The organism is Vibrio sp. LQ2 (assembly GCF_023920125.1).
Taxonomy (GTDB): domain Bacteria; phylum Pseudomonadota; class Gammaproteobacteria; order Enterobacterales; family Vibrionaceae; genus Vibrio; species Vibrio fluvialis.
This window is the reverse complement of record NZ_CP085308.1, coordinates 1,612,930-1,669,184: the sequence shown is the minus strand read 5'-3', so window position 1 is coordinate 1,669,184 and position 56,255 is coordinate 1,612,930. Positions and strand designations below refer to the sequence as shown.

Below are 56,255 nucleotides of genomic sequence, written 5' to 3'. Positions count from 1 at the left end.
CGGAACATAGTACGCATTCGGTTTGTCACTCATTGGGTTGCTCCTTGCGAAACAGAGACTCCCGCGTTGGCCAATGCAGGTTGCGGTTCCGCTTTATCCGTAATGTTGTACAGCGTGTATGAGAGTGTGAGAGTGTGGATGGTGTCCGGAATGTCCGGCTCAATATAGAAAATCAACGGCATTTCAGCGTGAGCTTTGGCCATCAGCGGCTGCTGACTGAAACAGAAACACTCTATTTTGTTGAAGTAAGTCGCGCCTTGCCCCGGAGAGACAGACGGCACCGCCTGCCCCACCAAGTCCGAACCCGACAGATTGTCGGCCAGATACGCGGTCTGAATCACCTGCCCGGGATGAACGTCGATGTGTGTCACCTTCGGGGCAAACGTCCACGGCATGTTGTGGCTGATGTGCGCCATAAATTCGACCCGTATGGTGCGCGATTCGTCGATCTGCATGCCTTTGGGCTGAATGGCGGCTACCTCATTAGTTTTGCCATTGATGCCCAGCTGTTTGCACATCACGTCATAAAGCGGCACCAGCGCGAAACCAAAGCCGAACATCAGCACCACCGCCAGCAGCAGCTTAAAGGTCAGTTTACGGTTGGCTTGGCCGGAAGTTGGCTGCGTCATCGCTCACCTCCTACTCTTCCACTTTTGGCGGAGTTGAGAAGGTGTGATGCGGCGCGGGACTGGGCACGGTCCATTCCAAGCCTTCAGCACGTTCCCATGGTTTTGCGGCAGCTGGCTCACCGCCGCGCACACACTTAATCACCAACCACAAGAAAATCAGTTGAGACAAACCAAACGCAAACCCGCCGATGGACACTATCTGGTTCACATCCGCAAACTGAATCGCATAATCCGGAATTCGGCGCGGCATCCCCGCCAAACCAAGGAAATGCATCGGAAAGAACAACACATTGACCGAAATGACCGAACACCAGAAATGCCAACGACTGAGTCGTTCGTCATACATGTGTCCGGTCCATTTCGGCAGCCAGTAATACGCCGCGGCCATAATCGAGAACACCGCGCCGGAAACCAGTACATAGTGGAAATGCGCCACCACAAAATAGGTGTCGTGATACTGGAAATCCGCCGGCACAATCGCCAGCATCAGGCCGGAAAAACCGCCGATGGTGAACAGCACAATGAAGGCGATCGCAAACAGCATCGGCGTTTCAAAGGTTAACGAGCCTCGCCACATGGTCGCGACCCAGTTAAACACTTTCACCCCGGTTGGCACCGCAATCAGCATGGTGCAATACATAAAGAAGATTTCGGCAAACACCGGCATCCCGGTCGTGAACATATGGTGTGCCCACACCAGAAACGACAGAATCGCGATACTGCTGGTCGCGTAGACCATCGAGTGATAACCAAAAAGCTTCTTGCCGCTAAATGCGGGAACGATCGCCGAAATGATACCGAATGACGGCAAAATCATGATGTACACTTCCGGGTGACCAAAGAACCAGAAAATGTGCTGGAACATCACCGGATCGCCGCCCCCCGCCGCGTCGAAAAAGCTGGTGCCGAAGTACTTATCGGTCAGCACCATGGTGACCGCGCCGGCCAACACCGGCATCACCGCGATCAGCAGAAAAGCGGTGATCAGCCACGTCCAGACAAACATCGGCAGCTTAAACCAGGTCATGCCTGGCGCGCGCATATTGACGATCGTCACGATGACGTTGATCGCCCCCATGATGGAACTGATCCCCATAATATGAACAGAGAACACAAACAGTGCAGTGCTATCCGGGCCATAAGTGGTGGAGAGCGGCGCGTAGAAGGTCCAGCCGAAATTGGGCCCGCCCCCTTCGGTAAACAGCGATGACAACAGAATCAAAAAGGCAAACGGCAAAATCCAGAAACTGAGGTTGTTCATGCGCGGCAACGCCATGTCCGGCGCGCCAATCATCAGCGGAATCATCCAGTTCGCCAAGCCGGTAAAGGCTGGCATCACCGCACCAAAGACCATGATCAATCCGTGCACCGTCGTCATCTGGTTAAAGAACTCCGGTTTCACCAGTTGCAGACCGGGCTGGAACAGTTCGGCACGAATGACCATCGCCATCGCGCCGCCAATCAAAAACATGGTGAAACTGAACCACAGATAAAGGGTACCGATGTCTTTGTGATTGGTGGAATAGAGCCAGCGGGTCAGCCCTTTCGGCGGACCGTGATGTTCGTGTTCATCCAGCGCCAGCGTGCTGTTTGCACGGCTGAGATCCGCATCCGTTACCGGAGCCGATTTGGATTGTTCGGTGGACGGTTTCATTGCCCCTCCTTGCCACTGGCTTGTCCCTGAGTTTTAAACGCATTGATGTCTGACGCTTGCACCGCATCGCCAGTATTGTTGCCCCACGCATTGCGTTCGTAAGTAATGACCGCCGCCAGCTCTTTCTCACTCAGCTGGTTACCAAATGCCTGCATGGCCGTGCCCGAACGGCCATCGACCACTGTTGCGATATGCTGATGCACATCGCCGGTAGTGACCGGGCTGCCTTTCATCGCCGGGAACGCACCCGGAATTCCGAGCCCCGTTGGCTGGTGACACACGGCGCAGCGGTCGAGATACACTTTCTCGCCCAGCGTCATCAGCTCATCCAGCGACATCGAACTTTGCAATGCTTTTTCGGCTTCCTGTTTGGCCAGCGCAACTTCCGCTTTCTTATCGTTCAGCCATTGGTCGTAATCGTCTTCGGCCATCGCCTGTACCACAATCGGCATAAAGCCATGCGCCCGGCCACACAGTTCAGCACACTGGCCGCGGTAGACGCCCGGCTCTTCAATCCGGGTCCATGCTTCATTGATAAAGCCGGGAATGCTGTCTTTTTTGACGGCAAAGGCAGGCACCCACCAAGAGTGAATCACATCATCAGAAGTGAGCAGAAAGCGGATTTTACGGTGCACCGGCACCACCAGCGGTTGATCCACTTCCAACAGGTAGTGCGCGCCTTTAGCTTCAATCCCGTCAATTTGCTTTTGAGACGTGGCTAGCAGGCTGTAGAACTCCACGCCCTCATCGAAATAGCTGTAGTGCCATTTCCACTGTGAGCCGGTGATTTTGATGGTTAAGTCCGATTGAGACGTGTCTTCCATCGCCACCAGTGTTTTGGTGGCCGGAATGGCCATCGCGACCAGAATGACGATCGGAATGATGGTCCAGATTATTTCAACTTTGGTGCTTTCATGAAAATGTGCCGCCACCGCACCTTTGGATTTACGATGCTTGAAAATGGCGTAGAACATGGCACCAAACACCACCAGCGCAATCGCGACACAGATGTAGAAAATCAGCATGTGCAGGTGATACACCTTGCCACTGATTTCGGTGACACCGGGTGTCATGTTCAGTGATCGTTCAGCAGAAATCGCTGGGGCCGCAAAGCCGATCAGGATCAGATCAGTCCACAGCCACAGATTGGTCACAAATCTTCTCAAGAGAGATCTCCTCTGCTCAGCCGCACGGCATGTGCGTTTCTGGATGGGCTCCGTGTGAACAGCGAATTCGACACAATTTGTTATATTTATGTTAACTAAAGGCTAGTTAGTGTTTTGCGTTTGTTCAAGAAACGAACAATAAAGTCTTGAGGGAGATAAGTGACTGAAAATTTGTCCTAAGATTGGAGTAGGCGAAGACTTGGGCAACCATGCTGCGAAAGCATCAGGCCATAAAAGTTTAGCGATTGCGCCCTCATAATCGAGAATAAATATCACTTACACTAACAACTCAATGAACAAAATAAGGTGACAACCATGATGCAACAAGTCACGCAATGGTTAGCGAAAGATCCCGATCCAAGAACCCGCGAGGAGCTTCAGGCGCTGATTGATGCGCAGAATCTTGACGAGCTGCAGGAGCGATTCAAATCCCGACTGGAATTCGGTACCGCTGGCCTGCGTGGAAAAGTCGGCTGTGGCCCGAATCGAATGAACCGCTTGGTGATTCAGGAAACCGCAGCCGGACTCGGAGAATACCTCATCAAACAAGTCGACAATGCCAAAATGCGTGGTGTGGTGATTGGCTATGATGGTCGCCCGGATTCACAACAATTTGCCCACGACACAGCAGCCGTGCTGGCATCACTTGGCATTAAAGTTTATCTGACCTACAAAGTCGCCCCGACCCCAGTCGTGGCATTTGGCGTAAAACACTTCAATGCGGCCGCCGCCGTGGTAGTGACTGCCAGTCACAACCCACCGGAATATAACGGCTTTAAAGTCTACTGGGAAAACGGCGCGCAAATCATTCCACCGCACGATTCCGGTATCGCTGGCGAAATCGATCTGGCCGCTCAGCGCGCGGTGCCGTTGATGTCTTTGGATGACGCCCATCAGGTCGGTCTGCTGGAATGGCTGGACGACGCCTACTACCAGACTTACCGCAAAACCATTGACAGCAGCCCACTGCTGAACAATCACACCAACCCACAAGCCGTTACCATCGCTTACACCGCAATGCATGGCGTCGGTGCTGAAATGGCCGAGACGCTGCTACACGATGCAGGCTTTAAAAATCTGCTGAGCGTGAAAGAACAACGCGAGCCGGATGGCACCTTTCCGACCGTGAACTTCCCCAACCCGGAAGAAGCCGGCGCGATGGACATGGTGATTGCGCTTGCCGACTCTATCGACGCTGAACTGGCGTGCGCCAACGACCCGGATGCCGACCGCTTTGCCGTGGCCGTACGCAAACCTGATGGCCGCTATCAGATGCTGACCGGCGATCAGGTCGGAACGCTGTTTGGTCATTACTTGCTGAGCAAAACCAACGCCAGCAAACAATTGGTGGGCAACACCATCGTGTCATCGAGCCTGCTGGGCAAAATCGCAGCGGCACATGGGGCGAAATATTATCAGACTCTCACGGGCTTTAAGTGGCTGACCAACATCGCCATGCAACAGCAAAGCGAGCAACATCAATTCCTGTTCGCCTACGAAGAAGCGCTGGGTTACACCGTAGGTAATGCGGTGTGGGATAAAGACGGCCTGTCGGCGATGGTGGCGTTTGCTCAGCTTGCGGCCGAGTTGTACGATCAAGGCAAAACCCTCTGGGATCAGCTGGAAGCCATCTACCGTCAACACGGTTTGTACGTCACGGCGCAGCGCAGCATCGCACTCGATCCTGCGGCACCACCTGTCGGTGATCGCCTGCGCAATGAACCGCCGCACGAAATTGCCGGCAAAGCCATCATCAGCACCGATGATCTGAAGCATTCCGTACGCCGCTTTAAAGACGGCACGACAGAAAGCATCGACTTACCAAGCAGTGACGTGCTGATTTATCACCTTGATGGCGGCGCACGTGTGATTGTTCGCCCATCCGGTACGGAGCCAAAACTGAAGTGTTACTACGAGGTGGTGGGCAGCTTTGCTCACAACGAAAGCTTCGAAAGTGCCCAGGAGCGTGCCGATGAACAGATGGCGCTGCTGATCAGCGAGCACCAGACCAGCCTGCAAGGTCATTAATCATGCGAAAAGCCCCGCCGAAGCGGGGCTTTTTATTGCCATGAATTCGCGCTTAACCAGTGAACTTACACCAGTTCAGCCAGCATGCTTTCATCGTATGCTTTGACTGCCTGACCATCACGCACCAGCGACACGTAATCCGGGTTGGCAATGAACGCACGACCGATCGCCAGCAGTTCAAACAGACCTTGTTCAATTGCCTGAGCGCCAGTTTGTGCAGTGAAACCACCCACCGCCATCAGCGTTTTCGAGTAATGCTGACGCATGTATTCCGACACTTTACCGCCGAGATAATCAAACTCCATGCTGTCGTCAAACATACCTTCGTGCAGGTAAGCCAATTCGCGTTGTTCCAGCTCGGCCAGCAGATAGTCAAATACCGCGCGGTCACGTGGATCCGGACTGATGTGCGCATACGCACCCGGTGACAAACGTAAACCGGTGCGGTAACCGCCGATGCGTTCAATGATGGCATCAATCACCGCCAGCGGGAAACGCGCCATATTTTCCGGCGTTTGACCAAATTCATCATCACGCAGGTTGGTGTCGTAGTGCAGGAACTGATCCAGCAGGTAACCGTTCGCGCCGTGGATTTCGACGCCGTCAAACCCGGCCACAATCGCGTTTTCAGCCGCGACTGCGTAGTCTTCAATCAGTTGGTCAATCTCTTCTTTCGTTGCCGCTTTTGGCACGGTGTAAGTCAGATCGCGACGACGCGGCACCGTTCCTTCAAACGCGACCGCTGAAGGTGCCAATACGTATTCACCATCAAAAAATGCCGGATGCGCAACACGGCCAGTGTGCCACAGCTGAGCGAAAATCTTACCGCCACGTTCGTGCACTGCCGCAGTCACTTTCTTCCAGCCTTCCACTTGTTCAGCAGAAAACAGACCTGGTGTGCTTGGGTAACCCTGACCGTCCGGGCGAATAATCGTCGCCTCAGAGATAATCAGGCCAGCATCGGCACGGCGCGCATAGTACGCCGCCATTTCATCAGTCGGAACCAGACCTTCGCCCGCCATACAACGGGTCAGAGGTGCCATCACAATACGGTTATCCAGAGTGATCTGGTCATTCAGTCGGTAAGGTTGAAACAGTAAATCGGTCATCGCAATGTCCTTGCTTTTAGTCAATGCGCTTATGCTAGATCAAACTTGAACGATCATTCAAGATATATTTTGAATGATCGTTCAAGAATTTTTGTCAGCGCAGAGAAATCGGAGTAGAATCGCACCAACATAATTGAGTTAGAGAAGCGATGTGCGCGTAGCCGAATTTGACAGAGAGCAGGTATTGCGCTCTGCGATGTACGAATTTATGTCGAAGGGATTCAACAAAACCAGCATGCAGGACCTGAAAAAAGCCACCGGTCTGCACCCTGGTTCGATTTACTGTGCCTTTGAGAATAAACGCGGCTTACTGCTGGCAGCGCTGGAACATTACGCCTGCGAGCGCACCGAGGAATTCAACGCCATCTTTGCCGCACAACCGACCGTGATGGAAGGGTTGAAAAGCTACTTTTGCATGGTGGTGGACGAGTGTGCACGCGAAGAGATCAAGGATTGTTTGCTGCAAAAGGCCCTGAGTGAGTTGTCCCAGCAGGATGACGAAGTAGAGCAAGTGATTCGCGACACACTGAATATCTGGAAGCTTGGTTTGCTGGCGCAGCTCAATCAGGCGCAGCAGCGCGGCGAAATCGCCCCGGATGCGGATTGTGATTTTCTGGCCGAGTATCTGGTGATGGGTATTTACGGCCTGCGCTCATTTGCCCACACCAAGCCGAAGAAAGAGCTGCTGTGCAAAATGTCCGATCAGTTGCTCTCGACCATTCAGGCCTAACCCCAGACACGAAAAAGGCACCCTTCGGTGCCTTTTTGTTTTTGATTTCGATGGTGTGAAATTAGTGCAGCAAGTCGCTCAGCATCCACAACGCCAGCACGAAGAAAATCAGCCCCATCAGCTTGTGCTGATAAGTACGAAACTTCTCATTGTCGAGCAGAGACTGACCAAATACTCCCACCGCCCCAACCAGCAGCAGGTTAAACAGCAAGCCACACACATTGAGCAGCAGTCCCAGTGCCAGCATTTGCTCTCCCGACGTCGCGGCAATATTGCCTGAAACAAACTGCGGCAAAAACATCACAAAGAACACCAGAGCTTTCGGATTGAGCAGATTGCTCACCAGCGCACGCTGATAAAAGGTGCTCGCCATCGTCTGGCTGCCCTCGAGTTCCGGTGCCTGCGCCGCATTGGCACGCATGCAATCAAAACCCATTTTGAGCAGGTAAGCTCCGCCGAGCAGATGCAGGATCTGCAGCGCCACCGGGCTCATGGCAATCAATGCCGATACGCCCAGCGCGGCCAACATGGTGAGGATAATACCGGAGGTCGCATTGCCCAGGCTGGCAAACACCCCTACTTTTCGTCCGTAGCTGAGACTCGAACTGGCGATCAGCAACATATCCGGCCCCGGCAGCAACAACAACGCCACCACCGCAGTGAGATAGACCGGCAAAACAGCAAAGTCGATCATAGTAAATATTTTATAGGAATCAGGAAGCGGCGGATTTTATATCAACAACATCGATCAATCCAATACCATCATCCAACTAATTAAAGATAATTGGTTAATGATTTTATATTCAATCATATGAGCAATTTTGTACAAAAAACGCGATACGGTTTGAAGTAGACTGAACAGCCGTCGTGCAAAGAGTGGATTATGGATAAACAACGCGCCTCAAAATCAAAGGAAAGTGCCAAGTTTCAGGTGGCCGACGAACTCGGCGGCATTGAGCTGCTTGATGCCCAATACGAAACACAGAACTTTTCTCGTCACAGCCACGAAGGGTATACCGTGGGTGTGATTGAGCGCGGCGCACAACGTTTCTACCGCACAGGCGGCAACCATGTTGCCCCGCAAGACAGCATCATTCTGGTCAACGCCGACGAAGTGCACACCGGCCATTCAGCGGTCGAAGGCGGCTGGGCTTACAAAGCGATGTACCCGTTACCCGAGCAGTTTCAGGCTATCTCGCGCGAGCTGGGTAATGGTGGTTACGGCACTCCCTACTTTCCCGAAGCCGTGGTTTACGATCCGGAACTCGCCAATCAATTTCGCTTGGTGTTTGATACGCTTGAGAAATCCGACAATCGCCTGTTGCGTGAAACGCTGGTGTACGCCAGCCTGGTCAAGCTGATGGCGCGTCACGGCAAAACGCCGCCGAAGCCGGTCGAGATGTCTAAAGCGCAGCAGCAACTGACTCTGGTTAAAGAGTTTCTGGATGATTTTCCGCAGGCGGATGTCTCGTTAGAGGAACTGGCAAAACTGGCGGGGATCAGCCCGTTTCATCTGGTGCGGGCGTTTCAAAAACAGTTTGGCTTTCCACCACACGCTTACCAGATTCAGGCTCGCCTGCGTTACGCACGCAAGCTGCTTAAAGCAGGCCACTCGATTTCCGATACCGCGCAGGAATGCGGCTTTCACGATCAAAGCCATCTGCACCGTCACTTCAAAAAGGCAATGGGCATTACCCCTAAACAATACGTTCAGCATTGAACCGCCTGCTCGGTTGAAGTGAGCAACTTTGTACAAGTAATTGCCCCGCGGCTGTGATGTGATGAATCTTGCCCGCTCGCATCCCAGTAGCGGCGACGCACTGTATCTTTACGCCAGTTGCGTATAAAGTCAGCATTCACTATCAGGACGATTTCATGAGTAGTACCGTTTTGTCTCAACATTCTCACACCGAATCCAAATCCCGCCTGTTCTGGCAGGGAACCGTCGCCATGCTGCCGCTGAGCGTGGCTGTTTTGCCCTGGGGGCTGCTGGCTGGGTCATTCGCGATTGATGCCGGACTCAACCCGTTTGAAAGTCAGGCACTGTCAGCCATTTTGTTTGCCGGATCGGCGCAACTGGTTGCGACCGGTATGATCAAAGCGGGCGCAGGTTTGATGACGATGCTGATCACGACCCTGTTTATTACCTCGCGCCATTTTCTCTACAGTGTGTCGATGCGCAGCAAAATCAGTCCACTGCCGACACGCTGGCGTTTAGCGTTGGGCTTTCTGTTAACCGATGAGCTGTTTGCGCTGTGCGGTCAGCAAAGTGAACAGCAATTCAATCGCTGGTATGCGCTGGGAGCAGGGCTGAGCTTCTATCTGATCTGGAACCTCGCGACTCTGGTCGGCATTATCGCTGGCAGCTACATTCCGGCACTGAACGAACTCGGCTTGGAATTTGCGGTTGCCGCCACTTTTATCGCCATCGTGGTGCCGAACATTAAGAGTTTGCCAGTGGTGGTGTCGGTGGTGGTGGCGCTGCTACTGTCCGTTGGCCTGACGGTGCTCCGTGTGGATGGCAGCCTGATGATTGCCAGTGTCGGCGCCATGCTGGCAGGCTACGCGACTGAGCAACTGCAAGGAGGTCAGGCATGATCATGTTATCGATTCTGGCCATGACGGCACTGGTGTTCATGAGCCGTTATCTGTTTCTAGAACCTAAACTGCCACTGCGCCTGAGCCCGGGTTTACAACGGTTACTCAGTTATTCCGGCCCGGCAGTACTGACCGCTATCTGGGCTCCCATTGTGTTTACGCATGAAAAATCGCTGTGGCTGGAAAGCACCAACCCTTACATCTGGGCCGCGTTGTTGGCAGGTTTGTTGGCGTGGCGAACCAAGAACGTACTGCTGACGACCGTGGTCAGTATGGCGGTGTTTTTGCTGCTGAACTTGGTGGTCTTCAGCGCCTAACATTGGCTGGATTGCAAAAGAAAAAAGGCTAGCCTATTCGGCTAGCCATTCAATTTCGAGTAAGGTTTGTTCGCCGCATTTCAGGCGGCCGAGGAACACATCCCCCGCGTGCACAACCCCAACACCCTGCGGCGTGCCCGTCATGACGATATCACCGTCAAACAGCGTGGTATACGATTGCAGCTCTTGCAGAATCATTGCTGGTTTGAACATCATCTGTGAAACACCGCCACACTGCACACGCACGCAGTTGATGAACAGCTCAAGCGACAACTGTTCAATATCGAGACCAGCGAGCGACACAAAGCGGCTGAAGACCGCAGAACCATCAAACGCCTTGGCGCGCTCCCACGGCAGCTGCTTTTGTTTGAGTTGCGATTGCAGTTCGCGCTTGGTCAGATCCAATCCGAGTCCGACACCCACATACTGGCCGTTTTCAACCACGAAGCAGATTTCTGTTTCGTAATGCAGTGGCTCTTCATGAAAGGCTCGCAGCGTACTGGAAATACTGCTGTTGGGTTTGTTGAATACCACCATCTGATCCGGGATGGCATTATTCAGCTCTTTGACGTGTTCCACATAGTTGCGTCCGACGCATAAAATTTTGGACGGGCTCACTGCTTGCTCTTCGAAACGAACCGCCTTCATATCTCTTCCTTGAATGATGATTGAGCGCAAAGTGTACCGTATCCCACTCAATCGCCAACAAAATTAGCGCGCGCGATGTCAAAATTCTGATCCTTGGCAAACTCTTATCCGTTGAGTTTACCAATCACCTTTTCACACAACTGTTTGAGCGTCACCAGTTCTTCGATATCGAGGTCGAACTTGCACACCATCGACTTCGGTACTGCCAAAGCCTGTTCGCGCAAAGCCGTTCCCTGCTCTGTCAGGCACAACTCGCGTGCACGCTCATCGGTCAGACTGCGACGACGCTCCACCAGCCCTTTACCTTCCAGACGTTTGAGCAGCGGCGTCAATGTGCCGGAATCCAAATGCAGTTTTTCACCCAACGTTTTCACGCTGATGGCGTTTTGCTGCCACAGCACCATCATCACCAGATATTGCGGATAAGTCAGATCCAGCGTTTCCAGCAACGGGCGATAAGCGCGCACCACCGCGTTCGCCGCACTGTAAAGCGGAAAACACAGCTGGTTGTCGAGCAGTAACAGCTCGTCATCACTGACAGGAAAAGGGTTCTGGGAAGGAACACAACGACTCATCTTCATCACTCACAATTAAATTGTGCACAATATACTTGCATTCCATCTCAAGATCGATTTAATATTGCTAACAATTAGATTGCACACAACTTAATTTTACACAATATATATTCCCAAAGGAGCAACATCATGAGTACGCTATACACAACAAAAGCAACCGCACTGGCTGGCCGTAACGGTAAAGTTTCAACGGATGACGGACTACTGTCACTGGAACTAAGCTATCCAAAAGAGATGGGCGGTACTGGCGCTGCCACTAACCCGGAACAACTGTTCGCTGCGGGTTACTCGGCTTGCTTTTCAAACGCAATTCTGCACGTAGCACGTGAAGCGAAAGTAGCACTGAAATCAGCCCCGGTTACCGCTGAAGTCGGTATTGGTCCGAACGCGAGCGGCGGCTTTGCCCTGACGGTGAATCTGGAAGCGACGCTGGATCTGCCAGAAGCGCAAGCGGTTGAGCTGGTGAAAACGGCGCATCAGGTGTGTCCTTATTCAAACGCAACGCGCGGCAACATCGCCGTGGGTGTAATTGCCAATGGTGTAAAAATCGCCTAATTCGCTCTGTATTTGTACAAAAGCCCGCCAATCGGCGGGCTTTTCATTTTTCTTCAATAAAAACAAAACCTAAACGTAACAATCCAGAAATCAAACCGTCATTTAAAAAACCTACCTTACTCTCAACCAAACGATAGAGCATCGAAGCTCGTAAACTATGAATAAGGTAATAACAATGAAACAAGCAGCAGTAGCAACCGCGATTTTCGCAGCACTAGTTTCTGGCTCAGCAATGGCGGCAACTGTTTATAAAGCAGATGGTACAGAACTTAAAGTTGGCGGCCGAGCTGAAGCTCGCTTCAACGTATCAGACAACAACGAATCTGACGCAACGGCAACAGAGTCAGGTTCAACGAAATTTAAAGACAAGTCACGTGCTCGCGTAAACCTTGTGGGTAAATCTCAGTTTTCTGACAACCTGTACGGCTTTGGTAAATACGAAGCTGAATTCGATGGCGACGAAAACCTGACTAACCGTTACTTCTTCGCGGGTGTGGGTACTTCTATCGGTGAATTCTCATACGGTAAACAAGATTCAGCTCAGGTTATGCTGACTGATTTGACAGATACCATGGCAACGTTCGGTGCAGATGCTGCTGACATCGTGACGGGCAACAAAGACAAACGTCAGAACAACTTCCTGTACACCGGTAAATTCGATTCTCTGACCGTGAAAGCCAACTACCTGGCAGCGGATGAGAAAGAACTGAACGGCGACGAAAACAGCAGCTACGGCGTAGCAGCAATGTATAACTTCGGCATGTTCACTCTGGGTGCGGGCTACGTTGGTCAGGACAACGATGACAAACAGTACAACCTGGCAGCAGAAGTTAAACCAATCGACACGCTGACTCTGGCTGCTCTGTTTGCTCAAGGTCAGAAGAGCGACGACGATTACATCGCTTACGAGCTGTCTGCAAAATTCAAAGCGACGAAGCAACTGGATGTGATTGGTGTGTACAACTACCAAGAAAACCAAGATGCTGATACTGACGGCGAAACAGCAAACAACTTCGCAATCGAAGCTGTGTACAAGTTCGACGCTCACATCCGCACTTACGCAGGTTACAAGTTTGAACAGTTGAACGACAAAGACGACCAACTACAAGCTGGTATCCGCTACGATTTCTAATCGGCTCTCGATACTCCCAAGGATACTTACTGTCCTTTTGGCCAAGCATTCGCTTGGCCTTTTTTGTTTTTGATTCACGCCATTCTCATCCGCTTAGAATTTTTATTGTGATTTCTATCACATCCCATTTACTTAGCGTGCTAACTAAATTATATTACTTAGCACGCTAAGTATTTAGGGAAGCATCATGATTCAAGACATCAACAGCCTTTACGAGCTGACTCTGGCTGAAAAACTCGCCCGCGTTTCGCGTTTGTGGAAGATGGTGGCTGACCGCGAGCTGGCTCCTTTGGGCCTGACACATCCTCGCTGGACCGCACTATGGAAACTGCAACGCCTTGGCGACAACATCAGCCAGAAACATCTTGCCGAAGCGCTGGAGATAGAACTGGCGTCATTGATGCGCACGCTCAACCAACTCGAAGAGCAATCACTCATCACCAGACACTGCTGTGCCAGCGATAAGCGCGCACGTATTGTCAGCCTGACCGAACAAGGCCGCATCATGATCAAGCAAATGGAGACGCGTATTCTTCAGGTTCGTCGCCAACTGCTTATTCACATCAACGATGAAGAGCTGCTCAAACTCGGTCAGATTCTGGAGCAGATTGCCAACAATGCCCTCGAATCACTTAGCGAAAAGTCAGATAACCTTTAATTAAGAGAAATAAACTCCCATGACACCCGATCAGAAATTCGCACGCTGGATCAAATACTCCAGCTTCGTGTTTGTCTTCGTCTTTGCTTATTTTCTCGTTGCCGACCTTGCGATGCCGCTCACACCGCAAGCCATGGCGACCCGTGTAGTCACCAAAGTGTCACCACGCGTTAGCGGACAAATTTCAGAGATTTACGTCAAGAACAACCAGACCGTGCACAAGGGCGACGTTCTGTTCCAGATCGATCCGGCGCCGTATCAGCTGGCGGTAGAACAAGCTCAGCTCAACTTAGAGCGCACGATGCAAAGTAACGATCAGCTGGATGCGTCAATTGTTGCCGCACAGGCTGACGTGACCGCAGCGGTGATCGTTTCCGACCAGAAAACCCGCGAATACAACCGTTTAAATACCCTATTTAATCGCAACGGCACCTCGCAACAGCTACGTGATGATGCGCAAAGTTCCGCCACCGCCGCGAAAGCCAACCTGGCGGCCGCACGCGCTCGCCTGAAAGAGCTTCAGGTTAGCCGTGGCAACACTGACGATTCAAACGTCAGCGTTCGTGTTGCTCAGAACCAACTCGACCAAGCCAAACTGAATCTGTCTTACACCAAAGTGATGGCAGAAAATGATGGCGTGGTGACCAACCTGCAACTCGAAGCCGGTACTTACGCGGCGGCGGGTAGCCCGCTGATCGCTCTGGTAGATAACCAGGTGGATGTGATTGCCGATTTCCGAGAGAAGAGCCTGCGCCATCTGAGCACCGACAGCGATGCGCTGATCGCGTTTGACAGCAAACCGGGTCAGGTATTTGAGGCGCGTGTAAGCAGTGTCGATGCCGGTGTGAGCTCCGGTCAGTTTGATGCCAACGGCCTGCTGGCGTCACCGACCTCTTCAACTCGCTGGGTACGTGACGCGCAGCGTATGCGTCTGCATCTGGCGCTGAGCGATGAACAGCTGCAAAAACTGCCAGCGGGCGCACGTGCGACCGTCCAGTTGTTGCCGGAAAACAGCGTGTTTAATCTGCTGGCGAAAATCCAGATCCGTTTCCTGAGTGCTCTGCACTACATCTACTAAGCAGGTGATGGCATGAGACTATGGGACCATCCGTTGTCGGAGAACGATCTCCGGCAATGTCTGCGTATCGCCACAGGTGCCACACTGGGTTTCACCTTTAATAAGTTGATGGGGTGGAACTACGGGGTGTTCTACACCGTCACGCCGATGCTGCTGCTCGGTATGGTGCCGGTAATGAGCGCCCACGCGGCACGCCAGTTGCTGGCTTCTGCTGTGGTATGTGGTTTGGAAGTGGGAATTCTGGGCGGCTACTTCGGTACGCATCCGGGCATGATGACCATCATCGCCTTCTTTCTGTTTCTGTATAAGTTTGCCTGTATGTCAAAAGGCAGCCTGTTTCTGTTCGGTGCCAACAGCATCATCAGTCTCAGTATTATGCTGCACTTTGCCAGTTACCCGACCACCGATCTCAACGACCTGATTTTTGGCAATATTTTTGCCACCGTCTTGTCGGTGATGATTGCCTATCTGGTGACGTTTGTGATGCCGGATGCCGAGCCTCGTCAGCCGCCACCGCGTCCGACGACGCCCAAGCAGTCGCACCGTATGCGTCACGAGGCGTTAATGGGCGCGACCATCACCACGTTGTCGTTTGTCGTATTTCAGGTGTTTGATTTGAGCGATTCCCTCTCGGCGCAAGCCACCACCATTCTGCTGCTGTTTCCGATGCACTGGAACGGCGCAATGGGATACGCACGCAAACGCGGTATGGGGACGATTCTCGGTGTGACATTTGGTCTGGCCGGGCAATTGCTGTTGTACGATTGGTCTGACTTACTGTTGTTTGTGGTGCCGCTGCTGTGGATTGGCGCCATGGTATTCAGCTACATGCACGTGAAAGAATCCAGCGGCTCTGGCGCCGGATTTGGCGGCCTGACGACGCTGGGCATTCTGTTTGGTCAGTACCTCAGTCCGGGCGGCGATCTGGTCTACAGCGCGCTGTATCGGGTCAGCAGTATTTTCTTTGCCATTGTGGTCACGCTGATGATCACCTATCTGGTCCACCGCATCCTTAACAGCTTCGAATCAACCCGATTCGGGCCGATGGAAGGTTAAGTAACACCCCCATGACGCTCTGTGGCAAAAATCGCAGAGCGTCATATCTCCCTCTTCAGCCTTGTGCTATCGTCTGCGCAAACCAATAGATGACTCACAAGGAAATCAGTCAGTCATGATGCATTCCCTGCACAGCTTCGTTGAAGCGGGCGTTCGTTACACGCCGTACACCTTTTCTGTCCCGTTGGATTATCAGCAACCTGAGGGCGAAACCCTCACGGTATTTGCCCGCGCCGTGACATCGGCCAGCGGCAATGATGAACACAAACCCTGGCTGGTCTATTTTCAGGGCGGTCCGGGCTTTCCGGCGCCGCGCGCCAGTGCCAGCAGCGGCTGGATGAAACGCGCGCTGCAGCAGTTCCGAGTGCTGTTATTGGATCAGCGTGGCACCGGTCAAAGCAGCGTGGTTAACCACCAGACACTGGCAGGCAAAACGCCGCAACAGCAAGCGGAATATCTGAGCCACTTTCGCGCCGACAACATCGTACGCGACGCCGAGTTCATCCGTCAGCAATGGGGCGTTGAACGCTGGGCGATACTTGGCCAGAGCTTTGGTGGTTTTTGTTCGCTGACCTATCTGTCGCTGTTCCCTGAGAGCCTGCTACGCAGCTACATCACGGGCGGCGTACCGTCATTGTCACGTCAACCGGATGACGTCTACCGCGCCACCTTCCAGCGCACTCTGGACAAAAACGCCGCGTTCTTTGCTCAGTTTCCTCAAGCGCAGGCGATGTGTCAGCGCATTGCCGATCACTTGCTCGCTAACGACGTTCGCCTGCCAAACGGCCAGCGTTTTACCGTTGAGCAGTTCCAACAGATCGGTATTCATTTCGGTATGAGTGATGCGTTTATGCCGACCTACTTCACGCTGGAAAATGCGTTTATCGACGTCGATGGCAAAGAGACTCTGCGCTATGAATTTTTGCAGCACATGATGATGGACCAAGGGTTTCAGACCAACCCTATCTACGCGATTCTGCACGAAGCCATTTATTGTCAGGGTTTTGCCTCACAATGGTCGGCGCATCGCATGCGTGATGCCTTCCCGGAGTTCCATTACCAATCGGGGCAACCGTTCCTGTTTACCGGCGAGATGGTGTTTCCGTGGATGTTTGATCTCTACACCAATCTGCTGCCACTGAAAGACGCTGCGCAATTGCTGGCGGATAAAGCGGACTGGGGTCAGTTGTACGATGCCGGCGTGTTGGCGCGCAACACCGTTCCGGTCAGTTGCGCGGTGTACGCCGACGACATGTTTGTCGAAATGGACATCAGCCGCGAAACGCTCAAGCAGATCCCAAACAGCAAAGCGTGGATCACCAACCAGTATGAACACAACGGGTTGCGTGCCGATGGCGAACACATTCTCGACACACTGATCGCCATGGGTGAGCAGACGGCGGCGAACCTCGGCCAACCACTGTTGTAACACCGTTTGAGAATTCAATGAGCAGGCTTCGGCCTGCTTTTTTATCTCTGCCTACCACCCGGACTCGCCATTTCCGGCAGTGTAATCTTTTTAGTGATTGACCAAAATTCAGCACTGCTTCACAGTAGCTTTTCCAGACACAACAAGGATACGTCATGCCTGTCGCCAGTTTTCTTCAACTGCTCGGATTGGCCGCCATTTGGGGTGGGTCATTTCTGTTTTTACGTATTGCCGCACACAGCTTCGGCCCGGCCTACCTGATTGAAGCCCGGGTCGGATTTGCCGCTCTGAGCCTGCTGTTGATTGGCCTGTATCTGAAAAAATCACTGCCGTTTCGCCAGCACTGGCAACACTTTATGATTCTCGGCCTGTTCAACAGCGCACTGCCGTTTCTGCTGTTCGCTTATGCGGCGCAAACACTGAACGTGTCTACTTTATCCATTCTCAATTCCACCGCGCCGATTTGGGGTGCGGTCATTGGCTATGTGTGGCACAAAACGCCACTCAGCCCGAAAGCCATTGCAGGTCTGCTGATTGGTGTCGCGGGTGTGTCCGTGATTGTCGGCCTCGACCATTCGCTGATCGGCACTGATGCGGGATTGCCGATTGTGGCGGCGACCATGGCTGCATTCTGTTATGGCATTGCGACCAACTACACCAAAAACGCGCCGGCGATCTCGTCGTTTGATAACTCGCACGGCAGCATGTGGGCAGCTTCGCTGTGGGTGCTGCCTTTGTTGCCATTCATCCCAATGCGGGAAACACCAAGCGGGATTGAAGTACTTTCCGTGCTGGCACTCGGCATCATCTGTACCGGCCTGGCTTATCTGCTCTATTTTCGACTGGTGAAAGAGATCGGCCCGTCGCCGACTTTGTCCGTGACTTTTTTGATCCCGGTGTTCGGTATTTTGTGGGGCTATCTGGTGCTTGGCGAAACCATTGGGCTTAACACGGTACTCGGCACGGCACTGGTACTGGCGGGCACCATGATGGTAACCAACTTTTCGCCGCTCGCATTACTCAGAGCGCGAAAACAAGCAGCATCAATATAAGCAAGAGCGGGGCCGGTTGGCCCCGTTTTTATGGCTGCGGTTTGAAGCGCTGGCGAAATTCACGCGGCGTCATCTGCTTATATTTGAGAAACAGACGGTTGAAGTTGGCCTGATTGGTAAACCCGGCCTGCTGTGCCACCAGCGATACCGGAAAATCGGTGCGAATCAACAATGAGCACGCTTTACCGATGCGAACCTGGGTGATGTAGCGATTGACTCCCTGCCCCATCAGGCGTTTAAAAAAGCGTATCAGTGTGCTTTCGCTCATCCCCACATCCTGCGCCAGCTCGTTCAGCGCCAGTGGCTGAGTATAGTGAGCGTGAATACGCTCCAGCAATTGCGACAACAGACGCTGCTCTCGCCCGTGGGTTTCAGCCAAGCTGGCACCGCCCTCAACGCCCAGCGTCTGCAGTTGTTCGCACTCCACCAACGAGGCCAGAATGCTCAGCAGCAACGTGGAACGCCGCGCCGGAGCGGCCACGTCCAACTGCTCAAACATTGGCAGCAACGAAGCCGCGAACATGTTTGGAAAGGCCACACCGTGGCGAGCCTGCTTAAACAGCGTATCGAGCGGGCTAAATTCCGGAAATGAACGCAGCAGGTTATCGACCCACGCTTGGTCAAACCACAACACGTACACTTTTTGTGGCCGCGTCGGGTCCAGGTGATGTTGTGATTGCCAGGTATGCGGAATATTCGGTCCCACCAACGTCAGATCCGCATGATGATAATCGCTGATATTGTCGCCGATATAGCGCTCGCCAGCGCTGTTGAGCGTCAGGGTCAGCTCATATTCGGGGTGAAAGTGCCACTCAAACGGAATGGTCTCCAGTTCCCGAATCAGTAACCGCCAGGAACTGTCGTCCCGGTATTCCACTTTTTCAAACTGCGCACGCATGATTTTCTACAATACTGACTTCATGATTACTTTATTTTGATGGAATAGTATTATTTTTTGCCAAGATTGCATCACCCATTTAGCGGCAAATTGCCAGAATGTGATCAGGCGAAATCGTGTGTGCTCCTGATATTTCACCCCCACCCCGAAATTCCATACACGGTTTCGCTTTTTAAGCCTTTCACTGCCCTGCGCGACGCTTCTCGGAGCCATAATTGCTCGCTTCGGAATTAACATCACAGCAACAGTATGCATAAAGAGTCATAATTCATCACTTTGCTCAATCAAACAGGAATTCTGGGTTGCATGAAGTTATGGAATTATTCGCGGCGCGCGGTGTGCATGACACTGCTGGGAGCTAGTGCGCTGAGTGGTTGCTCGGTCACACCAACCGGCCCGATTGCCAGTTACAGCGACAATGCCCGTCAGGTCAGTCAGCAGATTAATGGCCTGATCAGCGATTACAACGCCTCTGCGCGTAATGAAGTGCTGGCCACCTTAACCACCAGCCCCAACAAAGTCACCAAGCAATCGCTGCAAACCGCCGCGCAAGCGGGCCTTGGCAACCTTGATGGCAACGCCTTGTATCAGGCAAATCAGGCATTGCTGACCTATTCGCAGGCGTTGTATCAGTTAAGTACTACCGCCTCCAATCAGGAGATGGCGCGCGCCGGAGTCAAACTAGCGGATGCGTTATCTGATCTCGACCATGCGTATCAAACGTGGGGGAAGGCATCCGTCATCAGTGATGAACAGGCCGCACGCTCGAGTCGCATCATCAGTGAAGCGTTCGCGGTTTACACCGACCGTCAGCGTGCCAAAGCCATTCGCGATCTGGTCATGGCCGCAGACCCGCTGGTTCAGTCTCTCAGCCGCCACGTCGCAGAACAGATATTGCGCCAGGATTTCAGCCAGCGGCTGGAAGTGGCGAAAAATATTGAGCTCAGCCTTTATCTCACTGCGGTCAATAACACCACGCGTCAGGATCTGTTACTGCGGCGTCAGGCCGTCGAACAAAGTTATCAGCGCTATTCAGCGATGCTGGCCAGTTTGGCTTCGGTAGAAAGCAGTGCCCGCGCCTTGCATGAAATGGCCAGTGCGCACCATGTGATTGCCAGTGAAGTACAGGCTGGTCGCTTTGATTCCAGTCGGATTATTGATGCTGTCCAACATCTGAAACGCACACACAAATTGTTCTCGTCAGTGGAAGATATGGTCAACACTTGTTTAAGCCAGGTCATCATTGACCAGAACGGCGCTCGCTGTCCTGAGTAAGGAGGGAACCATGAATCAAGCATCACTCAAACAACAGCTTTATCTGTCTCTGTTGCAAATCGACGATTTGATGGCAGTGATGAACGTAGCCACACCGGAATACGATGAACTGTGGCAGCAGCAGGATACGTTGCGCCAACAATACACCGCACTGGTGATTGAATCACTGCAGGACACCGGCCAGATTCAGGATGCGATGCAAGGGCTGGAAGAGCTTTGTGATGAAAGCCGCCGCGTATGCGATGAGCTCAATGAGAATGTGGCGTCTTTAGCGGGTATCGCGCGCGTTATTCGCTCGGCTGGCAAGGTGACCAAGACGCTCGCCAAGCTGGTGACCTGAGTGTGCCACTTGTGCTCAACTTAAGTGGCACGCTGAAAAATAAGCGCGTGTCACTTCCTTCTCTTCGATAGGCCCTATACCTTTCATTCATCCCGCCAATATCGCAGAACGCTTAAGTGCAAGCTTATGCACATAAATACAAATATTCGACTAAATATGCACCAATTTATTGCCATGTAAAGTCAAAAATCCCCCAGATTATCAATGGTTGAGAATCGTGAACATTGTTGCATGGATAAGCTTATATGTTGCCAAGTTACATACAAGCGCATTAATTCACTATTAAATTGTTATAAATCGGTTAAAAATAGCGAATAAATAGTGAGCATGATCACAGCGATGGATAGGTATTGTGAAATTACTTTTTTATTTTGAATTGCGCCTGCTACCCTGCCGCTCGCTTTGAAATGATGTCGAAGTGCATAAATATAAGGAGTGTTCAAGATGAATACCAAGAAGCCGATGTCGCTCACCAGCCGTGTAATTCTGGGTATGGTAGCCGGTATCTTGACAGGGTTTGCTATTCGCACCCTGTTTGCGGACAACGGATTTGTGGACGCATATATTGTTAATGGATTATTCGAAGTTGGCGGCAAGATCTTCATTGCCAGCCTGAAAATGCTTGTTGTGCCACTGGTTTTTGTTTCACTGGTGTGCGGGACAAGTTCACTGAAAGACCTATCTACGCTGGGCCGCATGGGCGGAAAAACTCTGGCGTTTTACATCACAACCACCGCGATTGCGATCACACTAGCACTGACTATGGGCACCATTTTCCAGCCGGGTGCAGGTGCGGATCTGACAGCGGCCAGCGGTTTTACCTCAGCAGAAGCACCATCGCTGGGTAAAGTGCTGATTGATATGTTCCCAACCAACCCAATCAACGCGATGGCAGAAGGTAAAACTCTGCAAGTGATCGTGTTTGCAGTGCTGTTCGGTATTGCCATCAGTGCAGCAGGTAAACCGGGTGAACGTATTGCGGCTGTGTTTAACGATCTGAATGAAGTGATCATGAAGCTGGTTGCGCTGCTGATGAACGTTGCCCCATACGGCGTGTTCTTCCTGATGGCGAAACTGTTCACCGGTCTCGGTCTGAGCGCGATTCTGAATCTGGCTGAGTACTTTGTGGTTCTGGCGGCAACGCTGCTGATCCACGGTCTGGTCACTTACAGTGTTATGCTGAAGAGCTTTGCGGGCCTGAGCCCAATTACTTTCTTCCGCAAGATGGAAGACGCAATCATGTTTGCGTTCTCAACTGCATCATCAAACGCGACCATTCCGGTCACCATGGAAACGGCGAAAAACCGTTTCGGCGTCGACAACAAAATTGCGTCATTCACTATCCCTCTGGGTGCGACAGTGAACATGGATGGTACGGCTATCATGCAGGGTGTTGCGACCGCGTTTATCGCCCAGGCCTTCAACATCGATCTGTCGATGGGTGACTACCTGACCGTGATCCTGACGGCGACACTGGCGTCTATCGGTACTGCGGGTGTTCCGGGCGTAGGTCTGGTTATGCTGGCGATGGTTCTGAACCAGGTGGGTCTGCCACTGGAAGGTATCGCCCTGATCATGGGTGTTGACCGTCTGCTGGATATGATTCGTACCGCGGTAAACATTACTGGTGACAGTGTGGTCACCTGTATCGTGGCGAAATCAGAAAACGCACTGGATGAAGCCCGCTTTTATGACCCAATGGCGGGCGCAAAAGAAGAAGAAGTTCATCTGAAACGCGCGTAGTCATCGTGTTAAAAACCCCGGCTTGCCGGGGTTTTTTATTGCCTGTCGATCAGTCAGATTCGATACACCTCACACTTAGCGGGGAAAATAGCTTCTAAAATTTGTGTAATTTCCGCAGCTTGGAGCACAGATTATGAAGCGAGTTTGGCTTGGCCTGATCCTTGTCTCGTCCCTGTTTTCATCGTTGTGTTTTGCGTCTGCGGCGCCTGAATCGACCTTACCGCTAACCCGCTCCACTATCGGTTATCTCTCACTTCTTCTATTTGGCCTGGCGTATATTCTGGTCACGCTGGAAGAGTACCTCCAGCTGAAAAAATCCAAGCCAGTACTGCTGGCAGCTGGTCTCATCTGGGCAATGATTGGCTATGTCTATCAGCAACACGGCATGGCAGACATTGCCCGCGAAGCACTGGAATACAATCTGCTGGAATACGCCGAGCTGTTGCTGTTTCTGCTGGTTGCCATGACCTACATCAGTGCCATGGAGGAGCGGCGTCTGTTTGATGCGCTGCAAGCCTGGATGATCGGCAAAGGGTTTAATTTCCGCTCACTGTTCTGGATAACCGGGTTGCTCGCGTTTTTCATCTCCCCGATTGCCGATAACCTGACCACCGCCCTGCTGATGTGCGCTGTGGTCATGAAAGTCGGAGGCAAGAACGACCAGTTCGTTAACCTTGCCTGCATTAACATTGTGATCGCCGCCAACGCAGGCGGTGCGTTCAGCCCGTTTGGCGACATCACCACACTGATGGTGTGGCAGGCCGGGCATGTCTCTTTCATGCAGTTTATGGATCTGTTTGTGCCTTCGATCGCCAACTATCTGGTTCCGGCGATGGTCATGTCGCTCTATTTGCCGAAAGAGCAGCCGGATTCGGTGTATGAACAGGTAGAACTCAAACGCGGCGCGCGGCGCATTGTGCTGCTGTTTGTGCTCACGATTATCACCGCGGTCAGTTTCCATGCGCTGTTCCACTTCCCGCCAGTGATGGGCATGATGATGGGACTCGCCTATTTGCAGTTCTTTGGTTACTTTCTGCGTAAAACGCTGGCCAGTTCGCTGGCGAAGAAAACCGCGCTGGCGATTGCCAACAACGACGAAGCGGCGCTGCGCCGCATTGGTTCGGTAGTACCGTTTGACGTATTTCGCCGCATTTCGCACGCCGAATGGGACACTTTGCTGTTCTTCTACGGAGTGGTGATGTGTGTCGGTGGGCTGAGTCTGCTTGGTTATCTGGGGCTGATTTCCGACGTGATGTATTCCCAGTGGGATCCGGTGTGGGCCAACGTGATGATTGGCTTCCTCTCTTCTGTGGTCGATAACATTCCTGTGATGTTCGCCGTTCTGACGATGGAGCCCACCATGTCTATCGGCAACTGGTTACTGGTGACACTGACCGCTGGGGTTGGCGGCAGTCTGCTGTCGATTGGCTCGGCCGCAGGAGTAGCGCTGATGGGCGCCTCACACGGCAAGTACACCTTCTTTGGTCACCTGAAATGGACGCCGGTGATTATTCTTGGTTACGCCGTGAGCATCGCCCTGCATCTGTTGCTCAATCAACCCCTATTTATGAGTATGTAGTGCGCAGAGATTAAGATTGGTTTTCGCCGGGCAGTTCGACGTTCTGCGCCTCTGCCCCTTCTCGTACCCAGATGTTACTCAACTGATAACGGGCGCAGGCGCTGCATGTCAGCACCTCCCCCTTGCCATGCACACGCATCACCAGCTCAGGGCGCTGCTCTTTGGAGTTCTGACTCATCTGAATTGTCAGTTCGTCATCGTCAAGGTCGAAAGGTCGCTGCCACACGGCATCGCCATGAACGTCCTGTATCGCGACTTTACCGTCTTTGAACACCAGTTGCTGCTGGTCATATTGATTGTCGTAGATCCCTTCAAACATATAGGTTTCCTTGTTGACCATGCGTTGTAAATCATCGCGGCTGCAACCGGACGTTACGCCAACACAGATGAGCAGCAGGGGGACAAGGGTCGATCTTTCCATGACGAACATTTTTCTCTGTTATGCCTCTTTTTCTAACGCCAGCAGCTGGGCTTTTCTCTCGACGCCACCCGCGTAGCCAGTCAGTTTGCCACTTTTGCCAATCACGCGATGGCACGGCACGATGATAGAGAGTGGGTTTTTGCCATTCGCCAGCCCTACTGCGCGCACCGCTTTCGGGTTACCAATGGCTTCAGCCAGTTGCAGGTAGCTCCAGGTTTCTCCATACGGAATGGTACACAGCGCTTGCCAGACTGAACACTGAAACGGAGTGCCCGTCGCTGCAAGCGGTAGGTCGAAGTGTTGGCGCTTGCCGGCAAAATACTCTTCTAACTGATTGATTGTTTTGACGAGTATAGGACAACTTTCACTGTATTGACCAAGATCCTTTGGCATCGTTTTTTCTGTTTCAAACCAGGCACCCAACAGGCCATTCTGGTTCGCTTGTAAGGTCATTTTGCCCAGCGGGCTATCAAAGTAAGTAAATTGATTCATGTTATTGGTCCCAACAATGAAAGGTGGCGTAACTGCCCCATGGCGACACGCTTTCCGGTGTCAGATGGGGAAAGGTCGCCAATGCTTTTTTCACCACCAGATCGGTGTGCAAAAAGCAGTTGCTGTCTGACACGCCGCGCAAGCGGGCGTAATTGACGGTCCACGGCCCGACACCTTTGAGTGCCAGCCAGTCGTCAAGTGGTGCATTCGGCTGCTCGGCCATAAACACCGCAAAGCGATGCAAGGTATCCTTGCGGCTTTGCGGCATGCGCAAAAAACTCACATCCGCGTCAGACACTTGCTGCGGGGTGGGAAAATACCACGGTTTGGCGCAGTTGTAATTGAGCGTCGCAACCAGCAGGTTGAGCTGCCCTATCGCCGCTTTAATCGATACCTGCTGCCCCAGTATTGCCCGCACGCCAGCTTCCCAGGCATTCCATACGCCGGGAATACGGATGCCAGAGTGAGTCACCAGCCCCGGCGCCGCCTGCTCAAGCTGGGCTTCAATGCTGACAATATCGGCATCGAGATCGAACACGCGGCGTAACTGGCTCACCAAATGACGCAGCTCGGTCAGCTCCGCCAGTTCAAATTCGATCTCCAACTGCGAATCCGACGCCAGCGTCGCTTTAAACCAGCCGTCGCAACCGTTAATTCTGACATGGCGTTGATAGCTGTCCTCTTCAACCTGTTCAATCCCATCAACGGCACGCAGACGATAAAACGCCAGCATGTGCGCCCAGTCAAACGGGCCGCGATAGGCCAGCGACAATCGATTTTGCGCCGTCACCGGTGCTGACTGCCTGCGCACCTGGCTGGGCGTCAGCTTGAGCACTTTCTGAAACGCATCGTTGAAGCGTCGGGTACTGTTAAACCCGCACGCAAAGCCAATGTCAGTGATCGACATATGGCTGGTGTGCAGCAGTTGTTTGGCGAACATCAGCTGGTGATATTGCGCGTACTGTTTCGGCGACATACCGAGATGCGACTGAAACAGCTGACGCAAGTAGCGATCACTGATCCCCAGCCGTACCGCCAGCTCACTCAGGCGCTGGCCTTGCAGTTCACCGTTATCAATCAGTTTCATCGCACGCAGAAACGTGGTTTCCACCCCTTTCCACGCCCACGAGCTCGGCGCACTGTCCGGGCGGCAACGCAAACAAGGACGATAACCCGCTTGCAGTGCCTGCGCCTGATTGAGGAAATATTCTACGTTCTCCTCTTTGGGCAGATTGGCCGGACAAATCGGCCGACAAAAAATACCCGTGGTTTTCACGGCAACGTAGAAGCGTCCATCGAAACGCGGATCGCGGCTTAGCCTTGCTCGCTGGCACTCTTGTGGAGTCAGTGCAACATCAACCTCAGTGTCCATATATCGCTTCCTTCGTTCTGTTAAGCACAGTGTACGACGTCATCACCAGAACACTAGCCATTTTCGGAACTCAATGGTCACACCGTGCTTTCACTCATCGTTACCCGGCTATTCACGAAAATGAGATTAAGTTCACGGAAAGTCCTTCAAGTTTTTCGAACAAGAATGTCGAGTTATGAACGTTATCTATTTTTTTAAACTCTCCTAAACTCTCTCCATCGGCACACAACAATGCACGACACTTATTGCAGATTATCGAATATTGAGGAAACCCACATGAACGCATTTTTGAAAAAACTCATGAGCACTGACGCAGGATTTGCACCACTGGCTCTACGTATCCCAATCGGCATCACTTTTATGGCGCATGGCTCGCAAAAACTTTTTGGCTGGTTTGGCGGATACGGTCTGGAAGGCACTGGTCAATGGATGGCATCCATCGGCATTGAACCGGGTGTTCTGATGGCTTTCCTGGCGGGCAGCGGTGAATTCTTCGGCGGCCTGTTCCTGCTGATCGGTCTGCTGACTCGTCCTGCGGCGTTTGTAACCGCATTCACCATGGTCGTTGCCATTCTGAGCGTGCACATCGGCAATGGTCTGTTCATGGCGAACAACGGTTACGAATTTGGTCTTGCCCTGCTGGCCGCCAGCGTATCACTGCTGATTTCTGGCGCGGGCAAAGTGAGCATCGACTCAGCAGTCAGCCAGAAATAATTTTCTGAAGATTCAATGAAGGGCGAGATTATCTCGTCCTTTTTTTGTTCTTACGCCATTACGCACTCTGTGTCACACTAGGTGGCAGTAAACAGTGCTGTTGGCAAAAGGACTTTCCATGACCACACTTCTGATCACCAATGCCCGACTTGAGGGCGAATCATCACTCAAACAGATCCTGATTGAATCCGGCCGTTTTACACATATCGAACCAGCGACCACTCACATCGACTATCAAGGCGAGGTGCTGGATGCCGCAGGTGGCTTAGTGGTCGCTCCGTTTTGTGAGCCCCACATTCATCTGGATACCACCCAAACAGCGGGTGAACCGGCGTGGAACCTGTCCGGCACGCTGTTTGAAGGCATCGAACGCTGGGCAGAGCGCAAAGCGTTGCTGTCGATAGAAGATGTCAAAGCACGCGCGATTCAAACCTTGAAGTGGCAGATTGCCAATGGCGTGCAGCATGTGCGCACGCACGTGGATGTGTCCGACCCGACGCTGACCGCGCTCAAAGCCATGCTGGAAGTACGCGACACCATGAAACCCTGGGTCGACATTCAAATTGTTGCCTTTCCGCAGGAGGGCATCCTCTCCTACCCCAATGGCAAAGCGCTGCTTGAAGAAGCGGTCAAACTCGGCGCCGATGTGATTGGCGCGATCCCGCACTTTGAATTCACCCGCGAATATGGCGTGGAATCGCTGCATTACGTGTTCGAACTGGCCCAGAAATACGATCGCCTGATTGATGTCCATTGCGATGAAATCGACGACGAGCAGTCACGCTTTGTCGAAACCGTCGCCGCCCTGGCCCTTCAGAATCAGATGGGCGAAAAAGTCACTGCCAGCCACACCACCGCCATGGGTTCCTACAATGGTGCCTACGCCTCGCGCCTGTTCCGCCTGCTGCGCATGTCGGGGATTAACTTTGTCGCTAACCCGCTGGTGAACATTCATCTCCAGGGCCGGTTTGATGATTACCCGAAACGCCGCGGCGTCACCCGGGTGAAAGAGATGCTGGATGCGGGCATTAACGTCTGTTTCGGGCACGATGACGTGTTTGATCCCTGGTATCCGCTCGGCACCGCCAACATGCTGCAAGTACTGCACATGGGGCTGCATGTATGTCAGGTGATGGGATATGAACAAATCAACGATTCACTCAAGCTGATTGGCCGCCATTCAGCGCGTACACTGAACATTGAGGATCAGTATGGGATTGAAGTGGGCAAACCGGGCAACCTGCTGGTGCTGCCTGCTGAAAGCGGTTTTGACGCGGTACGCCGCCAGGTCGCAGTGCGCTATTCAGTTCGTGGCGGAAAAGTGATCGCGGAAACGCAGCCCGCCACCACCCGGATTCACCTCGAAAACAGTGAAGCCATCGACTTTCGCCGTTAATGGCTCGCTGCGCTAATTTCAGCATCAAAAAAGGCGAGATTCTCTCGCCTTTTTCATGTTCAGGATGACACCCCAAGACCACCGGCCCTTTGCAGGCTGTATGCGGTGAGTGGGTCGATACTTTTGACCAGTTTTTCCACTTGCGTGATCGCATCGACCGATGAGCTGTTTTTGCGATAGCTGAGATAAATTGGCCGATACCAGTCTTCGACTCCGGCCACGCGATATAACTGCCCTGAGTTGAGGAACGGCTCAACCACAGACGCTGGCAGATAGGCACTGCCGCCCTTCTCAAGAATGAAATCCAGCGCAATACGCGCGGTAGAAGTGCGTAGAAACGGCGCTGGCGCTTTCGGGTGACGATCGGCATGCTCTGATGCAAAACGGGCGCCCCAGTCCACATACACGTACTGATGGTCAAAAACGCTGTCTGCGGTATCCGGACGGGTCGACACAAGCACCAGTACCAAGTCGGCGACTTTCTTGCACTGCAGCTCTTCCGCTTTAATTTGGTCCAGCGCAAACGCCATATCGAGCGTGCGCTCTAACAGGTTGCGACTAAGCTGCTCACGCCCCATGACTTCCGCCATGAATCCGTAACCGCTGAACGCATCGGTCACCACACTCAAACAGTTCTGCAAGTAGGCGTCCCAAATGTTCGGTGTCCCGCCCAGAGTCAGTTGCAGCGCTTTACCGCTCTCGAGCGAGAGTTCAAATTTCGCTTGCTGTAAGGTCGCCACCATCACTTCGGCATAGCCGACCAAACGCTCGCCGGCGGAGGTCAGTTTGATGTTGTTCCGGTCACGAGTGAAAAGCTGAGCATCGAAGTAACTTTCCAGCTGTTTAATACGTGCGCTGACGGCGGCCTGAGTTAAGTACAGATTCTCTGCGGCCCGGCCAAAATGGCGAACTTTAGCCAGTTCAAGAAAGGTGCGAAAGACTTTTACGTCCATATTGAATCCTCTGATATTCCTCGTGAAGATTAACAAGTAAGTACAATAATGACGATAAAAAATTTTTGTTTTTCTTTTCGAGATTTTGCGCCTAACTTTCGCCGTGAACCACGGCTACGTAGTGGTAGCACATATTCACACGAGGTTGATATGTCTGAGACAGTATTTCGTCAAGGAAAAAAACGATTTTTCGATACTAAAAAGTTTCCAAGAGGCTTTGCCAAGTCTGGTGATTTCACTCTTGGAGAAGAGGATATCCTAACGCTGTACGGGGATACAATGGTTGGCCTTGAGACCGGTCTGCTTCAGCCTGAAAATGCGGAAGAACAGCACTTTTTAGAGGTGTTGGATAACCCGGATCTGGCTCAGAGCAAGATTGAACGCGTTTGGATGAAGTACGTTCGTCTGTCTCGCGGTCGCAAGCGCTTCCATACGTTGAACGGTCGCAACAAACCAGATGCGGCGGACGACTTCACGGATGACGAACCAAGCCTGACAGAAGAAGACTAATGTGCCCGGCGTTGAACTCTCGGCGCCGCCTACTTCAACGACGAGAATAGCCGTCTTCTAATAGGGTCACGCATGGCCAACCCAATTTCCAAAGTTTATTCTCTAGAAGAGATGCTCTCGCTGATTCAGCGGGGGCAACCTTTCTCCGGCGAACTCGAATCCGCTGGTTGTTTTATCAAAATTGAACAATACCTGCCTGTCGTCTGTACCGCTATTCACGCGGGTAGCCGCCTACGCGATGACCTGCAAAAACAGTGTCAGCTTTCTAAAGCCGATCGCCGCCTCGAAGAGGCCCCGTTGACCGACCAACTCATCGCTTCCCAGCCCATTACGCTGTGGGGACTCGATTCACGCTTTGAGTACGATCTCAACCGCGCTCGCACGCTGAGTACCCGTTACAAATCGGCGTGGAAAAAACCGCTCAACGATAAGCAACGCTCTGCCAGTCACCTCAAACATGGCCTGTTTTATCAGCTCTACGAAGCTCTGATTCGCAAACTGGAATCGATGTTCGGCATGGTGATCGTGTTCGATCTCTACGCCTACAACTACCAGTCACTGCCGCAGCCCACGCCCGTGTTTAACGTCGGTACTGCGCAGATCGACATGCAGCGCTGGGGCGCAGTGGTCAAACGTTTCTGCACTGAACTGGGCAAGATTCAGTTGCCCCATATTGAAAACCAGACGGCCATGAACGCGGTGTTTGAAGGCCGAGGCTATCTGATTGCGCACACCAACGCGCATTTTGACCGCACACTGGTGCTGCCAACGGAAGTCAAGAAAGTGTTCATGGAAGAGGCGGACGGCACCGTTTATCCGCTGGTAATGGATGCACTCAAAAGCGGCCTCAAAGAAGCGTTCAGCCAAACCAGTGCCTATTTCCAGCGTCGTCACAACCGCCGCCGAACCACCAAAGCCAACATGCTCAGCTCGTCGATTGAGCCGAACGTGCTGGCGATTGATAAAGCGTTAGCCAAGCTGACGCAAAAAGTGGAAACGCTCAAATACGTCAACCCGAGCAATATTAACGCTGAGCGTAAGCGTTTCGATGCTGCGCCGAGTCGCTTTAAGCCGGATTTTCGTTACAAACAGTTACCGATCCACGCCAACGAGTTCAAACATAAGCTGTTCCAGTTACCGATTGAGTCAATTTCGGATCCGGATCTTAAGCAGCTTTACAGCTCGATGGTTAACAAGCTGAGTGAAAAAATCGACCTGCTGACCAGCATTGGGCAGGAGAAGTTCCTCTATAATTCGCTGCGCTTTTATGGACGGCCGAGTGCTACGGCTATCGATAACGCCCGCTTTCTGCTGTACGCCAAAACGCTGCCAGAAGAAAAAGGCCCGTTCTACACCGCTGATGAAGCGGCGGTGATCATGGCCAACAAAGCCAAAGAGTGGGGCATGGCGTGCAATGTGACGCCGACATCCTCCCTCGCGGCACGTGCCATGGTGAGCGGTAAAAAGCCACCGACGCTCTATCTCAACAGCAAAGTGACCTACTCGCACGCGGAAGTGCAGCGCCTGATTCAGCACGAACTTGGCGTGCATATGGCGACCACGTTCAACGCGCGCATGCAGCCACTGAAAGTGTTTTCTATCGGTCTGCCGGGTTCTACTGAATCTCAGGAGGGGTTAGCGATTCTGGCGGAGTATAAAGCGGGCTATATGTCACACGATCGCTTACAGACACTTGCGACCCGCGTGCTGGCCGTAGATTCTATGCTCAAAGAGCAAAACTTCTACCAGACCTTTGATTTTCTTGTGGATGAGTTTGGCCTCGATCGTGACAGCGCATTTGTCACCACCACGCGCGTTTACCGCGGGGGCGGCTTTACTAAAGATCATTTGTATCTGGAAGGATTCCTGCACACCTTGCAGCAAGCGCAGAAACGTAACATCGACAACCTGCTGGTCGGCAAATGCAGCCACACCTATCTGGATTTGATTGATGAACTGGTGGAACGCGGCTGGCTGGTCAAGCCAAAACATCGCTTTGATGATAAAGGTATTGAACCCGAGCCGGTGCTGAAATACCTAATCGATTCATTGCGCCACTAAGCGTTTGCTCTGATCGAATCTTTCTCCCAAAGCCCTAGTGCGATATTCGCCTAGGGCTTTGTTTTGGGACTTTCCTTATCGACCTGCACACTATTTAGCCAGCATGGCAACTTTCTTCAGAAAGCTGTCGCGCAGATGCTCCTGGTCATACTCCAGATGGTAGGTATTGTGGAATCCGACCTTCAGTTCGACGCCATTCCCCCGCATGTAGACGTTGTAGCCGTCATAGTCGGAAAACGCTTCGATGCCTTCATAAATCTTACCGAACTCCGTGGGTGTGCCATGCTCCATAACCACTTCGTATGCATGCAAAATTTTGGCAGGATCAAGTTCATTTTTCATATGCACAGCTCCTTTTTCATCATTCAGTTCAAGTATGGATAACGAACCCTCGCTTCGCCAATCTGCAACACGAAACACATCAAATTATCACTTAATTTTATAAATAAATTTTTTGTCATTTTTGACTATGCTTAACAGGGTTTAGTCAGCCTGAGTGCCGAATTTTTCGCCTCAAAATGGCCATTTATGCGATCATTGCAACGAAAAGAAAAAGAATGTTGAAAAATTTGACCCAAAACAATGGCTGACCACTTAAACTTATTTTATAATGCGAATTAATGATTATCCGAATCACGAATTATCACATTAGGGGCTACAAATGAGACTGATTCCATTAAACAACGCGGCACAAGTAGGTAAATGGGCTGCAGCACACATTGCAAAACGCATTAACGACTTTAAGCCAACTGCGGACCGTCCTTTTGTGCTTGGCCTTCCAACTGGTGGTACACCTCTGACAACTTACAAAGCACTGATCGAGCTGTACAATGAAGGCAAAGTGAGCTTCAAACACGTTGTGACATTCAACATGGATGAATACGTTGGCCTGCCAGCTGACCACCCTGAATCTTACCGTTCATTCATGTACAACAACTTCTTCAACCACGTTGATATTCAAGATCAGAACATCAACCTGCTGAACGGCAACACTGGTGATCACGATGAAGAGTGCCGTCAGTACGAAGAGAAAATCAAAGCCTTCGGCAAAATCCACCTGTTCATGGGCGGCGTGGGTAACGACGGTCACATCGCATTCAACGAACCAGCGTCTTCACTGGCTTCACGTACTCGTATCAAAACACTGACTCACGATACTCGTATCGCAAACTCTCGTTTCTTTGATGGTGACATCAGCCAAGTGCCAAAATACGCGCTGACTATCGGTGTGGGCACTCTGCTGGATGCACAAGAAGTGATGATTCTGGTCACTGGCCACAACAAAGCTCAAGCTTTGGAAGCGGCAGTCGAAGGTTGTGTAAACCACCTGTGGACAGTATCTGCATTGCAACTGCATCCAAAAGCGGTGATCGTATGTGACGAACCAGCAACGCAAGAACTGAAAGTGAAGACGGTAAAATACTTCACTGAGCTGGAAGCTGAGAACATCAAAGGTTTCTAAGCATTCGCTAGCGTATCTTTTCGAGCCCTGCTTCATGCGGGGCTTTTTTGTGCCACAAATTTGGTCACCTCAATTAATATTTTTATTATTTATCAGAACGTTACTAATCCTGTGGATTTCGTGACATCCACTCATTGGTCTTGCGAATAATTAATTCATTGCATCATCATTATTTGATATCAGTTCACATTATGCACCAATATGCATTAATTAACATTTCATTAACCCAATGGCTGGCAAAGAATAGTCTGGATCTCTTACACAAGGAGTTACAGATGCAAGTACGCATGACAACAACAAAAACGCTGATCGCAACCGCAGTCAGTGCAACGCTATTGACCGGGTGTTTTCTCGACGATCCTCGTTGGGTCGCGCAACAGGTCGCCAAACGAATCCAGCAAAGCGATGTGGTGGATCACCTTCAGACTCTTGAGGGTTTAGCATCTCCAACCAGTGACAACAGCGGTATTACCCGCGCGGCGGGCAGCCAGGGTTATCAGGAATCGGTGGAATACATTATCGCCACCATGAAAGAGCACGGCTATAAGGTGACCACTCAGGAGTTTGATTTCCGCGCCTGGGAAGAGCTGGCCAATACTCATCTGAATGTTAACGGCAATGAACTGGTCAGCACACGTAGCGCACCTGAAGGCACGGAACCGGACTACGCAGCAATGTCATACTCTGGTGGTTCAAACGGTGAACTGAGCGGAGAACTGGTGTTTGTCACTCCTGATTTCAACTTTGATTCTGACACCTACGACAGCAGCGATGGCTGTGAAGCTTCCGATTTCGAAGGCAAAGCCATCGCCGGCAAAATCGCGGTCATTCAACGCGGTTCGTGTAGCTTTAGCGACAAAGTCATCAACGCGCAGAATGCAGGCGCGATTGCGGCCATTATTTTCAACCAAGGCAATGATGAGGGTCGTAAAGGCGTCGTGAACGGCACCCTCGGCAGTGATACCTCCGCCACTATTCCGGCTTTCGGAGTTCGCTTTGAGTTAGGTGAAAGCTGGTATCAGGCCGCTCAGTCTGCCTCGGTTCCGGCCGTGCTGAACATTGATGTCAAAGATGAAATGGTGGTGACGCAAAACGTCATCGCCGAAACCCGCGGCGGCAACCCGAACAATGTGGTCATGCTCGGTGCGCACCTCGACTCCGTACCGGAAGGTCCGGGGATCAACGATAACGGCTCAGGCACCGCTGGCCTGCTGGAATACGCAGTGAAGCTGGCTGATTTGAAAGTGCCGGTGAAAAACCGCGTCCGCTTTGCCTGGTGGGCAGCAGAGGAAGCAGGCTTGGTGGGCTCGGAATACTACACCAATGAACTGTTTGCCCCGCTGTACGACAAGGCGCAGCAGCAAATCATGGATGAGCTGGGCATCAGCGACCCGGCGCAATTGACGGATGCGCAACTGGAGTTGGTCGATGCTCGATACAACAAGCTCAACAAAGTGAAGCTGTATCTCAACTTCGACATGATTGGCTCTCCGAACTACATCTACGGCGTCATGGATGGCGACTTGTCCGATACCAAAGACAGCCCGGACAACGCCTACACTGGTGATTTTGAACCGCCTTACGGCACTTCAGACATCGAATCCATCTTCAACGAATTCTTCACGTCAAAAGACAGCGCGACGGTTCCTCAGGCATTGTCGAAACGCTCTGATTACGCAGGCTTTGCGGATTGGGGCGTGGCGTTTGGTGGCCTGTTCACCGGAGCAGAACAAACCAAAACCGCAGAAGAAGTGGAGCAATTTGGCGGGGATATTGATGTCGCCTACGACGTTTGTTACCACCAGGCATGTGACGATCTCAACAACATCAGCCAACAGGCGCTGTGGGTGAACACTCAAGCACTGGCTTATGTCACCACGTATTACGCCATGAGCAACCCGCTCTTCCCGGCACAAGCGGACAGTGAACAACCGATGCTGCGTAGCATGAGTGCCCAACCAGCAGCGCAGAAACTGCGTATTGGTGAAAAACTGAAAGCGGCGCACAGCCATTCGGATCACGCCCATTTCCACGGCGATTTTGATCAGGACAAACAGTAATCGGATTACTGACAAACGACAAAGCCCCGCATTGCGGGGCTTTTTGTCTTCGGGACGTTGAGGAAACTTAGCCTTCAGCGACCATTTTCATCTCACTGATTTCCACCAGTTCAGCGACTTTGGTGTGCGCTGCCGGATGAGTGACACCATTAAAGCGTCCGCCCTGCTCGATGCTGAGATCATCGCTGTAAATACTGCCATTCACACGGCCTTTGCTAAGAATCTCAATCTTGTCGGCGTGGCAGGTTCCTTCAAACTCGCCGTTGACGATCACGTGTTCAGCGTAGATTTCACCACTGACGATACCGCTTTCGCTGATCACCAGAGATTTTTCAACATGGATCTGACCATCAATCTGACCGTCAACCTGCATATTACTCTCTACCCGGAGTTGTCCGCTAATTGAACAACCCTTTGCGATGAGAGTTGTAGCTGAGCGCTGACTCTGAGCTCGACTTTGTTTACTAAAGATTCCCATCGTATACCTCTTACCTTAGTGAATATCGACTCGAAATCATTTACACCCCAGTCAACAAACGGTCTGGGATCTAACGAACGGCCGACAAATCGAATTTCATAGTGCAAATGCGGGCCAGAAGACAGTCCGCTATTGCCTGAATAACCAATTAAGTCACCTTTCTGAATGAAGTCTCCGCTCTTTACCGCAAACTTCTGTAAATGCGAATAAGAGCTGGTAAACCCATACGAATGCTGCAAACGCAAAAAGTTACCTGACCCTTTGCTGCTTGCGCGGGTGACTTCCACTACCCCGTCCGCCGGAGCATAAACGGGAGTGCCGGTATTCACTGCAAAATCCTGTCCACGATGAAATTTCACCTGTCCGGTGACCGGATGGACACGTTTACCGTATCCTGACGAAATTCTTGCATTATGAACAGGTGCACCACTGGGGATTTGGGTTAACATCACCATCCTGACAGAAGAAGTGATTGCGGCGGTGTCCAAACGTGACTCCAGTTCCGCGCCCGAATCTTCTACACCCAGGACTTTCTCCAAATCGCCTAAGCGGTCGGAAACAATCTGCATCTTCTCTTCACGTTCGAGCAGATCGTTTTCCAAGTTATCTTTAAGCTCTTTAAGCGAGGCAACTTCTTCATTTAGCGACGTTGACTGGCTTTCCAGCTCTTGCTGTTTCAATTTGGCAAAATCCACCTCACCGACCAGGTAGTAAATAACACCACCCGCTGCGACTGCCCCTGCAAGCAGGACATAGCCGAAGCCTTTAAGACAGTGACGGAACCATTTGCCAATATGAAAGTGCCGTGTTCCGTGAATAGACGAAACCGAAACAATGACGTTTTCTTTCATGCGCAAATTCTAATTGTCATTCTTGAAAGTGGCGGAATTCTAGCAAGGAACGCTTATTGACTAAACTGTTTGCTGCTTATCTCTTCCGCAACTTGCATCCTTATTGTTCAGTTTGTGAATCAGAGCATAAACGAGCATTGCCCTGACCCAATCCATTTAATTTTAAATCAATAACTTATTAACAGTATGCGTCAAACGATACTGCGATTTAATTCACTGAATCTGAAAAACCTGCCGCAAGATATTCGTCAACACCACGCTTTGCCCGTCAATAGTGCAACGATCGTTCGCGGATTGTGCGTCGAAAAACGCAACGCCGGGACACATTCGCTATTCCACTCTGCGCTTATCAAGGTAATGCGACAGGCTGAGCGGGCATCTTTAATTAAAAAGCGGACTCAAGACCCGGAATGGGGCAATGAAGCAAAAATGACACCATTTCTGGAAAGCACACCTCACTTTTTTCGCACTCCGCTCACGCAGCCCCACTTTTAAATGCAGCAAAAACGTAAGCAACATGTTGCAAAATATCGTCTAAAATTACGTAAGTTCTCTGTCGAAATTTCGTATCTAAGTTACAAATCACTCATTAGATTTATGACTTATTTATTTCGACTTTTGAAATAAATAGCAATGAGTGACGTAGATCACTTTGATATTTTTTCCAGTTTAAAATTCGAATCAATACGTGATCCTTGTCACTTTTTATTTAATTTCAAAGATCTTTAATTTGTGACATAACGCATTACAAAGTTATTGAAAATTGTAAATTCACTAATTTGTAGCAAAATTACATGGTCAGGAATAGATGTAGATCACGGAAAAAATATTTGAATGGCGGGAATTTTGAGGCTTTGATCACGAAAAACCCGTTGCCAGTTCCGGGTCAAAATTGTGTGGTAAATTGATTGTGTACTAAGCAATCAACGGTTTTTAGCGAAACCGTTACAACAACAAAATTCATCAGAACATCGAACGGGGAAAACATATGTTATCACCAGAAGCGAAGGTCAAGGTACAAAATTTTGGCCGGTTCCTATCTAACATGGTAATGCCGAACATCGGCGCGTTTATCGCTTGGGGTTTCATTACCGCGTTATTTATCCCAACAGGTTGGGTGCCAAACGAAACACTGGCCTCCATGGTTGGTCCTATGATTACCTACCTGCTGCCACTGCTGATCGGTTATACCGGCGGTAAAATGGTCGGCGGCGACCGCGGCGCGGTTGTGGGTGCCATCACCACGATGGGTGTGATCGTTGGTACCGACATTCCAATGTTTATGGGTGCAATGATCGCTGGTCCTTTAGGCGGTTTAGCCATCAAAAAATTCGACGCAGCTATTCACGGTAAAGTGAAGAGCGGCTTTGAGATGTTGGTTAACAACTTCTCAGCGGGCATCATCGGTATGATCTGTGCGATCATCGCCTACCTGGTCATCGGCCCAGCAGTAAAAACACTGTCTACCGCTCTGGCAGCAGGTGTAAACGTACTGGTTGATACTGGCGTCCTTCCTCTGACTTCAATTTTTGTTGAGCCTGCGAAGATTCTGTTCCTGAACAACGCGATCAACCACGGTATCTTCTCACCACTAGGTATCCAGCAATCTGAAGAAATGGGTAAATCTATCTTCTTCCTGATTGAGGCAAACCCAGGCCCGGGTCTTGGTCTTCTGCTGGCATACATGATGTTTGGTAAAGGCAGCGCGAAACAATCTGCAGCCGGTGCATCAATCATCCACTTCCTGGGTGGTATCCACGAAATCTACTTCCCATACGTACTGATGAACCCTCGCCTGATTCTGGCGATGATCGGTGGCGGTATGACGGGTGTATTCGTGAACGTAATGTTCAACTCAGGTCTGGTTTCTCCAGCATCACCTGGCTCTATCTTCGCCGTACTGCTGATGACGCCGAAGTCAGCATTCCTGGGTGTTATTCTGTCGGTAATCTGTTCTGCAGCGGTATCTTGTGCCATCGCATCGTTCCTGCTGAAGACTCAGAAACAGACTTCTGACGACGAATCTCTGGAAAAAGCGACCAACCAGATGCAGGACATGAAAGCCTCATCGAAAGGTCAAGCATCACCAGCGGCAGACATCAACCTGGCAAACGTTCGCAAAATCATCGTAGCGTGTGACGCAGGTATGGGTTCAAGTGCGATGGGTGCAAGCCTGCTGCGCAAGAAAGTAGAAGCGGCAAATCTGAAAATCGACGTGACCAACCTGGCGATCAACAACCTGCCTGGCGATGTCGACATCGTAGTGACTCACCGCGACCTGACTGACCGTGCTCGTAAGCACGCAGCCAATGCGAAACACATCTCGCTGACCAACTTCCTGGACAACTCGCTGTACGACAACCTGGTGGCAGATTTAGTTTCGGCTCAAGAGGGCGAACTAAAAAAGCCTGAAGCACCAGCAAACGCAAGCTCTGGTAATGCAGGAACACTAAAGCTTTCAAATGAAAACATCTTCTTGGGCTTGGCACCTAAGAGCAAGGAAGACGTAATCAAGTTTGCTGGTGAGCAGTTGGTTAAGTTAGGCAATGTGGAACCTGAATACGTCGACGGCATGCTTGAGCGTGAGAAGTTAGTGTCGACGTACCTGGGTGAATCCATCGCCGTACCGCACGGCACCATCGAAACCAAGAAGTACGTGAAAAAAACCGGCATCGTCTTCTGCCAATTCCCTGAAGGTGTTCAGTGGGGCGAAGAAGAGGATGACGTAGCGAAAATGGTTATCGGTATTGCAGCGCAAGGCGATGAACACATTCAAGTTATTACTGCCATCACGAATTCGCTAGATGATGAAGAAGCAGTCGAGTGTTTGAAGACAACAACCAACCCGGAAGATGTTCTTCGAATCCTAAATGGCTAACTAAGCGTTAAAGCCATGCTCCTCGATGAACCTAAGGCCGGTCCACCCCCGACTGGCCTTATTTTTTAGATTTTTTATTTCTTTATTTTGTGGAAGATCTGTTATGAAAGCGTTACATTTCGGTGCCGGTAATATCGGCCGTGGTTTTATCGGCAAACTGCTTGCTGATGCCAATATTCACGTAACTTTCGCAGACGTTAATGAAGTCGTTGTGAATGCTCTGCGCGAGAGACAAGAGTACCCTGTTAAAGTGGTAGGTGAACACTGTGTAGTCGATACGGTCACAGGTGTGACAGCCATCAACTCAACAGACCCAAAGATTGTCGACTCTATTGCTGAAGTTGATATCATTACCACCGCTGTTGGCCCAACTGTCCTGAAAATCATCGCTGGCACGCTTGCTCAGGGCCTGGAAAAACGCATCAGCAATGGCGTGACATCACCACTGAACATTATCGCGTGTGAAAACATGGTGCGCGGTACCAGTCAGTTAAAAGAAGCTGTATTCGAACACCTTTCAGCCGACGCTAAAGCCAAAGTTGAACAACTGGTTGGCTTCGTGGACTCTGCGGTAGACCGCATCGTTCCACCAGCGGAAGAAGGCGAAACGGATCCATTGGCGGTCACCGTTGAAACGTTCAGCGAGTGGATCGTGGATGAAACTCAGTTTAAAGGCGACATCCCGAACATTCCGGGTATGGAACGCACAGACAACCTGATGGCGTTTGTGGAACGCAAACTGTTTACTCTGAATACTGGCCACTGTGTGACCGCGTATCTGGGTAACCTGGCCGGCCACAACACGATTCGCGAAGCGATTGAAGACGATGTCATTCGCGCAGAAGTGAAACAAGCCATGCAGGAAAGTGGCGCAGTGCTGATTCAGCGCTACGGCTTTGATGCCGACAAGCACGCTGCTTACATCGAAAAAATTCTCGGCCGCTTTGCCAACCCTTATCTGGTGGATGAAGTGGACCGCGTAGGACGCCAGCCAATTCGTAAACTGGGTCCGAACGATAGACTAGTGAAGCCATTACTCGGCACTATTGAGTACGGTGTAGAAAACAAAACATTACTAAAAGGCATCGCGGCGGCGCTGAAGTACACCAACGACAGCGACCCGCAAGCCGTAGAGTTGCAAGATTCGCTCAACCAACAAGGTGTTCGCAAAACTGTCGCACACTACACTGGTCTTGACGAAAATAGCGCGGAAGTACAGACCATTGAGTCTCTATACAACCAGCTATAACGGTGCAGCTAGATTGGGGGGCAGATTGCCCTCCATCCCAAGAAATAGCTTAGATCAGTATATGGCAGAAAAAATTAACGAGACCGAGATCCTAGAACGACTGAACGATGCGCCATCTGTCCGTGGTTTCTTCATTGCAACAGTCGAAGTATTCAATGAAGCCATTGATGCACTGATGCAACGTATTTTCCGCAAAGACAACTTTGCCGTTCAATCTGTCGTTGGCCCCCTACTTCAAGATACCGGACCGCTCGGCAATCTCTCAGTTCGTTTAAAACTGCTTTATGGTTTGGGTGTTCTGCCTGATGCCGTTTACCACGACATCGAAAGCATCATCAAACTGCGTAATCAGCTCAACAGCGACGGCGCAGAATACACCTTTACTGATCCCAAGATCATCGCACCTATTCAAGCACTCAATTTAGTCAAAAAAATGGGCATGGTTCAATTCAACCCGCTTGAAGAACCCGACGGAGACGTCGACCTGGAGTTTTACCACTTGCAGCTGCAACGCCAACAGCAGGTGATCAAATCCGGACTGTCACTCGCCATCATTGAAATCTGCAATGAGCTGAACAAAGAGAGTCCGTTCTAAACCGTCACGTCCTAAGGCACGGATCGCCTTCCCATTTTCATCACGAGTCACTACCGAATTCTCTGTCGCGTGTTAGCCTTGGCACATCCTTCACCAACAGAGAATCTTTCATGAAAATCGGCATCATCGGCCTGGGCGATATCGCGCAGAAAGCCTACCTACCGGTCATCACTCAACTGCCCGGCGTCGAACTCATTTTCTGTACCCGTAACACCGACACTTTGTCTTCTCTGGCGAGCCAGTATCGTATTGCTGATACCTGCAGCGACTATCGCGATGTCCTCAATTTCAACCCAGATGCGGTGATGATTCACGCGGCCACCGCCGTGCATCCGGAAATTGCGAGCTTTTTCCTCAGCCATGGCATTCCGACGTTTGTGGATAAGCCATTGGCCGACAGCGCAGCGGCCTGTGAACAGCTGTATGAAGTGGCCGAAAAGCACCAGCAGCCACTGTATGTCGGTTTTAACCGCCGTCACATTCCTCTGTTCAATGCGCATCTGAGCGGCATGCAAAACGGTGCTCGCGACGATCTGCGTGGTCTGCGCTGGGAGAAACATCGCTACGATTTGACCGGTGAAATCCGCACTTTCCTGTTCGATGATTTCATTCACCCGCTCGACAGCGTCAACCTGTTCGCCAAAGCCGACCTGAATGATGTGTACATCACCCATCAGATGGCGGGCAATCAATTGGCCCGGATTGATGTGCAATGGCAGCACGGCGACACACTGCTGCACGCATCGATGAACCGTCAATTTGGCAAAACGGGTGAGCGCATCAGCGCCCAATTTGTCAATGACGCCTATGAGTTTGACTCGTTTGTCGAAGGCAAACGCTGGCACGCCAATCAGGAATCCACACTGGCCCTCAAAGACTGGACGCCGATGCTGACCAGCAAAGGCTTTGCCGACATGATTGGCGACTGGCTGAATGTGGTGCAGAGCGGCAAACTCGCCAGCGACATCATCGCCCGCAACCTCGCCAGTCACCAATTGGCCGAAGCGGTATGTGCGCGTGTGACAGCTTTGGTCCGTTAGCGCGGAGAGTCTCCTATACTTACTGTGTTGTTGTTCAAACCCTAGCTCAGAACACAGCCGAAGGAGGCACCATGGAACTCCGTAATAAATCCGGTCAGGTGACCCATCTTGCCGACAACCTCACTCTCAAAGAGGTACGCGACATGGGCTTTACCATTGATCTGTGCGACGAAGCGTACGATCAGCAAGAGCACTGGAAAGCCAAAGCCGAACAGCGCGGCCGTCAGAAAGATTACCCTGACGAATCCTGACTCCAGCAAACCGGGCACTCTCGCCCGGTTTTTTATTTCCACCTGTGTTACCCCCAACTATTAGCGTTGCTAATAGTATGAGTAGAAATCCGGTTTGTTCCGATTGTTTCAATAGTGTTAAATCCCTATCAAACAAAGGGGAGCTGTATGAACATTATTGATGTTTTAAAACCTTGGATTCCAGAAGCTATTAGTATTCGTCACGCCATTCACCAACATCCTGAGCTGGGGTTCGAAGAGAACCACACTCAGGCATTGGTGGTTTCAGAGCTACACAGCTACGGCGTGGATGAAGTGTGTACTGATTTCGGTAAAACCGGCGTCGTCGGTATCATCAACGGCGCGCTGGGTGATGGCCCTTCTATTGGCCTGCGCGCGGATATGGACGCGCTGCCGATCCATGAAGAGAACACCTTCGCGCATCGGTCATGTCACGACGGCAAAATGCACGCCTGCGGCCATGACGGCCACACCAGCATGCTGCTGCTGGCGGCGCGTTATTTGGCCGATTCTCGCCAGTTCAGCGGCCGAGTGGTGCTGATTTTCCAACCGGCGGAAGAAGGCCGTGGCGGCGCTGCAACCATGATTGGTGATGGGCTGCTTGAACGTTACCCGATTGATGCCTGTTACGCGCTGCACAACATGCCGGGCATTCCGGCTGGCCAGTTTGCGTTTAAAACCGGGCCTATCATGGCAAGTTCGGATCGCCTGTTTGTCACCATCAACGGCCAAAGCGGCCATGCTGGTCTGCCGCATCTGACTCAGGATCCACTCTTGGTCGCAACTCATATTTATCAGGGCATTCAGGGAATGGTGAGCCGCAGCTATGACCCGTTTGATCCGCTTGTTGTCTCAGTGACTCAGCTGCATTGCGGCGAAACCACTAACGCAATCGCCGATCAGGCGCACATGAGCGGCACCTTCCGCACGCTCAACCAAGCGACCCGCGACAGCCTGGTGGAACGTCTGGCGCAACTGGTGGAACACAGCGCCAAAGCGCACGGCATGAGTGCAGAATTCAAACTCGGCCCTGTCTCGCATCCGCCAACGGTCAATACTCAAGCGGAAACGGATCAAGCCATTCTGGCGGCGCAAAAAACCGTTGGGGCAGAGAACGTCAACCCGAGCTGCGAAGCCAAACTGACCAGCGAAGATTTCGCCTTTTTCCTCAACCAGGTTCCGGGCTGCTACGGCTTTCTGGGCAACGGCGCGGGCGAAAACGGCACCTGCAGCGTAGGCCTGCACAATAAAGCCTATGATTTTAATGATAATTTACTGCCAATTGGTGCTGCCTATTTCATCCATCTGATTGAAAAACACTAACACCGCATGAGGGGAAGTGAGTCCCCTCTTTACACAAGGAGTGTACTGACAATGTCGACCGTACTGTCACAAAAAGCGGCGCCACGCGCGTCGATGATCGATCGCATTGAGCGATTCGGGGACAAAGTGCCCCATCCGTTTTATCTGTTTATTTTCCTTTGCCTGGGTGTCATGGTGCTCTCCTGGTTGCTTGCTATTGGCGGTGGTGGTGTCACGCACCCGGCCACGGGCGAACTGGTACACGTGAAGAATCTGCTCAGCGGCGAAGGACTGGTGTATATCCTCAAGTCCACCGTCAACAACTTCGTCTCGTTCAAACCGCTGGGGCTGGTACTGTGTATGATGCTGGCGGTGGGTTTACTGCAGGAAGTCGGTCTGGCGGACAGCGCCATCAAACACTCGCTGCTCAATGCGCCGCGCCAGTTTGTAACGGCCTCCATTTTCCTGACCGGCATCATCGGCAATCTGGCCTCTGACGCTGCGTTTATTCTGGTTCCGCCATTGGCCGGTCTGATTTTCGCCGCGACCAACCGCAACCCGATTGTCGGCATCGCCGCCGGTTTCGTGGCCGTCGCGGCTGGCTTTACCGCCAACCTGTTTATTGCCGGGACCGACGTACTGTTGTCGGGCATCACAACCGAAGCGTCCAACATTGTGGAACATGTGGAAGTCAGCCCGGCGGCGAACTGGTACTTCATGCTGATCTCAGTACCGATTCTGGTCGTGACAGGCACCCTGTTGACCGACAAATACATTGAGCCACGCTTTGCCCACAGAATGGTGGCGCACGAATCGGCAAGCCAGCAATCTTTCACCATCACCGCGCAACAAAAAACCGCGCTGAAATGGTCAGGCATTGCGTCACTGCTGTTTATCAGTTTGCTGCTGGCTGTCATCTGGCCAAGCGATTCACCGCTGCGCAACGCTGATGGAAGCTTGGTACCGTCCCCGTTTCTGAGCGGCATCATCCCAATCATCATGGCATTTTTCATCATGAATGCGGTGGTGTATGGCGTGAAAGCGGGCACCATCAAACAGGCAAGTGATGTGCCGGAACTGATGGCCAAAGCGCTGAAAGGCGTGGGCGGTTACATCGTGCTGGTGTTTGTGATTGCCCAGTTTATTGCCTGGTTCAAATGGTCCAATCTGGCGATCTTCATCGCGGTGAACGGCGCAGAATGGCTGTCTTCAGTCGAGATGCCCAAGCTGGCCATGATGGCGGTGTTTATGATTCTGGCCGGCCTGATGAATATGATCGTCTTCAGCGGCTCGGCGCAGTGGGCCATTATGGCACCGGTGTTTATTCCTCTGTTTATGCTGCTCGGCGTCGATCCGCAAGTGACGCAGATGGGCTATCGTATTGCCGATTCCACCACTAACATTATCTCGCCGACCAACCCGTATATTCCGATGGTGCTGGCGCTGATCGCCAAATACAACCCGGAGGTGAAGTTCGGGACGTTCCTTGCGATGATGGTGCCGTACGCGCTGGTGCTGTTCGGTGTGTGGGGCGGTTTCTTCCTGCTGTACATGCTGACCGGGCTGCCAGTCGGCCCGATGTAAGCCAAATCATCAACGGATGTTGTGAGCCTCTTACTGAGGCTCACTCACCCCAATCCCTGCTTCCCACAACGTCGATTCGCTGACATGCTTTTTCAGGATCAGCGCAAACTCATCCACCAACGCCCGCTGCGTGTCTTTGCGCGTGATAAGTCCCACCAGTCGAAATTGCACCGGCTGCACAATCGGAATAAAACGAATCGCGTCACTCTGGTTTAACCCGGCAATCGTCGACGAGAGAATGGTCGAACCCAGTCCACTGGAGATCATGCCTAGCAGCGTCGAGGTGTGCGAGGCGCTGAACTCAGGATCGTAAGTCAACCCGACCCGAGAGAACGCTTCATCGGCCAGTGTGCGTAAACTGTTGCCCGGACTGACGCCGATGGTGGCGTATTGATGCGCCTGCTCCCAGCTAATTTCGCTCTGCTCCGCCAGCGGATGATCGGCGCGGCAGACAAAACAGAGATAATCACGAAACAGCAGATCGAAGTTCAGATCGGGATGATTGGGATTGGTATTGATACCAATATCCGCACGTCCTTCCAACACCGAGTGGGTGATGTCGTCCACCCGCTCTTCAATCAGCCGAAAAGTAAAATCCGGGTAGCGTTTTTTGAGGTCATTGAGGGTTTTCGGTGCCAGCGAAGCACACAGTGTGTAGAGCGATGAAACCACCAGCGACTTGTTATAGCCATGCTGGCGATCGCGGTTTTCCTGCACCAGTTTATCCAGGCGATTGACGATAAACCGCGCTTCCTGATAGAGATGATGGCCAGCATCCGTCAGCACAATCTTGCGCCCTTTGCGTTCATACAACTCACACGATAGCTGCTGCGCCAGCTTTTTCATCATCTGACTCAGCGCCGATTGGGTAATGTGCACTTTGTCGGCGGCGTAAGTGAAATTCTGCTCTTCAGCCAGCGCGATAAAGGCTTTGAGCTGGCGATAGCTGATGTCCATATTCAGGCTCATTCCAGATTAACGGCAAAGGCGCCAGTATACCCTATCGCCAGCCCCGAAGCCGCTTTGGCAACGCAGAGAGTGGTGCAGATCTCACTCTCATGACCCCATTTCAGGCAAAGAAAAACCGGGCCTTAAGCCCGGTTTTGCGTGCGTCACTTTAATGGAAGATTTCACTGCCAAAACGCAGGCAGCGGCTGTGGCCGATAAGCTGATTAAACGCATTGCGATCCAGGCGGATCAACGTTTCATGGTCGCCGGATTCCAAGTACACGTGGTCGAGTTCAGTCAGCGACTGATCGCACACCATGTTCATGTGATAAGGCATCCCCATCGGCGGCACTGCACCGCGGTCGCAGTCATCAAACATCTGATAGATATCGCGTTCTTTCACCAGATGATATTTGGCCTGATATTCGTCATTCAACACCCGCAAACTCACTTTAGCGTTTGCCGGCAGAATGGCCATTAAGTGTTTACCATCATGATCTTCCAGTACCACGCCTTTCGCCAGATGCATAGGCTGAATGGCAGCGGTGTGGGCACTGTGCAGCGAACTGTTGCTGTGGCGGTGCACCACTCTTTGGTATGGAATATGATGGTCGCGTAAATAATGATCTAAGCGGGTTTCCATGGTCATACTAGCCTCCGCATGTCCTTTCCCCTTCCTGATTATAGAAAAGGAACCCGCTTTTCGCCGCGCAACGCGGCGATTTTACTCAGTCAATCTGGCCGATAAACCAGTGCTGAAAATCCTCCAGCTGCGCCTGATATTGCGGCAGCTCGCTCATCAGTTCAGCCAGGCAAGGTTCAATCGCGCTTTTGTTATAGGCCAGTCCGCCAAGGCGCTGTGCCAGTTGCTCCATCGGGTACGGATCGAGCATGTCGCTGAAAATGGTCGCCTGCACAATCGCGCCGCGTTCCACGTCCAGATACACATCCACCCCGCCCCAGCCAAAGCGCTCATCCATGTTGTGGGTAAACGGTGGCGTTTGGCCAAAGTTCCAGTCCCAACTGCTTTGCAGCGCAAATTTCGGCTCAAAGCCCGGTAAATCCAAAAACGACTGCGGCGAGATAAATTCCGGCTCCACCTCCTGCTGGTAGTGCTCGCAATAGGCCTGCATGATCACCTCGCACACCGCTTGGTGTTCAATATCGGCTTTTACCGTGTTGAGGTTGATCACCCGCGATTTCACCGAGGTGATGCCTTTGGCTTGCAGCTTTTTGATATCCGGATTGAGGTAATCCGCCAGACGGCTGAGATCGGCGCTCAGCAGCAGCGTGCCGTGGTGAAAACCGCGATCCAGCGTTTCGCGATACGCAGACCCCGAAAACTTGCGAATGCCATTCGCATCTTCCAGCACCAAGTCGTTGCGGCCATTGGCCACACCGTCAATACCCAGCTTTTTCAGCCCAGCCAGCACGATGTTGGTCGAGACGTCTTTGTCGTATTCCGGTTTCCCCGCCATAAAGGTGAAGTTGGTGTTGCCCAAATCGTGGAACACCGCGCCGCCGCCCGTTTGGCGACGCGCCAGCTTTACCTTGTCCTGTTCCATGCGGTCGGTTTTACACTCGCGCCACGGGTTTTGCGCGCGGCCAATCACCACCGTGTCGGCATTGCGCCACAAAAACAGCACACGTTGGTCAGCAGGCATGGAACGGAAAATGGTGTCTTCCACCGCGAGGTTAAACCACGGGTCGGTAGAATCGGAGATCAGAATGCGGGTCTTTGTCATGGTCGTTTTCGCACCAAGCAGAAGGGAAGATGCGGCTATGTTACGAGATTCTGCGGCCAATCACGAGCCAAAGCGACATAAAAAAGCCTTCCGAAGAAGGCTTTTCAGCATCAGCGAAAACAGACCTGCGCCCAGCGCGCCAGGCCGGCGGTGACCGAGCCAAAGTAGTTGCCACTCACCACGGGTACATTGGGCAACGCCTGCTCAACCCCGGCGCGCAAAATCGGTGAGCGCGCGCTGCCGCCAGTCATGAAGATCACATCCGGCGTTACTCCACCAAGAGTCACCGCTTCCGTCACCAGTTCAATCATCTTAGTTTTTGGCGCATCAATCGCTTCAATCATCGCTTCGCGTTGAATATCGACCTCCAGCAGCTCCGACAGCACCTTCACTTGTGCCGTCACCTGCGCCGATTCCGACAGCGCAATCTTCGCTTCTTCGGCTTTCTTCACCAGGCTGTAGCCGAGCGTGTCGTGATACACCGCCAGCAAACGCGCCAGTTTCTCCGGCTCACGCGCTTCTTTGTGCAAGCGCTTTAGATCCGCCAGGTTTTCACGGGCGAAGAATTTGGCCTGCGCGCTGACATCGTTAATCGCAATCGGATTCCAGAACTGCGTGATCGGCATTTCCAGCCCACTTTGAGTCTGGCTGCCAAAACCAAACGGCGTCATCAGTTGTTTAAACGCGAGATGAATATCAAGATCGTTACCGCCCACGCGCTGACCCGTGTGCGCAATCAGGCTTTGGGTTCGATCCGCTTTGCCGCGCCACGATGGCCCCATCTGAATCAATGAGCAGTCGGTGGTACCACCGCCGATATCGACCACTAATACGGTTTTGTCTTCGTTTAAGGTCGCTTCATATTCCAGACCGGCGGCGACCGGCTCAAACTGAAACTCAAGGTGGCGGAATCCGGCACGTGTCGCCGCGCGGCGCAGAATGTTTTCTGCCTGTCGGTTGGAATCTTCCCCGCCACGGCCATGGAAGTTGACCGGACGACCAATCACCGCATCATCAATCACTGCATTCGAGCGCGCTTCCGCCTGAGTTTTGATGTTGGCCATCATGGCGCACACCAGATCTTCAAAGAAGCTCAGCTGAATATCGTGCAGCCCCATCGCGCCCAAAAACGATTTCGGCGATTTGACGTAATACACCTCATGCGGGTCCGACAGATAGAGATCGAGCGCCGCCTGACCAAACACCACGTCATCAAATTGCAGGTCGATGTCTTCATCGCGGTTGGCCGCCACCGAACGTCGCAGCAGTTGCTCGCCCAGCGCATCCGCTGGCGAGATCTGGCGATGGCGGAACAGGTGCTCCGACACCGAATCACGGGTTGGCGCCGCCAGTGTCGACGGAATATAAAGGCTGTCGCGCTCAAGAGGGATCAGCACCGGAGTCTCATCCTGCATGCTGGCCACCGAACAGTTGGCCGTGCCGTAGTCAAACCCTATGTACATCTGCTTACTCCTACTCTGGTGCGAAAAAGGTCGGCGATACTACCGCAAGCCTTGCCTGATCTCTAGCGGAAATTGTTATTTTTTATGCAGTTTGATAGCGCTTTCGCGCATTTTCTGTTCAGCATTGATTCTCGGTGAACAAGTTGTAAAGATAAGCAACCAGTCGGATAACTGATGCCCGGCGCCATACACGAGTTCAGGAAGAAAACGATGAAGATGGACCTCAATACCTACTGCGAAAGCAGCGTGCTGTGCTGGCTGGCCACCGTCAGTCATACCCTCGTTCCCAATGTGTCACCCAAAGAGATTTTTACGTTGTGGGATGACGAACGTCTGCTGATCGCCAATATCGCCTCGCCCGTCAGCGAGCAGAACATTCTCGCCAACCCCAACGTGTGCGTCTCGATGATTGATGTGTTTGAGCAGCGCGGCTATAAACTCAGTGGCAAAGCGCGCATTGTGCGCCCGGACGATACCGAATGGAGCGACTACATTGGCGCGCTGCGTGAACTGGCTGACGAACGTTTCCCGATCAAAAACATTTTTGAGGTGCAGATTCAATCCAGCACCACCATCATCGCGCCGAGTTATTTCCTGTTCAGCGACACCTCCGTGGAAGAGCAGGTGAAAAGCGCGCTGAGCACTTATCAGGTTGAGCGTCCACGCACGTTCAATGCCGCCGAATAACGAACCACAAGCAGGCTTATGACCCACACATCCCCCACACATATCCGCGCCTTTGCGCGCTACTTTCAGTTTAATAACGCGCGCACGCTGTCCACCGATGCACCGAGTGAGCTGCGCGTGCTTAACGCTGGTGTGTATCAGGCGTATATCGACCCGACCCGCCGCTACGATAACCAGTTACTGATTCAGGCAGAATGCAGCGTCAGCCAGCTCGCCGCTGCGCTTGAGCTGTATGCCAACGGCACCGCACCAGAGATCAGCGTTGCGCCAGCGGCCGACAGCGTGACGCTCGAAAACTGGATGAGTGACAACGGCTTCCAGCGCGAGTTTGATCACCAGTTTTTGCAATTGCGCAGCCGCGATTACCACTCCAGTGATTATCACCCTGTGGTGCGCGTGGAACGCTGGACATCAGAGCGCTCCGATGACTTTCTGGCGCTGCTGAAAACCTCCGGCCTGCGTTGCAGCGATGAGATTTGGCAAGCCAAACGCCACCTGTATTGCAGTGATGCGTTTCGCTGCTTTGTCGCCTATCAGGGCGATACGCCTTGCGCGTGGGCAACCACGTATCTTGATGATGACGTCGCTACACTCGCCAATGCGTTCACACAGGAAGCGGCGCGCGGCAACGGCTACCAAACCGCGCTGCTTCACGCCCGCATTCGTGATGCGATTGAACACGGCGCCACGCTGCTCTTAACCGATGTGATGCCAGAGAGCACCAGCGCTCGCAACTGCCTGTCGGTCGGCTTTGAGCCCGTGGTAACGCGTCAGGTGTGGTGTCAAAGCGAATAGCATGGCGCCGCCAAAGAACAGCTTTCCAAGAGCGGAGATGGCACAAATGGGCGCTTCCAGCGTACAGCGCACACGCTGGAACGGCTTGGATGCCATTGTTAAAACTTCGCCCGGCGCGGTTGAGCTGGCATTTTATCAGCACACTGCGCCGCTGCTGCGCGCGGCAGGTATTCAAATCCCCGAGCTACTCAGCGCAGAGCTAGATCAGCTCGTCATTGAATGGATTCCACATCCTGTAGCACTGGACGAATTCCACAGTTGCGACATCGGCCTCGCGCAAATCGCCAAACTGCACCGCACCAATATCCCTTCCCCAATCCCACTCAAACGTCATGGCTGGTCTCAGGAGCAGACAGATCAAACTCTGGCGCTGCTGTCATTGCCAGAGTGCAGCTCTGAACTGCTGCGCCAGTGTCAGGTACGCAGCCATACGTTGTTTGATACCGAGCAAATCATTTCCGGTGATACCAACAGCGGCAATTGGGGCAAACGTAACAATGGCGACTGGGTGCTGTTTGACTGGGAACGTTTCGGCCACGGTAACATCGCCATCGATCTCGCCCCGCTGATTCCCGGCATGGGTGAGATATCGGCCTACTCCACACTTGCGCAGCGCTACACCTGTTTCAACGCGGATATGGATGCCAGCACACTGGCACGCCACATTTTGCTCAGCAAAGCGTGGCTGGTTACCGAAGTCGTGACACTGCTGCACCAGCGCCGCAACCCCATACTGAATAAATACGTCACTTGGTACAACCAAACCCTACCAGACTGGTTTGAACGCATCGCCGGACATCTCTGAGCGAGCCCACGTTCACGGCGATGTGTTATGCCTTTGCCAAGCAATCGGCGTATACTCGCCCTTTACGTTTATCAGGGCTTTGTTATGCACCATCCCGCTCACTCCGTTATTGTTCTCGACTTTGAAACCACCGGACTTTCACCCAACATGGGCGATCGCGCGATTGAAATCGGTGCGGTGAAACTCATCGACGGTCAGGTCGCTGGCACGTTTCAACAGTTGATGAATCCGGGCTTTCGCGTTAGCGGGTTTATTGAAGGCTACACTGGCATCACCAACACCATGCTGCGCGCAGCGCCCAGTTGTGAAGAGGTGATGGCCGAATTCGCTCACTTCATCGGCGACACCCCGTTAGTTGCACACAACGCGTCGTTCGATAAACGCTTTCTGGATGCCGAATTTGACCGCATCGGCGCGCGCTATCCCGGTCAGTTTGCCTGCTCAATGTTGATTGCCCGCCGCCTGATTCAAAACGCGCCCACCCACAAACTGGGCGATTTGGTGCGCTTCAAACAGATTGAAAATGACGGCACTTTTCACCGCGCGTTAGCCGACTCACAAATGACCGCCAGCCTGTGGATGTTGATGGTCAACGACCTGCTCGAACGCGGTGTCTGCGACCCGAGTTTTGCGCTGATGCAGAAGATCAGCAAAACCAATAAAGGGGCGTTGCGGGGCGTGTTGGCTGAGTACATGGGGTGAGTGCGAGAGGGGTTGATGTGCTGAAAACGTTAGCTCATTCCCCGCAGGCCGATTAAGTTGCCAAATGGGTCTTCGACCTGACACATCACCATTCCGCTCTCAATATTGAGCGGACCACGATAGAGTTTGGCCCCAAGCGATAAGAAATGTGCCAACGTCTCTTCAAAATCAGAGACCCGCCAATACAACACTGAACCACTTTTCCCTGTGCTCACTTTCTCATCCGCCTGCACGATTTCAATAGAAAAGCCCTGCATATCGAGAATAGTGAAATCAAATTCATGGAGAAAAACGGGCATCGCTTGTGGAAAGGCTTTTTGATACCACGCCAATCCGGCTTGAACGTCAGGGACATGAATAAGAACAGCAGATGGTGCCACAGTAGCCTCTCAAATTCTGATCGTGGAATGTTGCGCTTTGGCCAAGCTTTAAACACAACTTATGGGAGTGTTCACCAGATAGTCTGTGACAGTATTATATGTTCAAAGAAACAGAATCTTTATCGTTAAAATTACCTGCTGACTTTAGACGTCTAGAAGCGAGAGTTTGCATTAATCCATATCGGTTAATCTAACTCTCTTTTCATTCATCAGTTGGCTTGGGTTATACCCAAAGCGTTTTTTGAATGAAAAAGAAAAATGTGACAGGTTTTCAAAGCCGAGTTCCAGATAAATATCTGAAGGTTTCTGATGTTTTTGCTCAATCAAAAAATGCGCTTCATCTAGTCGTTTAGCCGTTAACCAAGCCGCTGGTGAGAGCTGAAATATTTCCTTAAAATCGCGTTTAAAGGCAGCTAAGCTACGTCCGCTAAGATAAGCAAAACGTTCAAGATTAACGTTAAACTTATAATTCTGCTGCATAAAGGCTTTCAGATCGAGCTTACCGGGTTGCCTGAAATCAAACAAAATACGGGCCAAATCCGGCTGCTGTTGCAGTAAAATCAGTAGTAGCTCTTCACGTTTTAACTCTGCAAAACGCTGGTTGATATTTCCCGCACCTTGATAGTAAGGGGCCAGAGAATGGATAAAGTTTTGCAACAACGAACTAATTTGAACTTCCACATAAGCCTGCTGCGGCACAGCGTGTTCTAAATTGATTGGATACTTATCTGCAAAGCCTTGCAAAAAAGACTGCTCAAAGATCACGACCACCTTTTCAAAATGTCCGTCCATAGGTTGTTTGTTGTAGCGTATCAGATGATTTTTACGCACAACACAACACTGCCCCGAGTGTAATTGATGGCGATTTTTACCATCAAAACCAGTTAGTACACCCTGCGCCAAAAAAATAAACATATGCTCGGGCACAAACTGCTCGGGGGAAATTTCTGGTCCCAAATAACAGGACTTAATTTCTTTCAGTTTCATCATGTTAAAGTAACTTGTAGTGAACCAACGACTGAGCAGCGGCCAACACGGCTTGTTCGTTTGAGCGCGGCTGCCAACCCAACATGGTAAGGGCCTTTTGATTAGACGCCTGTCGATAAACCCCCACCAAAGGTTTAATCGCACGTGCTTTGGGATTGAATAGTGCTACTATATTTAATAACCAGGTAGGCAGCGCTTTGGTTGAAATATTAGTACTGTGTTTCGGCATGGCTTTTTTCAAATAATGTGCAATATCCATCAATGACATAGTCCCCCCTGCCAGCGCCAGAAAACGTTCCCCTGCAGCCTGCGGTGACAACATGGCTCGTATATGTAAATCCGCTACGTCACGCACATCCACTATGCCCATAGTAATATCAGGCAATCTCTGCATTTCGCCGCTCATCAGTTGGCGAAGCAATGTATGTCCGGCAGACAGACGTTGATTATTCAAAGGACCAAAAATTCCCATTGGATTAATTACGGTCAGCTCCAATCCTTTCCCTTCGTTATGCATATAATCCCATGCAGCGCGCTCTGCCAACACTTTGGACTTATTGTACACAGACAAACCCTTCTGCTTGGGGTTGGTCCAGCTTTGTTCAGTAATCACTTGGCTGGTGTCGGTGTGGCTGTAGCCCACAGCACCAAAATTGGATGTCATCACTACACGTTTAACACCAACCTGTTTGGCGAAGGTTAAAACTCTGAGCGTGCCCTCAACCGCAGGTTTAATAACATCATCTTCATTGTTTGGATCGCCCATGGGCAACGGTGAGGCAACATGCAGCACATAATCACAATCTTGCATTGCGCTTAGCCAATTGCTGTCATCTAGCAAGTCAGCTTCAATGAGACGCAAGTTATCTTGGATTTCTTGAATACCTGCTTGATTCAGCGTCTCAAACAATTGGGTTTGACTACCCAAACTGCGCACTGTGGTGTTTACCCGATAGCCCTGTTGCAATAATTGTATTATCACTTGGGTTGCGACAAATCCAGTGCCACCGGTTACCAATACTGTTTGTTGCATGCTGACCTCATTCATGTTCAATATTTTACCAAACCAGACCAAACCGTATGGCCTGCGCGGATATTGACATTATAGAGGTACCTAATAATTTGATGGTTTGCTCAAAAGCTCAGCTTTGTTTTGTCGATTGGCTCACTTAACTAGGTATGATAAATCCTCAGCACATGACGCCCGCCTAAGAGCTTTAAAATGCTTGGCTACACTTTGACTCCTGTGTTAAGGCGTAAATTAGGGCTACGAATTGCACAATATGTAAGCTTGAATGCCAAAATCTGCACATGAATTTATAAAAATATTTATAGTCAGTATTCACTGTACCTAATGCAGCTTACATTTGGTTACCTGAAACCAACTTATTTAATTCTCTCGCCAACTTATCTTTACTCAAAAAAGGAGTTGCTAGTACAGTTTTTATCGAATAAGAATTTGTAAGGCAACTCATTCGTAAGTTCGCAATTGACCAAATTGTTCAAACAAACTTTGGGGCACTTCTAAGTTACGAAGTGCCCACTGTGGACATTCTGAACACAAGTTTGCTAGCGCCTTTACTAGATAAGCATTTGAGGTGTTATTTGAGATATTGCGAAGCCCCCTCTCTGAGTGGTCAAAATTACTCATCCACTGCCGTATTTTTATTGTTATTTGTCATTAGATTACAGTGTAAGGTTGCACTATAGTTTTTTTGTTTAAGTATTGATGGGTAGCATGCGATGTTATTACAAGGTTCGAATCTCAATATGCCTCTGGCCGAACTGGTCTCTTCACTGACAGTAGCGCTAGATATGACAGAGG

57 protein-coding genes (2 of these 57 only partly in view) are annotated in these 56,255 nt (G+C 51.6%); 34 read left to right on the top strand and 23 right to left on the bottom strand.

All coding sequences use genetic code 11. From position 1 onward, the window contains the following. The 4 genes in view from LGV68_RS07815 to coxB are tightly spaced (at most 10 nt apart) and all read right to left on the bottom strand, a layout consistent with a single transcriptional unit that may run on beyond the window. Positions 1-33: the 5' portion of a cytochrome c oxidase subunit 3 gene (locus tag LGV68_RS07815; RefSeq protein WP_047459547.1), read on the bottom strand. 852 nt of this gene lie to the left of the window's left edge; only the first 33 of its 885 coding nucleotides appear in the window; the start codon lies at positions 31-33; its stop codon lies off the left edge, out of view. Beyond that, a complete protein-coding gene (locus LGV68_RS07810) occupies positions 30-629 on the bottom strand; it encodes a cytochrome c oxidase assembly protein (protein ID WP_020328832.1) in 600 nt (199 codons plus the stop codon). The genes LGV68_RS07815 and LGV68_RS07810 overlap by 4 nt, the downstream gene beginning before the upstream one ends. 10 nt (positions 630-639) lie before the next feature. After that, positions 640-2,283: a cytochrome c oxidase subunit I gene (gene ctaD, locus LGV68_RS07805; RefSeq protein ID WP_024374876.1), complete on the bottom strand. Its 1,644-nt coding sequence runs from the start codon at positions 2,281-2,283 to the stop codon at positions 640-642. Then, positions 2,280-3,449 carry a cytochrome c oxidase subunit II gene (gene coxB, locus LGV68_RS07800; protein WP_020328830.1) on the bottom strand — a complete coding sequence of 390 codons (1,170 nt, stop codon included), beginning with the start codon at positions 3,447-3,449 and terminating at the stop codon, positions 2,280-2,282. The genes ctaD and coxB overlap by 4 nt, the downstream gene beginning before the upstream one ends. Positions 3,450-3,764: 315 nt before the next feature. Here coxB and LGV68_RS07795 point away from each other — a divergent pair, with 315 nt between their 5' ends. Beyond that, positions 3,765-5,477 carry a phospho-sugar mutase gene (locus LGV68_RS07795; RefSeq protein WP_252536455.1) on the top strand — a complete coding sequence of 571 codons (1,713 nt, stop codon included), beginning with the start codon at positions 3,765-3,767 and terminating at the stop codon, positions 5,475-5,477. 65 nt (positions 5,478-5,542) lie between these two features. On the opposite strand, the gene LGV68_RS07790 is transcribed toward LGV68_RS07795, so the two are convergent. Further along, positions 5,543-6,586, bottom strand: coding sequence for an alkene reductase (locus LGV68_RS07790; RefSeq protein ID WP_024374878.1), 1,044 nt, complete (start codon positions 6,584-6,586; stop codon positions 5,543-5,545). A gap of 151 nt (positions 6,587-6,737) precedes the next feature. Between LGV68_RS07790 and LGV68_RS07785 the strand changes: the two genes are divergently transcribed. Beyond that, a complete protein-coding gene (locus LGV68_RS07785) occupies positions 6,738-7,316 on the top strand; it encodes a TetR/AcrR family transcriptional regulator (RefSeq protein ID WP_020429517.1) in 579 nt (192 codons plus the stop codon). 61 nt (positions 7,317-7,377) lie between these two features. Here LGV68_RS07785 and LGV68_RS07780 read toward each other — a convergent pair whose 3' ends face one another. Beyond that, positions 7,378-8,010 carry a LysE family translocator gene (locus tag LGV68_RS07780; protein WP_024374880.1) on the bottom strand — a complete coding sequence of 211 codons (633 nt, stop codon included), beginning with the start codon at positions 8,008-8,010 and terminating at the stop codon, positions 7,378-7,380. Positions 8,011-8,199: 189 nt separating this feature from the next. On the opposite strand from LGV68_RS07780, the gene LGV68_RS07775 reads away from it, so the two are divergent. From LGV68_RS07775 to LGV68_RS07765, 3 genes are all read left to right on the top strand, one after another. Further along, positions 8,200-9,036 (top strand): AraC family transcriptional regulator, encoded by an 837-nt coding sequence (locus tag LGV68_RS07775; RefSeq protein ID WP_252536453.1) that lies wholly within the window; start codon positions 8,200-8,202, stop codon positions 9,034-9,036. 155 nt (positions 9,037-9,191) lie between these two features. Beyond that, positions 9,192-9,914, top strand: a complete 723-nt coding sequence (locus LGV68_RS07770; RefSeq protein WP_061055330.1) for an AzlC family ABC transporter permease — start codon at positions 9,192-9,194, stop codon at positions 9,912-9,914. After that, positions 9,911-10,231 (top strand): AzlD domain-containing protein, encoded by a 321-nt coding sequence (locus LGV68_RS07765; RefSeq protein ID WP_020328822.1) that lies wholly within the window; start codon positions 9,911-9,913, stop codon positions 10,229-10,231. Before LGV68_RS07770 ends, LGV68_RS07765 begins: the two co-directional genes overlap by 4 nt. 33 nt (positions 10,232-10,264) lie before the next feature. Here the strand turns inward: LGV68_RS07765 and LGV68_RS07760 are convergent, their stop codons facing one another. Together LGV68_RS07760 and LGV68_RS07755 are read right to left on the bottom strand one after the other, a co-directional pair. Continuing rightward, positions 10,265-10,879 carry a fumarylacetoacetate hydrolase family protein gene (locus tag LGV68_RS07760; protein WP_061055329.1) on the bottom strand — a complete coding sequence of 205 codons (615 nt, stop codon included), beginning with the start codon at positions 10,877-10,879 and terminating at the stop codon, positions 10,265-10,267. 104 nt (positions 10,880-10,983) lie between these two features. After that, the gene (locus LGV68_RS07755) at positions 10,984-11,454 is read right to left on the bottom strand and encodes a MarR family transcriptional regulator (RefSeq protein WP_052075059.1); all 471 of its coding nucleotides are present in this window, start codon (positions 11,452-11,454) and stop codon (positions 10,984-10,986) included. A gap of 129 nt (positions 11,455-11,583) precedes the next feature. Between LGV68_RS07755 and LGV68_RS07750 the strand changes: the two genes are divergently transcribed. The 7 genes from LGV68_RS07750 to LGV68_RS07720 all read left to right on the top strand — a co-directional run bounded on the left by LGV68_RS07750 (position 11,584) and on the right by LGV68_RS07720 (position 18,414). Beyond that, complete coding sequence (locus LGV68_RS07750) at positions 11,584-12,009, top strand: organic hydroperoxide resistance protein (RefSeq protein ID WP_020328819.1); 426 nt, start codon at positions 11,584-11,586, stop codon at positions 12,007-12,009. A gap of 175 nt (positions 12,010-12,184) precedes the next feature. Further along, a complete protein-coding gene (locus LGV68_RS07745) occupies positions 12,185-13,141 on the top strand; it encodes a porin (protein WP_020328818.1) in 957 nt (318 codons plus the stop codon). A 187-nt stretch (positions 13,142-13,328) separates the two neighbouring features. Then, positions 13,329-13,799 carry a transcriptional regulator SlyA gene (slyA, locus tag LGV68_RS07740; protein WP_020328817.1) on the top strand — a complete coding sequence of 157 codons (471 nt, stop codon included), beginning with the start codon at positions 13,329-13,331 and terminating at the stop codon, positions 13,797-13,799. Positions 13,800-13,818: 19 nt separating this feature from the next. After that, the gene (locus tag LGV68_RS07735; protein ID WP_020429523.1) at positions 13,819-14,877 is read left to right on the top strand and encodes an HlyD family secretion protein; all 1,059 of its coding nucleotides are present in this window, start codon (positions 13,819-13,821) and stop codon (positions 14,875-14,877) included. A gap of 12 nt (positions 14,878-14,889) precedes the next feature. Beyond that, a complete protein-coding gene (locus LGV68_RS07730; protein WP_020429525.1) occupies positions 14,890-15,933 on the top strand; it encodes a DUF2955 domain-containing protein in 1,044 nt (347 codons plus the stop codon). Between the two features lie 115 nt (positions 15,934-16,048). Next, positions 16,049-17,362 carry an alpha/beta fold hydrolase gene (locus LGV68_RS07725; protein ID WP_202643268.1) on the top strand — a complete coding sequence of 438 codons (1,314 nt, stop codon included), beginning with the start codon at positions 16,049-16,051 and terminating at the stop codon, positions 17,360-17,362. 155 nt (positions 17,363-17,517) lie between these two features. Next, entirely contained in the window at positions 17,518-18,414 is an 897-nt protein-coding gene (locus tag LGV68_RS07720; protein ID WP_075989972.1) for a DMT family transporter, read from the top strand. Positions 18,415-18,442: 28 nt separating this feature from the next. Here the strand turns inward: LGV68_RS07720 and LGV68_RS07715 are convergent, their stop codons facing one another. Beyond that, positions 18,443-19,312 carry an AraC family transcriptional regulator gene (locus LGV68_RS07715; RefSeq protein WP_222768023.1) on the bottom strand — a complete coding sequence of 290 codons (870 nt, stop codon included), beginning with the start codon at positions 19,310-19,312 and terminating at the stop codon, positions 18,443-18,445. Between the two features lie 306 nt (positions 19,313-19,618). Between LGV68_RS07715 and LGV68_RS07710 the strand changes: the two genes are divergently transcribed. From LGV68_RS07710 to nhaD, 4 genes are all read left to right on the top strand, one after another. Then, positions 19,619-20,587 carry a hypothetical protein gene (locus tag LGV68_RS07710; protein WP_252536452.1) on the top strand — a complete coding sequence of 323 codons (969 nt, stop codon included), beginning with the start codon at positions 19,619-19,621 and terminating at the stop codon, positions 20,585-20,587. A gap of 10 nt (positions 20,588-20,597) precedes the next feature. Continuing rightward, positions 20,598-20,927 (top strand): hypothetical protein, encoded by a 330-nt coding sequence (locus LGV68_RS07705; RefSeq protein ID WP_222799439.1) that lies wholly within the window; start codon positions 20,598-20,600, stop codon positions 20,925-20,927. 444 nt (positions 20,928-21,371) lie between these two features. Continuing rightward, entirely contained in the window at positions 21,372-22,670 is a 1,299-nt protein-coding gene (locus LGV68_RS07700) for a dicarboxylate/amino acid:cation symporter (protein ID WP_020328808.1), read from the top strand. 133 nt (positions 22,671-22,803) lie between these two features. Then, positions 22,804-24,249 carry a sodium:proton antiporter NhaD gene (nhaD, locus tag LGV68_RS07695; protein ID WP_252536451.1) on the top strand — a complete coding sequence of 482 codons (1,446 nt, stop codon included), beginning with the start codon at positions 22,804-22,806 and terminating at the stop codon, positions 24,247-24,249. 10 nt (positions 24,250-24,259) lie between these two features. Here nhaD and LGV68_RS07690 read toward each other — a convergent pair whose 3' ends face one another. From LGV68_RS07690 to LGV68_RS07680, 3 genes are read right to left on the bottom strand one after another with little or no spacing between them, the layout of a single operon-like run. After that, positions 24,260-24,670, bottom strand: coding sequence for a hypothetical protein (locus LGV68_RS07690; RefSeq protein ID WP_032082138.1), 411 nt, complete (start codon positions 24,668-24,670; stop codon positions 24,260-24,262). 18 nt (positions 24,671-24,688) lie between these two features. Further along, entirely contained in the window at positions 24,689-25,162 is a 474-nt protein-coding gene (locus LGV68_RS07685; protein ID WP_032082131.1) for a methylated-DNA--[protein]-cysteine S-methyltransferase, read from the bottom strand. Position 25,163: 1 nt separating this feature from the next. Continuing rightward, complete coding sequence (locus LGV68_RS07680) at positions 25,164-26,534, bottom strand: AlkA N-terminal domain-containing protein (RefSeq protein WP_252536445.1); 1,371 nt, start codon at positions 26,532-26,534, stop codon at positions 25,164-25,166. Positions 26,535-26,810: 276 nt separating this feature from the next. Between LGV68_RS07680 and LGV68_RS07675 the strand changes: the two genes are divergently transcribed. After that, a complete protein-coding gene (locus LGV68_RS07675; RefSeq protein ID WP_020328803.1) occupies positions 26,811-27,248 on the top strand; it encodes a DoxX family protein in 438 nt (145 codons plus the stop codon). A gap of 118 nt (positions 27,249-27,366) precedes the next feature. Beyond that, on the top strand, positions 27,367-28,644 hold the full coding sequence (locus LGV68_RS07670) for a cytosine deaminase (protein ID WP_252536443.1): 1,278 nt from the start codon (positions 27,367-27,369) through the stop codon (positions 28,642-28,644). Positions 28,645-28,703: 59 nt separating this feature from the next. On the opposite strand, the gene LGV68_RS07665 is transcribed toward LGV68_RS07670, so the two are convergent. Continuing rightward, positions 28,704-29,597, bottom strand: a complete 894-nt coding sequence (locus tag LGV68_RS07665) for a LysR family transcriptional regulator (protein ID WP_032080850.1) — start codon at positions 29,595-29,597, stop codon at positions 28,704-28,706. Between the two features lie 150 nt (positions 29,598-29,747). Between LGV68_RS07665 and maoP the strand changes: the two genes are divergently transcribed. Together maoP and LGV68_RS07655 are read left to right on the top strand one after the other, a co-directional pair. After that, positions 29,748-30,107 carry a DUF413 domain-containing protein gene (gene maoP / locus LGV68_RS07660; RefSeq protein ID WP_020328800.1) on the top strand — a complete coding sequence of 120 codons (360 nt, stop codon included), beginning with the start codon at positions 29,748-29,750 and terminating at the stop codon, positions 30,105-30,107. Positions 30,108-30,179: 72 nt separating this feature from the next. Then, positions 30,180-32,168 (top strand): flavohemoglobin expression-modulating QEGLA motif protein, encoded by a 1,989-nt coding sequence (locus LGV68_RS07655; protein ID WP_032080849.1) that lies wholly within the window; start codon positions 30,180-30,182, stop codon positions 32,166-32,168. A gap of 90 nt (positions 32,169-32,258) precedes the next feature. On the opposite strand, the gene LGV68_RS07650 is transcribed toward LGV68_RS07655, so the two are convergent. After that, positions 32,259-32,510: a DUF3081 domain-containing protein gene (locus LGV68_RS07650; protein ID WP_020328798.1), complete on the bottom strand. Its 252-nt coding sequence runs from the start codon at positions 32,508-32,510 to the stop codon at positions 32,259-32,261. Between the two features lie 319 nt (positions 32,511-32,829). On the opposite strand from LGV68_RS07650, the gene nagB reads away from it, so the two are divergent. Together nagB and LGV68_RS07640 are read left to right on the top strand one after the other, a co-directional pair. Continuing rightward, complete coding sequence (gene nagB / locus LGV68_RS07645; protein WP_020328796.1) at positions 32,830-33,630, top strand: glucosamine-6-phosphate deaminase; 801 nt, start codon at positions 32,830-32,832, stop codon at positions 33,628-33,630. A 275-nt stretch (positions 33,631-33,905) separates the two neighbouring features. Next, on the top strand, positions 33,906-35,690 hold the full coding sequence (locus LGV68_RS07640) for a M20/M25/M40 family metallo-hydrolase (RefSeq protein WP_222747855.1): 1,785 nt from the start codon (positions 33,906-33,908) through the stop codon (positions 35,688-35,690). Between the two features lie 67 nt (positions 35,691-35,757). Here the strand turns inward: LGV68_RS07640 and LGV68_RS07635 are convergent, their stop codons facing one another. Then, a complete protein-coding gene (locus LGV68_RS07635; RefSeq protein WP_020328794.1) occupies positions 35,758-36,063 on the bottom strand; it encodes a polymer-forming cytoskeletal protein in 306 nt (101 codons plus the stop codon). A gap of 8 nt (positions 36,064-36,071) precedes the next feature. Then, on the bottom strand, positions 36,072-37,019 hold the full coding sequence (locus tag LGV68_RS07630) for a M23 family metallopeptidase (RefSeq protein ID WP_024375415.1): 948 nt from the start codon (positions 37,017-37,019) through the stop codon (positions 36,072-36,074). A 988-nt stretch (positions 37,020-38,007) separates the two neighbouring features. On the opposite strand from LGV68_RS07630, the gene LGV68_RS07625 reads away from it, so the two are divergent. From LGV68_RS07625 to LGV68_RS07595, 7 genes are all read left to right on the top strand, one after another. Continuing rightward, on the top strand, positions 38,008-39,897 hold the full coding sequence (locus LGV68_RS07625) for a PTS mannitol transporter subunit IICBA (RefSeq protein ID WP_154183002.1): 1,890 nt from the start codon (positions 38,008-38,010) through the stop codon (positions 39,895-39,897). 103 nt (positions 39,898-40,000) lie between these two features. Beyond that, a complete protein-coding gene (locus tag LGV68_RS07620; RefSeq protein ID WP_032081593.1) occupies positions 40,001-41,146 on the top strand; it encodes a mannitol-1-phosphate 5-dehydrogenase in 1,146 nt (381 codons plus the stop codon). Positions 41,147-41,207: 61 nt separating this feature from the next. Beyond that, positions 41,208-41,741 (top strand): MltR family transcriptional regulator, encoded by a 534-nt coding sequence (locus LGV68_RS07615; RefSeq protein WP_020328789.1) that lies wholly within the window; start codon positions 41,208-41,210, stop codon positions 41,739-41,741. A 110-nt stretch (positions 41,742-41,851) separates the two neighbouring features. Continuing rightward, positions 41,852-42,781, top strand: coding sequence for a Gfo/Idh/MocA family oxidoreductase (locus tag LGV68_RS07610; protein ID WP_252536441.1), 930 nt, complete (start codon positions 41,852-41,854; stop codon positions 42,779-42,781). Between the two features lie 71 nt (positions 42,782-42,852). Next, positions 42,853-43,032, top strand: a complete 180-nt coding sequence (locus tag LGV68_RS07605) for a hypothetical protein (protein WP_020328787.1) — start codon at positions 42,853-42,855, stop codon at positions 43,030-43,032. A gap of 147 nt (positions 43,033-43,179) precedes the next feature. Then, the gene (locus LGV68_RS07600) at positions 43,180-44,355 is read left to right on the top strand and encodes a M20 aminoacylase family protein (protein WP_020328786.1); all 1,176 of its coding nucleotides are present in this window, start codon (positions 43,180-43,182) and stop codon (positions 44,353-44,355) included. A gap of 51 nt (positions 44,356-44,406) precedes the next feature. Further along, entirely contained in the window at positions 44,407-45,918 is a 1,512-nt protein-coding gene (locus LGV68_RS07595; protein ID WP_233920952.1) for an AbgT family transporter, read from the top strand. Positions 45,919-45,948: 30 nt separating this feature from the next. Here the strand turns inward: LGV68_RS07595 and LGV68_RS07590 are convergent, their stop codons facing one another. The 4 genes from LGV68_RS07590 to yegD all read right to left on the bottom strand — a co-directional run bounded on the left by LGV68_RS07590 (position 45,949) and on the right by yegD (position 50,074). Continuing rightward, the gene (locus LGV68_RS07590; RefSeq protein WP_020328783.1) at positions 45,949-46,875 is read right to left on the bottom strand and encodes a LysR family transcriptional regulator; all 927 of its coding nucleotides are present in this window, start codon (positions 46,873-46,875) and stop codon (positions 45,949-45,951) included. A gap of 160 nt (positions 46,876-47,035) precedes the next feature. Then, positions 47,036-47,515, bottom strand: coding sequence for a YbaK/EbsC family protein (locus LGV68_RS07585; protein ID WP_020328782.1), 480 nt, complete (start codon positions 47,513-47,515; stop codon positions 47,036-47,038). Positions 47,516-47,594: 79 nt separating this feature from the next. Continuing rightward, positions 47,595-48,611 (bottom strand): lipoate--protein ligase, encoded by a 1,017-nt coding sequence (locus LGV68_RS07580; RefSeq protein ID WP_222750301.1) that lies wholly within the window; start codon positions 48,609-48,611, stop codon positions 47,595-47,597. Positions 48,612-48,721: 110 nt separating this feature from the next. After that, positions 48,722-50,074, bottom strand: a complete 1,353-nt coding sequence (yegD, locus tag LGV68_RS07575; RefSeq protein WP_100267977.1) for a molecular chaperone — start codon at positions 50,072-50,074, stop codon at positions 48,722-48,724. Between the two features lie 210 nt (positions 50,075-50,284). Between yegD and LGV68_RS07570 the strand changes: the two genes are divergently transcribed. The 4 genes from LGV68_RS07570 to LGV68_RS07555 all read left to right on the top strand — a co-directional run bounded on the left by LGV68_RS07570 (position 50,285) and on the right by LGV68_RS07555 (position 53,063). Continuing rightward, positions 50,285-50,761 carry a pyridoxamine 5'-phosphate oxidase family protein gene (locus LGV68_RS07570; protein WP_202659422.1) on the top strand — a complete coding sequence of 159 codons (477 nt, stop codon included), beginning with the start codon at positions 50,285-50,287 and terminating at the stop codon, positions 50,759-50,761. An 18-nt stretch (positions 50,762-50,779) separates the two neighbouring features. Beyond that, complete coding sequence (locus LGV68_RS07565) at positions 50,780-51,556, top strand: GNAT family N-acetyltransferase (RefSeq protein ID WP_238829550.1); 777 nt, start codon at positions 50,780-50,782, stop codon at positions 51,554-51,556. Between the two features lies 1 nt (position 51,557). Beyond that, the gene (locus LGV68_RS07560) at positions 51,558-52,361 is read left to right on the top strand and encodes a phosphotransferase (protein ID WP_252536439.1); all 804 of its coding nucleotides are present in this window, start codon (positions 51,558-51,560) and stop codon (positions 52,359-52,361) included. Positions 52,362-52,445: 84 nt separating this feature from the next. Then, a complete protein-coding gene (locus LGV68_RS07555) occupies positions 52,446-53,063 on the top strand; it encodes a 3'-5' exonuclease (protein WP_020328775.1) in 618 nt (205 codons plus the stop codon). Between the two features lie 29 nt (positions 53,064-53,092). Here the strand turns inward: LGV68_RS07555 and LGV68_RS07550 are convergent, their stop codons facing one another. The 3 genes from LGV68_RS07550 to LGV68_RS07540 all read right to left on the bottom strand — a co-directional run bounded on the left by LGV68_RS07550 (position 53,093) and on the right by LGV68_RS07540 (position 55,463). Continuing rightward, complete coding sequence (locus LGV68_RS07550) at positions 53,093-53,443, bottom strand: VOC family protein (RefSeq protein ID WP_055453485.1); 351 nt, start codon at positions 53,441-53,443, stop codon at positions 53,093-53,095. 171 nt (positions 53,444-53,614) lie between these two features. Next, positions 53,615-54,433 carry an AraC family transcriptional regulator gene (locus tag LGV68_RS07545; RefSeq protein WP_252536437.1) on the bottom strand — a complete coding sequence of 273 codons (819 nt, stop codon included), beginning with the start codon at positions 54,431-54,433 and terminating at the stop codon, positions 53,615-53,617. Position 54,434: 1 nt separating this feature from the next. Continuing rightward, the gene (locus LGV68_RS07540; RefSeq protein ID WP_154182980.1) at positions 54,435-55,463 is read right to left on the bottom strand and encodes an aldehyde reductase; all 1,029 of its coding nucleotides are present in this window, start codon (positions 55,461-55,463) and stop codon (positions 54,435-54,437) included. A 710-nt stretch (positions 55,464-56,173) separates the two neighbouring features. Between LGV68_RS07540 and LGV68_RS07535 the strand changes: the two genes are divergently transcribed. Beyond that, positions 56,174-56,255 carry the 5' end (the start) of an HD-GYP domain-containing protein gene (locus LGV68_RS07535; RefSeq protein ID WP_024375387.1) on the top strand. Its footprint extends 1,322 nt past the window's final position, so only the first 82 of its 1,404 coding nucleotides appear in the window; it begins with the start codon at positions 56,174-56,176; its stop codon lies off the right edge, out of view.

What these genes read in the sequence shown, in the direction of transcription:
- LGV68_RS07810 (WP_020328832.1), bottom strand. Translation starts at nt 629, where the DNA reads ATGACGCAGCCAACTTCCGGCCAAGCCAACCGTAAACTGACCTTTAAG.
- ctaD (WP_024374876.1), bottom strand. Translation starts at nt 2,283, where the DNA reads ATGAAACCGTCCACCGAACAATCCAAATCGGCTCCGGTAACGGATGCG.
- LGV68_RS07795 (WP_252536455.1), top strand. Translation starts at nt 3,765, where the DNA reads ATGATGCAACAAGTCACGCAATGGTTAGCGAAAGATCCCGATCCAAGA.
- LGV68_RS07790 (WP_024374878.1), bottom strand. Translation starts at nt 6,586, where the DNA reads ATGACCGATTTACTGTTTCAACCTTACCGACTGAATGACCAGATCACT.
- LGV68_RS07780 (WP_024374880.1), bottom strand. Translation starts at nt 8,010, where the DNA reads ATGATCGACTTTGCTGTTTTGCCGGTCTATCTCACTGCGGTGGTGGCG.
- LGV68_RS07775 (WP_252536453.1), top strand. Translation starts at nt 8,200, where the DNA reads ATGGATAAACAACGCGCCTCAAAATCAAAGGAAAGTGCCAAGTTTCAG.
- LGV68_RS07770 (WP_061055330.1), top strand. Translation starts at nt 9,192, where the DNA reads ATGAGTAGTACCGTTTTGTCTCAACATTCTCACACCGAATCCAAATCC.
- LGV68_RS07765 (WP_020328822.1), top strand. Translation starts at nt 9,911, where the DNA reads ATGATCATGTTATCGATTCTGGCCATGACGGCACTGGTGTTCATGAGC.
- LGV68_RS07760 (WP_061055329.1), bottom strand. Translation starts at nt 10,879, where the DNA reads ATGAAGGCGGTTCGTTTCGAAGAGCAAGCAGTGAGCCCGTCCAAAATT.
- LGV68_RS07755 (WP_052075059.1), bottom strand. Translation starts at nt 11,454, where the DNA reads ATGAGTCGTTGTGTTCCTTCCCAGAACCCTTTTCCTGTCAGTGATGAC.
- LGV68_RS07750 (WP_020328819.1), top strand. Translation starts at nt 11,584, where the DNA reads ATGAGTACGCTATACACAACAAAAGCAACCGCACTGGCTGGCCGTAAC.
- LGV68_RS07745 (WP_020328818.1), top strand. Translation starts at nt 12,185, where the DNA reads ATGAAACAAGCAGCAGTAGCAACCGCGATTTTCGCAGCACTAGTTTCT.
- slyA (WP_020328817.1), top strand. Translation starts at nt 13,329, where the DNA reads ATGATTCAAGACATCAACAGCCTTTACGAGCTGACTCTGGCTGAAAAA.
- LGV68_RS07735 (WP_020429523.1), top strand. Translation starts at nt 13,819, where the DNA reads ATGACACCCGATCAGAAATTCGCACGCTGGATCAAATACTCCAGCTTC.
- LGV68_RS07730 (WP_020429525.1), top strand. Translation starts at nt 14,890, where the DNA reads ATGAGACTATGGGACCATCCGTTGTCGGAGAACGATCTCCGGCAATGT.
- LGV68_RS07725 (WP_202643268.1), top strand. Translation starts at nt 16,049, where the DNA reads ATGATGCATTCCCTGCACAGCTTCGTTGAAGCGGGCGTTCGTTACACG.
- LGV68_RS07720 (WP_075989972.1), top strand. Translation starts at nt 17,518, where the DNA reads ATGCCTGTCGCCAGTTTTCTTCAACTGCTCGGATTGGCCGCCATTTGG.
- LGV68_RS07715 (WP_222768023.1), bottom strand. Translation starts at nt 19,312, where the DNA reads ATGCGTGCGCAGTTTGAAAAAGTGGAATACCGGGACGACAGTTCCTGG.
- LGV68_RS07710 (WP_252536452.1), top strand. Translation starts at nt 19,619, where the DNA reads ATGAAGTTATGGAATTATTCGCGGCGCGCGGTGTGCATGACACTGCTG.
- LGV68_RS07705 (WP_222799439.1), top strand. Translation starts at nt 20,598, where the DNA reads ATGAATCAAGCATCACTCAAACAACAGCTTTATCTGTCTCTGTTGCAA.
- LGV68_RS07700 (WP_020328808.1), top strand. Translation starts at nt 21,372, where the DNA reads ATGAATACCAAGAAGCCGATGTCGCTCACCAGCCGTGTAATTCTGGGT.
- nhaD (WP_252536451.1), top strand. Translation starts at nt 22,804, where the DNA reads ATGAAGCGAGTTTGGCTTGGCCTGATCCTTGTCTCGTCCCTGTTTTCA.
- LGV68_RS07690 (WP_032082138.1), bottom strand. Translation starts at nt 24,670, where the DNA reads ATGGAAAGATCGACCCTTGTCCCCCTGCTGCTCATCTGTGTTGGCGTA.
- LGV68_RS07685 (WP_032082131.1), bottom strand. Translation starts at nt 25,162, where the DNA reads ATGAATCAATTTACTTACTTTGATAGCCCGCTGGGCAAAATGACCTTA.
- LGV68_RS07680 (WP_252536445.1), bottom strand. Translation starts at nt 26,534, where the DNA reads ATGGACACTGAGGTTGATGTTGCACTGACTCCACAAGAGTGCCAGCGA.
- LGV68_RS07675 (WP_020328803.1), top strand. Translation starts at nt 26,811, where the DNA reads ATGAACGCATTTTTGAAAAAACTCATGAGCACTGACGCAGGATTTGCA.
- LGV68_RS07670 (WP_252536443.1), top strand. Translation starts at nt 27,367, where the DNA reads ATGACCACACTTCTGATCACCAATGCCCGACTTGAGGGCGAATCATCA.
- LGV68_RS07665 (WP_032080850.1), bottom strand. Translation starts at nt 29,597, where the DNA reads ATGGACGTAAAAGTCTTTCGCACCTTTCTTGAACTGGCTAAAGTTCGC.
- maoP (WP_020328800.1), top strand. Translation starts at nt 29,748, where the DNA reads ATGTCTGAGACAGTATTTCGTCAAGGAAAAAAACGATTTTTCGATACT.
- LGV68_RS07655 (WP_032080849.1), top strand. Translation starts at nt 30,180, where the DNA reads ATGGCCAACCCAATTTCCAAAGTTTATTCTCTAGAAGAGATGCTCTCG.
- LGV68_RS07650 (WP_020328798.1), bottom strand. Translation starts at nt 32,510, where the DNA reads ATGAAAAATGAACTTGATCCTGCCAAAATTTTGCATGCATACGAAGTG.
- nagB (WP_020328796.1), top strand. Translation starts at nt 32,830, where the DNA reads ATGAGACTGATTCCATTAAACAACGCGGCACAAGTAGGTAAATGGGCT.
- LGV68_RS07640 (WP_222747855.1), top strand. Translation starts at nt 33,906, where the DNA reads ATGCAAGTACGCATGACAACAACAAAAACGCTGATCGCAACCGCAGTC.
- LGV68_RS07635 (WP_020328794.1), bottom strand. Translation starts at nt 36,063, where the DNA reads ATGCAGGTTGACGGTCAGATTGATGGTCAGATCCATGTTGAAAAATCT.
- LGV68_RS07630 (WP_024375415.1), bottom strand. Translation starts at nt 37,019, where the DNA reads ATGAAAGAAAACGTCATTGTTTCGGTTTCGTCTATTCACGGAACACGG.
- LGV68_RS07625 (WP_154183002.1), top strand. Translation starts at nt 38,008, where the DNA reads ATGTTATCACCAGAAGCGAAGGTCAAGGTACAAAATTTTGGCCGGTTC.
- LGV68_RS07620 (WP_032081593.1), top strand. Translation starts at nt 40,001, where the DNA reads ATGAAAGCGTTACATTTCGGTGCCGGTAATATCGGCCGTGGTTTTATC.
- LGV68_RS07615 (WP_020328789.1), top strand. Translation starts at nt 41,208, where the DNA reads ATGGCAGAAAAAATTAACGAGACCGAGATCCTAGAACGACTGAACGAT.
- LGV68_RS07610 (WP_252536441.1), top strand. Translation starts at nt 41,852, where the DNA reads ATGAAAATCGGCATCATCGGCCTGGGCGATATCGCGCAGAAAGCCTAC.
- LGV68_RS07605 (WP_020328787.1), top strand. Translation starts at nt 42,853, where the DNA reads ATGGAACTCCGTAATAAATCCGGTCAGGTGACCCATCTTGCCGACAAC.
- LGV68_RS07600 (WP_020328786.1), top strand. Translation starts at nt 43,180, where the DNA reads ATGAACATTATTGATGTTTTAAAACCTTGGATTCCAGAAGCTATTAGT.
- LGV68_RS07595 (WP_233920952.1), top strand. Translation starts at nt 44,407, where the DNA reads ATGTCGACCGTACTGTCACAAAAAGCGGCGCCACGCGCGTCGATGATC.
- LGV68_RS07590 (WP_020328783.1), bottom strand. Translation starts at nt 46,875, where the DNA reads ATGGACATCAGCTATCGCCAGCTCAAAGCCTTTATCGCGCTGGCTGAA.
- LGV68_RS07585 (WP_020328782.1), bottom strand. Translation starts at nt 47,515, where the DNA reads ATGACCATGGAAACCCGCTTAGATCATTATTTACGCGACCATCATATT.
- LGV68_RS07580 (WP_222750301.1), bottom strand. Translation starts at nt 48,611, where the DNA reads ATGACAAAGACCCGCATTCTGATCTCCGATTCTACCGACCCGTGGTTT.
- yegD (WP_100267977.1), bottom strand. Translation starts at nt 50,074, where the DNA reads ATGTACATAGGGTTTGACTACGGCACGGCCAACTGTTCGGTGGCCAGC.
- LGV68_RS07570 (WP_202659422.1), top strand. Translation starts at nt 50,285, where the DNA reads ATGAAGATGGACCTCAATACCTACTGCGAAAGCAGCGTGCTGTGCTGG.
- LGV68_RS07565 (WP_238829550.1), top strand. Translation starts at nt 50,780, where the DNA reads ATGACCCACACATCCCCCACACATATCCGCGCCTTTGCGCGCTACTTT.
- LGV68_RS07560 (WP_252536439.1), top strand. Translation starts at nt 51,558, where the DNA reads ATGGCGCCGCCAAAGAACAGCTTTCCAAGAGCGGAGATGGCACAAATG.
- LGV68_RS07555 (WP_020328775.1), top strand. Translation starts at nt 52,446, where the DNA reads ATGCACCATCCCGCTCACTCCGTTATTGTTCTCGACTTTGAAACCACC.
- LGV68_RS07545 (WP_252536437.1), bottom strand. Translation starts at nt 54,433, where the DNA reads ATGATGAAACTGAAAGAAATTAAGTCCTGTTATTTGGGACCAGAAATT.
- LGV68_RS07540 (WP_154182980.1), bottom strand. Translation starts at nt 55,463, where the DNA reads ATGCAACAAACAGTATTGGTAACCGGTGGCACTGGATTTGTCGCAACC.